This is a genomic window from Isoptericola sp. NPDC019571 (genome assembly GCF_044389385.1).
Taxonomy (GTDB): domain Bacteria; phylum Actinomycetota; class Actinomycetes; order Actinomycetales; family Cellulomonadaceae; genus Isoptericola; species Isoptericola nanjingensis.
Map to the genome: position 1 here is coordinate 1 of NZ_JBIRXZ010000016.1, position 47840 is coordinate 47840.

The 47840-nt window shown below is 69.1% G+C and carries 36 protein-coding genes and 1 pseudogene; 14 read left to right on the forward strand and 23 right to left on the reverse strand.

Annotation, left to right across the window (positions count from 1 at the left end):
• Window positions 1-159: 159 nt before the first annotated feature.
• Both ACH443_RS20000 and ACH443_RS20005 read right to left on the reverse strand, forming a co-directional pair.
• Entirely contained in the window at window positions 160-507 is a 348-nt protein-coding gene (locus ACH443_RS20000; RefSeq protein ID WP_430591300.1) for a hypothetical protein, read from the reverse strand.
• 337 nt (window positions 508-844) lie between these two features.
• Window positions 845-2164, reverse strand: a complete 1320-nt coding sequence (locus ACH443_RS20005; protein ID WP_430591301.1) for a hypothetical protein — start codon at window positions 2162-2164, stop codon at window positions 845-847.
• Between the two features lie 484 nt (window positions 2165-2648).
• Between ACH443_RS20005 and ACH443_RS20010 the strand changes: the two genes are divergently transcribed.
• Window positions 2649-4214 (forward strand): DNA polymerase IV, encoded by a 1566-nt coding sequence (locus tag ACH443_RS20010; RefSeq protein WP_430591302.1) that lies wholly within the window; start codon window positions 2649-2651, stop codon window positions 4212-4214.
• Here ACH443_RS20010 and ACH443_RS20015 read toward each other — a convergent pair.
• The 6 genes from ACH443_RS20015 to ACH443_RS20040 all read right to left on the reverse strand — a co-directional run bounded on the left by ACH443_RS20015 (window position 4104) and on the right by ACH443_RS20040 (window position 13211).
• Window positions 4104-5120: a LacI family DNA-binding transcriptional regulator gene (locus tag ACH443_RS20015; protein WP_430591303.1), complete on the reverse strand. Its 1017-nt coding sequence runs from the start codon at window positions 5118-5120 to the stop codon at window positions 4104-4106. The two genes, ACH443_RS20010 and ACH443_RS20015, sit on opposite strands and share 111 nt — an antisense overlap.
• Window positions 5121-5137: 17 nt before the next feature.
• Window positions 5138-7348: a glycoside hydrolase family 3 C-terminal domain-containing protein gene (locus ACH443_RS20020; protein WP_430591304.1), complete on the reverse strand. Its 2211-nt coding sequence runs from the start codon at window positions 7346-7348 to the stop codon at window positions 5138-5140.
• Window positions 7349-7385: 37 nt separating this feature from the next.
• Window positions 7386-10040, reverse strand: a complete 2655-nt coding sequence (locus ACH443_RS20025; RefSeq protein ID WP_430591305.1) for a family 78 glycoside hydrolase catalytic domain — start codon at window positions 10038-10040, stop codon at window positions 7386-7388.
• Window positions 10040-10948 (reverse strand): carbohydrate ABC transporter permease, encoded by a 909-nt coding sequence (locus tag ACH443_RS20030; RefSeq protein WP_430591306.1) that lies wholly within the window; start codon window positions 10946-10948, stop codon window positions 10040-10042. Before ACH443_RS20030 ends, ACH443_RS20025 begins: the two co-directional genes overlap by 1 nt.
• A gap of 2 nt (window positions 10949-10950) precedes the next feature.
• Window positions 10951-11835 carry a carbohydrate ABC transporter permease gene (locus ACH443_RS20035; protein WP_430591307.1) on the reverse strand — a complete coding sequence of 295 codons (885 nt, stop codon included), beginning with the start codon at window positions 11833-11835 and terminating at the stop codon, window positions 10951-10953.
• A 71-nt stretch (window positions 11836-11906) separates the two neighbouring features.
• Complete coding sequence (locus tag ACH443_RS20040; RefSeq protein WP_430591308.1) at window positions 11907-13211, reverse strand: ABC transporter substrate-binding protein; 1305 nt, start codon at window positions 13209-13211, stop codon at window positions 11907-11909.
• A gap of 205 nt (window positions 13212-13416) precedes the next feature.
• Here ACH443_RS20040 and ACH443_RS20045 point away from each other — a divergent pair, with 205 nt between their 5' ends.
• Window positions 13417-14466 (forward strand): LacI family DNA-binding transcriptional regulator, encoded by a 1050-nt coding sequence (locus tag ACH443_RS20045; protein WP_430591309.1) that lies wholly within the window; start codon window positions 13417-13419, stop codon window positions 14464-14466.
• Here the strand turns inward: ACH443_RS20045 and ACH443_RS20050 are convergent.
• The 5 genes from ACH443_RS20050 to ACH443_RS20070 are packed head-to-tail and all read right to left on the reverse strand — an operon-like array spanning window position 14463 to window position 19662.
• Window positions 14463-14999 carry a maleylpyruvate isomerase N-terminal domain-containing protein gene (locus ACH443_RS20050; protein ID WP_430591310.1) on the reverse strand — a complete coding sequence of 179 codons (537 nt, stop codon included), beginning with the start codon at window positions 14997-14999 and terminating at the stop codon, window positions 14463-14465. The two genes, ACH443_RS20045 and ACH443_RS20050, sit on opposite strands and share 4 nt — an antisense overlap.
• A 4-nt stretch (window positions 15000-15003) precedes the next feature.
• Window positions 15004-16140 (reverse strand): cupin domain-containing protein, encoded by a 1137-nt coding sequence (locus tag ACH443_RS20055; RefSeq protein WP_430591311.1) that lies wholly within the window; start codon window positions 16138-16140, stop codon window positions 15004-15006.
• Window positions 16137-17531, reverse strand: a complete 1395-nt coding sequence (locus ACH443_RS20060; protein WP_430591312.1) for an MFS transporter — start codon at window positions 17529-17531, stop codon at window positions 16137-16139. Before ACH443_RS20060 ends, ACH443_RS20055 begins: the two co-directional genes overlap by 4 nt.
• A complete protein-coding gene (locus ACH443_RS20065; RefSeq protein ID WP_430591313.1) occupies window positions 17528-18403 on the reverse strand; it encodes a fumarylacetoacetate hydrolase family protein in 876 nt (291 codons plus the stop codon). Before ACH443_RS20065 ends, ACH443_RS20060 begins: the two co-directional genes overlap by 4 nt.
• Window positions 18404-18426: 23 nt before the next feature.
• A complete protein-coding gene (locus ACH443_RS20070) occupies window positions 18427-19662 on the reverse strand; it encodes an FAD-dependent monooxygenase (RefSeq protein ID WP_430591314.1) in 1236 nt (411 codons plus the stop codon).
• 49 nt (window positions 19663-19711) lie between these two features.
• Here ACH443_RS20070 and ACH443_RS20075 point away from each other — a divergent pair, with 49 nt between their 5' ends.
• Window positions 19712-20503 (forward strand): IclR family transcriptional regulator, encoded by a 792-nt coding sequence (locus ACH443_RS20075; RefSeq protein ID WP_430591315.1) that lies wholly within the window; start codon window positions 19712-19714, stop codon window positions 20501-20503.
• Between the two features lie 19 nt (window positions 20504-20522).
• Here ACH443_RS20075 and ACH443_RS20080 read toward each other — a convergent pair whose 3' ends face one another.
• The gene (locus tag ACH443_RS20080) at window positions 20523-21518 is read right to left on the reverse strand and encodes a LysR family transcriptional regulator (protein WP_430591316.1); all 996 of its coding nucleotides are present in this window, start codon (window positions 21516-21518) and stop codon (window positions 20523-20525) included.
• A gap of 49 nt (window positions 21519-21567) precedes the next feature.
• Between ACH443_RS20080 and ACH443_RS20085 the strand changes: the two genes are divergently transcribed.
• Complete coding sequence (locus ACH443_RS20085) at window positions 21568-22368, forward strand: SDR family NAD(P)-dependent oxidoreductase (RefSeq protein ID WP_430591317.1); 801 nt, start codon at window positions 21568-21570, stop codon at window positions 22366-22368.
• Window positions 22369-22374: 6 nt separating this feature from the next.
• On the opposite strand, the gene ACH443_RS20090 is transcribed toward ACH443_RS20085, so the two are convergent.
• A complete protein-coding gene (locus ACH443_RS20090) occupies window positions 22375-23688 on the reverse strand; it encodes a hypothetical protein (protein WP_430591335.1) in 1314 nt (437 codons plus the stop codon).
• Between the two features lie 178 nt (window positions 23689-23866).
• Between ACH443_RS20090 and ACH443_RS20095 the strand changes: the two genes are divergently transcribed.
• From ACH443_RS20095 to ACH443_RS20135, 9 genes and pseudogenes are all read left to right on the forward strand, one after another.
• The gene (locus ACH443_RS20095) at window positions 23867-24892 is read left to right on the forward strand and encodes a VOC family protein (protein WP_430591318.1); all 1026 of its coding nucleotides are present in this window, start codon (window positions 23867-23869) and stop codon (window positions 24890-24892) included.
• Window positions 24893-24897: 5 nt separating this feature from the next.
• Window positions 24898-26070 carry an alpha/beta hydrolase family protein gene (locus ACH443_RS20100; RefSeq protein WP_430591319.1) on the forward strand — a complete coding sequence of 391 codons (1173 nt, stop codon included), beginning with the start codon at window positions 24898-24900 and terminating at the stop codon, window positions 26068-26070.
• Complete coding sequence (locus ACH443_RS20105) at window positions 26067-27107, forward strand: cyclase family protein (protein WP_430591320.1); 1041 nt, start codon at window positions 26067-26069, stop codon at window positions 27105-27107. The genes ACH443_RS20100 and ACH443_RS20105 overlap by 4 nt, the downstream gene beginning before the upstream one ends.
• 44 nt (window positions 27108-27151) lie before the next feature.
• Window positions 27152-28291 carry an FAD-dependent monooxygenase gene (locus tag ACH443_RS20110; RefSeq protein WP_430591321.1) on the forward strand — a complete coding sequence of 380 codons (1140 nt, stop codon included), beginning with the start codon at window positions 27152-27154 and terminating at the stop codon, window positions 28289-28291.
• Window positions 28288-29313 (forward strand): fumarylacetoacetate hydrolase family protein, encoded by a 1026-nt coding sequence (locus ACH443_RS20115; RefSeq protein ID WP_430591322.1) that lies wholly within the window; start codon window positions 28288-28290, stop codon window positions 29311-29313. Before ACH443_RS20110 ends, ACH443_RS20115 begins: the two co-directional genes overlap by 4 nt.
• Window positions 29310-30053, forward strand: coding sequence for a CoA transferase subunit A (locus tag ACH443_RS20120; RefSeq protein ID WP_430591323.1), 744 nt, complete (start codon window positions 29310-29312; stop codon window positions 30051-30053). The genes ACH443_RS20115 and ACH443_RS20120 overlap by 4 nt, the downstream gene beginning before the upstream one ends.
• Window position 30054: 1 nt before the next feature.
• Window positions 30055-30705: a CoA transferase subunit B gene (locus tag ACH443_RS20125; RefSeq protein ID WP_430591324.1), complete on the forward strand. Its 651-nt coding sequence runs from the start codon at window positions 30055-30057 to the stop codon at window positions 30703-30705.
• A pseudogene (locus ACH443_RS20130) lies at window positions 30702-31888 on the forward strand (acetyl-CoA C-acyltransferase). The gene ACH443_RS20125 and the pseudogene ACH443_RS20130 overlap by 4 nt, the downstream one beginning before the upstream one ends.
• Before the next feature lie 147 nt (window positions 31889-32035).
• Window positions 32036-33241 (forward strand): MFS transporter, encoded by a 1206-nt coding sequence (locus tag ACH443_RS20135; protein WP_430591325.1) that lies wholly within the window; start codon window positions 32036-32038, stop codon window positions 33239-33241.
• A 128-nt stretch (window positions 33242-33369) separates the two neighbouring features.
• On the opposite strand, the gene ACH443_RS20140 is transcribed toward ACH443_RS20135, so the two are convergent.
• From ACH443_RS20140 to ACH443_RS20175, 8 genes are all read right to left on the reverse strand, one after another.
• Window positions 33370-34722 carry a Gfo/Idh/MocA family protein gene (locus ACH443_RS20140; RefSeq protein ID WP_430591326.1) on the reverse strand — a complete coding sequence of 451 codons (1353 nt, stop codon included), beginning with the start codon at window positions 34720-34722 and terminating at the stop codon, window positions 33370-33372.
• A 43-nt stretch (window positions 34723-34765) separates the two neighbouring features.
• The gene (locus tag ACH443_RS20145; protein ID WP_430591327.1) at window positions 34766-37504 is read right to left on the reverse strand and encodes a Tat pathway signal sequence domain protein; all 2739 of its coding nucleotides are present in this window, start codon (window positions 37502-37504) and stop codon (window positions 34766-34768) included.
• Window positions 37505-37524: 20 nt separating this feature from the next.
• Entirely contained in the window at window positions 37525-39552 is a 2028-nt protein-coding gene (locus tag ACH443_RS20150; RefSeq protein ID WP_430591328.1) for a beta-galactosidase, read from the reverse strand.
• 64 nt (window positions 39553-39616) lie between these two features.
• Window positions 39617-41944, reverse strand: coding sequence for a rhamnogalacturonan lyase (locus ACH443_RS20155; RefSeq protein WP_430591329.1), 2328 nt, complete (start codon window positions 41942-41944; stop codon window positions 39617-39619).
• 85 nt (window positions 41945-42029) lie between these two features.
• A complete protein-coding gene (locus ACH443_RS20160; protein ID WP_430591330.1) occupies window positions 42030-42989 on the reverse strand; it encodes a carbohydrate ABC transporter permease in 960 nt (319 codons plus the stop codon).
• Between the two features lie 13 nt (window positions 42990-43002).
• The gene (locus ACH443_RS20165) at window positions 43003-43971 is read right to left on the reverse strand and encodes an ABC transporter permease (RefSeq protein WP_430591331.1); all 969 of its coding nucleotides are present in this window, start codon (window positions 43969-43971) and stop codon (window positions 43003-43005) included.
• A gap of 5 nt (window positions 43972-43976) precedes the next feature.
• On the reverse strand, window positions 43977-45524 hold the full coding sequence (locus ACH443_RS20170; RefSeq protein WP_430591332.1) for an ABC transporter substrate-binding protein: 1548 nt from the start codon (window positions 45522-45524) through the stop codon (window positions 43977-43979).
• Between the two features lie 53 nt (window positions 45525-45577).
• A complete protein-coding gene (locus ACH443_RS20175; RefSeq protein WP_430591333.1) occupies window positions 45578-46150 on the reverse strand; it encodes a YesL family protein in 573 nt (190 codons plus the stop codon).
• 271 nt (window positions 46151-46421) lie between these two features.
• Here ACH443_RS20175 and ACH443_RS20180 point away from each other — a divergent pair, with 271 nt between their 5' ends.
• Complete coding sequence (locus ACH443_RS20180) at window positions 46422-47465, forward strand: LacI family DNA-binding transcriptional regulator (protein ID WP_430591334.1); 1044 nt, start codon at window positions 46422-46424, stop codon at window positions 47463-47465.
• Window positions 47466-47840 lie beyond the last annotated feature (375 nt).

Consider the following 47840-nt stretch of genomic DNA (forward strand, 5'->3'; position numbering starts at 1 on the left):
CCAGTCGAGTACGAACTCGCCTTCACCACCCAGAACGCCGCCCTTGCGGCATGATCACCACTCACCCGGTGTCAACCGATCCTGCAGCAGTCCCCCGCGCCACCCTCAACGACGTTCCCGGGGCGGCCTTGACCGCCTCTCGGAACCCCGCCTCGCGAGCTAGGGTCTGCGGGACCCCAACGGGCCTGTGGCGACCCAGAACGATCGGCGACCTCGGGCGAGGAGATGCTCGCCAGCTGCCCGTCCGCCCGCTCGGTGGTCCACCACGGTTCCGGGAATGGAGCCTGTTGGATCGGCATAATCCATCAGCACGGGCGGGGTCTCGCGCGCGTGGATTTGCCAAAGCTGTTCGAGCTCACCGTCAGTCGGGGCAACAAGGATCCCGTCGAACGTCAGTTCCTCGAACGTCGCCAAGAGCCGCGGTTGTCGCTCCGCCGACTCATACGGGCTCGCGACGACGGCCGCGACGCCTTCGGCCGCCAGCACGGTCTCGGCCGCTCGCACCACCTCGGCAAAGTACGGGTTGGAGGGCGTTCACCTACGCAGATGCGTCCGATACAGCAGCAAGTTTGTCAATCGATCCGCGTCTCGGCATGCGAGCGTCCTATTATCGTGCAGTGTGAGCAAATTGTGCCGCGACGGCATTCGTTTCCGGCTTAAACACACGCGCGAGAACGACTTCACTCCGACGAGTCCATTCCGATCCGCATTCCGCGCTCCGCAAGGCCGAGACCGTTCCGGCGAAGCCCGCCGCACGGTCCTCAGAAAAGCTGAACCGTGCCACTCGAACGTGGCCTCGCCAAGACTGCGAACTCACGATGTTCTAACACAATAGGAGCCTCGCTCAGAACGGCAGTTTCTGACTCTCCGCGGTCGCCGCCTCTCGCACCCACTTCTCCTTGACGGCTATCAGCGTCTGTCTGCCCGTCTTGCTCAGATCGCGAATTACCACATGAAGGTCTCTTGAATGCTCGGAGTCCGTGCCGATTAGACCCCGCCGCAGTAATTCGACGAAGGTCTGCTTCGTGACGTACTTCGTATTGGCATACCCCAGCCGGAACCCACCTTTAGGGCCGGATCGGAGGGAGCTGTCATCGACGGCAACCCGGAGATACTCGGCTGGTACATACATGCCAGTAAGGACAAGTTTGTCATTGTCTCGGCCGGCGTCACCATTGACAAACTTGAACCAGAAGGGCGACGGAGTCAGGCGCCAATCAGCGCTCTTGGTCGCGGGACTCGAGAATATCGGCATGAGTTTGAGTTGTTTGCGGAGTTCTTGCTCTCGCAGGTATACCCAGTCGTGTTTGAACCTGCTTGCGCTGGGGTCTGCAGAGACTCGTTCCAGCCGCTTGTATTGAATTAGGGTGAAGGTGTCGTTGGTCTTGTCCCAGTAAACCAGGTCGACGCCGAGTTCGATCTCGAACGGCTTCTTGTTCACGTTGAATACGACGAGCTTATGGCCGTCGTCGTGGTCTGTGAACACAGAGCAACTTGCCGATACCTGGCTCACCTCGGATTTCTCGTCGAATCTGCGGAGCTCCTGGGGGATGAGGTCTTCTTCCAGATCTGACACATATGCGGCGCTAACGACAATGTCGAGCAGCGAATCGGTGTCGGGGGCGTAGTCGACGTGTCGGAAAGCGTCGGGCGGCAGGTCCACGTCCGCGATGTCAGCAGCCAAGATGATCGCGTCCCTAGCTTCGTCCCGGATTTGCCGGAACTCCTCTTCCACGAAGGCCTCATCGGAGAGCCCGGAAAGCCATTCGGCGACTTCCGGGCGCAGTTGCGCCACGGCGCGGAGGATCGCTTCGCGCGCTGAGCCCTGGAACATGGTCGTGTCCAGCGGCTCCGGGACGTGTACCTGCGTGCCACCAGTGATCAGGTGGTTGATTTCGTCGAGACCGACCGGAGGCTCGAGCGGGCACCACGAGTCGAACCGGGTTCTCACTTTGCCGTCAGCAACGCCGGTTGGCCTGCTTGCGATGCCGAGACCTACAGCCACTAGAGACCCGTCGTCGTCCTGCTGGAACGCGATTGCGATCGAACCCGGTCTCGGCTTCGACTGCCGACGGAAGACGTCGGTCACGTAGCTGCGCCGGTTGGTCTCGCGGGTCCGCTCGGACAGCTCCGACCGCCAAATCACTAGCTGCGTTGCGTCCACTCGCCTCTCACCTTTTCCGAGAACATCACCTGGTGATCTTCGAGGTCGGCCGCTCCCCGCGCAAGGGCTGGTCCGCTGGCGACACGTATTGAGTCATGCAGGGGGAAACGCTGGCGTCGCGATCTGGTCGAGCTGGTATCGAGAGCTGGACCCTAGCCCGGGCGTCGATCCTGAGAAGCCGGTCTCTGCCGAGCCTGACGGTAGATGGCGCCATGCGGTCCACAACCGTGAAGCGGGTGAGTTCTACGGCCGTCGGCGCACGCCATCGGCAAAGACCGGCGAACCAGCGTGACGTTTAGCCCACGCCGGACGGGCAAGCTGATCTGACGTTGCCACCAGAGGGCAGTGTCGAGCCACCACTCCCCCAAAGGTCTGTGCCCCCTGGCCAGTCCGGTCCGTCGCTTGCCCCTGGCTCGGCCGCACGTACCACCAAGAACGGCGTCCCGGCCGGTTCGGTGTCGGCCGCCCGCGGCAGAGTAGGACGGTGAGACCCGACCCCGCGCTGCACGCCCCGGTGCTGCGCGCCCGCCCGACGATCGCGCACCTGGACGCGGACGCCTTCTTCGCGGCCGTCGAGCAGCACCAGCGCCCGTCGTTGCGCGGGCGCCCCGTGCTGGTCGGCGGCGTCGGACCGCGCAGCGTCGTGGCCACCGCGTCGTACGAGGCGCGGCAGTACGGCGCGCGCTCCGCGATGCCGATGGAGCAGGCCCGGCGGCTGTGCCCGCCCTCGACGATCGTCCTCGTGCCACGGTTCGCCGCGTACTCCGCCTTCTCGGACCGGATCATGACCGCGCTGCGCGAGGTCACCGACGTCGTCGAGCCCGTGAGCATCGACGAGGCCTTCGCCGACCTCACCACCGCCACCCGGCCGCAGACCGACCTCGACGACCTCGCGCACACGATCCGCGAGCGGGCGCGCGAGCTGAGCGGGCTGCCCGTCTCGATCGGCCTCGGTCGTTCCAAGCTCGTCGCGAAGCTGGCCTCGGAGGCCGCGAAGCCCGGCGGGGTCCGGGTCGTCGGGGCCGACGAGGAGGACGCGTTCCTGCTCGACCTGCCCGTGCGGGCGCTGTGGGGCGTCGGCCCGGTCTCCGCCGCACGCCTGGACGGCCTCGGGGTGCGCACGGTCGCCGACCTGCGCCGCCAACCGCTCGACACTCTCCTCATGGTCGCCGGCGAGGCGAGCGGGACCAACCTGTACCGGATCGCGCGCGGCTGGGACGACCGCCCCCTCACGACCGTGCGCGAACGCAAGTCCGCCGGCGCCGAGCACACCTTCGACACCGACCTGCACGGCCGCGCCGCGATCGCCGCCGCGCTCGACCCCGTCATCGACGCCGCGCTCGCGCGCCTCGAACGGCACGCCGCGGCCGCGCGCACCGTGGTCGTCAAGGTGCGCCTCGCGTCGTTCACGACCCTGACCCGCTCGGTCACCCTGCCCCGCCCCACGACCGACGAGTCCGCCCTGCGCGACGCCGCCCACCGCGCGCTGCAGCTCGCCGAGGTCACCGAGCCCGTCCGCCTCCTCGGCGTCGCGTTCCACGCCCTGTCCGAGCACGCACAGCTCATGCTGCCCCTCGGACCGGAACCGCCGCAGCCGTCCGAAGCCGCCGAGACCCCGGGCCAGGGCGACGTCCCGGACGGCGTCGAGGCCGGGACCGGGCCGCCACCGGCGACCGGCCCGATCCGGGCGACGGCCGCCACCGTCGCCCCCGGCCTGGACGTCGAGACCGCCGCCGACGGACGCGGATGGGTCGTCCGCGTCGGCAGCGACGGACGCATCGCCGTACGCTTCGAAACCGCACAGACCGGACCCGGCTACCAGCGCTGGATCGACCCCGACTCCGAGGACCTCACCCTCCCGGCCCGGACGGTGAGCCGCTGCGCAGCGCAACCCAGGAAGAAGCGGGGAGGCCCGGATAACTCGCGGTGGTCTCGACTTCTAGTCTGCACTTGCCGCGGCGACGTTGGTGCTCGCGCGAATCACGAGCTCCGGCAACCAAGCGCCGGCCGGGTCGGCGCCGACGACCGTGCCAGGGCGGCTCAAGACTAGCCGGGCAGCGGCCGTGCCAATCTCAAGGCTCGGCTGCCGCAGCGTGGTCAAGGGAACGGCAGCGCACTCCGCGAATGGGATGTCGTCGTAGCCGACGAGTGCGACTTCCTCGGGTACAGGGATGCCGCATTCCAGAAGCGCCCGCTCCAGTCCCAACGCGTGCATGTCGTTGGCGGCGAATATCGCGTCCGGGCGTGCGCCGGGCGCCTCGGTGGCAACGCGTCGACCGATGTCCTGCCCCTCGCGCAACCCGAGGTCGCTCGACCGCACTACCTTCAGTGATGTCCCGGGCACCGCCTCGATCATCTTGCGGAACCCCTCTTCGCGACGTGCGGTCTGCTGAATTCCAGCCGGTCCCGTGGCGACCCAGAACGATCGGCGGCCGATGCTGAGCAGGTGCTCGGCCGCCGCTCTGCCCCCGGCGGCGTGATCAACCACGATCCCGGGAATGGAGCCCTGGGGATCTGCATGGTCCATCAGCACAAGCGGGGTCCCGCGCGCCTGAATCTGCCGAAGCTGTTCGAGCTCGCCGTCGGTCGGGGTGACGAGGATCCCGTCGAACCTCAGTTCCTCGAACATCCCCAAGAGCCGCGACTGCCGCTCAGCTAACTCGTACGAGCTCGCAACGACGACCGCGGCACCTTCGGCCGCGAGCACGATCTCGGCCGCTCGCACCACCTCAGCAAAGTACGGGTTGGAGGCGTTCACCACGCAGATGCCGACGATGCCGGAGCGGCCCCATCTGAGCTGGCGTGCCGAGAGTCTGGGGACGAACCCCAGTTCGTCGATGACCGCGGCGATGCGTGCCGCGGTCGTGGGCGCGACCTTTCTCGGGCGGTTCAGGAAGTTCGACACCGTCGCCGGTGAGACCTTGGCCGACCGCGCCACGTCGTAGATCGAGACCATCGCTGCGATCCGCGGTATCAGCGACTAACAGGCGGAGCGTCTGCCGAGACCTCGTCCAGAAGGACTGAACTCAGGACGTTCGCAGGGTCCCCGAAGAGCCGGTGGATCGGCATGTCGCCGATCATCGTGAGAATCACCGGATTGCCAAGGAACCGCGTCGTAGCACCGTCGGGATCAGCATTCGCCACCGTGACCTTCAGCCGTGGGCCAAGCGTCGGATGCTCCAGCCATTCACGAAGCGTGGACCGGGAAGTGAGCACGGCGGGCGACGGGTCACCATCAATGTCGATGAGTTCCCGCCCACGAAGGTCTCGCGACGATGCTCCGACCCACACCTCGTGGCGCCCCTTGCTCACCACCCAGGTGCCGGAAGCGTCACTCCATCGCGCGAACGACCGTCGATCGAGCACCGCCTCGATCTCCCGAGACTCGCCAGGCGCGAGCTCGAGCTTGCCGAAGGCTGCGAGCCGGCGAACCTCCCGGTCCGCCACCTGAACGGGGTCCCCGACATAGACCTGCCAGGCCTCGGCGCCCGACCGCGGCCCGGTGTTCGTCAGCGTGAACCGCACGGTGACCCGTTCCGGATCCTGAACCTCGACTTCCAGGTCGTTGTAGGCGAACGTCGTGTAGGTCAGTCCGTGACCGAACGGATACGCCACGTCCTTCCCCCGACTGTCGTACCACCGGTAGCCGACCAGAACGCCCTCGCCGTGAAGTGCTCGATGGTCAGTAGCCGGGAAGCCAGGCCAGGCAGGGGTGTCCTCGACCGCCAACGGGTAGGTCTCAGTCAGTTTTCCGGACGGGTTCACCGCACCGAGGAGGACGTCGGCCAGTGCCGCTCCCCCGGCGCAGCCGGGGAGCCACGTCATGAGGACCGCGCCGGCTTGCTCGTGCCACGGTGCGATGTCGACAACGCCGCCGGCGTTCACCACGACGGTGGTGGACGTGCCGGTCGCCACCAGGTCCGCGACGAGGGCGGCCTGGTCGTCCGGCAGACCGAGCGTGTCGCGGTCGTAGCCCTCGGAGTCGCTGCCCGGCACGCTGCCGACGACCACGATGACGGCGTCGGCCCGGCGTGCGACCTTAACCGCACGAGGGCGCAACGACGGGTCGTCGCCGGAGTCGAGACGGTAGCCGGGCTCGAAATCCACCCGCCCCGCCCACGCGTCAGCGAGTGCCTGCAACGGGGTGTCACCGCCTTCCGCCGCGACGTCGGCACTTCCGCCGCCGCCTCGGCGAGGAGACATTGCGAGCTCTCCGACAACCAAGAGACGGCCGGAGCCTGCGAGAGGCAACGTCGCGTCCTCGTTGCGCAGGAGGACGAAGGACTCCGACGCGACCCGGCGCGCCAGCCCCTCGTGAGCGGCTCGATCCATGGGATCTGGTCGTGAGGGCGATCCCCATCGTCGCGCGACAGCGGCCAGCCGCGCGGCGGCCTGATCGACGACCCGCCGGTCGAGCTCCCCGGCGCGTACCGCCGCGACGATGGCGTCCTTGGTCGCCGGGCTCGGCCCGGGCATCTGGAGGTCCAGCCCCGCCGCGACCGCGGCCACCGGGTCGTCGACCGCTCCCCAGTCGGAGACGATGGCTCCTCCGAAGCCCCACTCCTCGCGCAGGACCTGGGTCAGCAGCCAAGGGTGCTGGGAGGCGTACACTCCGTTGACCCGGTTGTAGGAGGCCATCACCATCGCGGGGTCGGTCTCAGTGACGATGTGCTCGAACGCCGCCAGGTACAACTCGCGCAGGGCGCGCTCGCTCACCTCGGCACTGACACGCATCCGGTCGGTCTCCTGGCTGTTCACGGCGTAGTGCTTCACGCACGCCCCGACACCCTGTGACTGGACCCCGCGGACGAACGCTGCCCCGGCCCGGCCGGACATGTGCGGGTCCTCCGAGTAGTACTCGAAGTTGCGTCCTCCGAGCGGCGAACGCTTCAGGTTCACCGACGGGCCCAGCAGCACGTGCGCGCCGGCTGCGCGTGCCTCGGCACCGATCGCAGCGCCGACCTTCTCGATGAGGTCGACGTTCCACGTTGCCGCCAGTGCCACCGGCGCCGGAAAGCTCGTAGCGGGGATCTTGCCGGAGAAGTCGGGCAGGTTCATGGCCAGGCCGCTGGGCCCGTCGGCCAGGACGAGCCTCGGGTGCCCGGCACCGGGGCGGGTGCTGGACATGTCGGCGCCGACCAGGACGGAGACGGCCGACACGATGTCGTCGCGCGCGTCGTCCACCGCGGCCTGCTCGCTCCGATCGTGAGCAGCGTTCATGTCAGGCCACCCCGGCTTCGGCCATGAGGGCGCGGTCGTTGGCGTCGTGGATGTTCCACCGGCGCGGGGCGGCGGGGTCGTCTGCTGCCGGACGCACCAGGCACTCGAGCTCTGACGTGCCAGGTCCGACATGGATCGGCCCCGACCCGTCGGGCAGCTCGACCGTTCCCCGCGCCCCCGGGGGGACCTCCACGGTCAGGTGGAATCGGTCGCCGGAGCGACGCCACGCCGACCGGATCCGACCCTGCGGGGAGAGGTGGGTCGCCGTGGCACGGGTCAAACCCCCGCCCGGCCGGGGCGCGAAGCGGACCTCCCGGTAACCGGGTGCGGCCGGCGCCAGGCCGGCGACGACGCGATGCACGAAGTCCACGACCGCGCCGAGGGCATAGTGGTTGAACGACGTCATCTCACCAGGGTTGATGCTGCCGTCGGGGAGCATGCTGTCCCAACGCTCCCAGACCGTCGTCGCGCCCATCGTGACGGGGTAGAGCCACGAGGGACACTCGGTCTGCAGGAGCAGGTGATAGGCGGTGTCGACCGCGCCGACGCGCGCCAGGGCGTCGCAGACGATCGGTGTCCCGACGAACCCGGTACTGATCCGGTGGTCACTCTCCAGGACCTTCTCGACCAGCCGCCGACCGGCGACAGCAACCTGGTCGCCGTCGAGCAGGTCGAAGCAGATCGCGAGTGACAGCCCGGTGACCGTGTCGCTCACGACACGCCCAGCCGCCGAGACGAATGTCGTGCGGAACGCGGCCCTAGCGCGCGCCGCGATCTCGCGGTAGCCCTCGGCCCGAGTCTCCTCCCCCAGCAGCTCGTAGGTGCGCGCGACCAGGGCAGCAGTCTTCGCGTGGTAACCCGTGGCGACGAGATGCGCATCGGTCGGTGAGTCGCCCGGGTTCTCCGGTGGCGCGGCCGGGTCGAGCCAGTCACCGAGCTGGAAGCCCGAGTCCCACAGCCCCGTGCCCCCGGTCCGTTCGGCCACCTGATCGACCCAGGCAGCCATGCTCTCCACGTGGTCGCGCAGGATCTGCAGGTCACCCGTGCGCTCGTACAGGGTCCACGGGACGATGACGGCCGCATCACCCCAGGCCGCCGCCGGCTCGTCTGGGAACCCGCACTCGAGCCACGGATGGAAATTGCGCATCGTGCCCTGTGCACGCTGCTCGGCCATGACGTCGCGCAGCCAGCTCAGCAGCACACCGGTGCTGTCGTACAGGAAGGACGCTGCCGGGGCGAACACCTGGATGTCGCCGGTCCACCCGAGCCGCTCGTCGCGTTGAGGGCAGTCGGTCGGGAGGTCGACGAAGTTGTCGCGCATGCTCCACACGACATTCTCGTGCAGTCGGTCGAGCAAGGCGTTCGAGGACTCAAACCAGCCGCTCCGGGTCATGTCCGAGTGGACGACCAGCGCCTCGACGGACGACGGGTCGTGTTCTGCGGGCCACCCTTCAATCTCGACGTATCGGAATCCGTGCACCGTGAAGCGCGGGGTCCACGTCTCGGGCTCGCCGCCGGCGAAGGTATAGGAGTCGACCGACGTCGCGGTGCGCAGCGGACGGACGCCCAGCTCGCCGTCCTCCAGAACCTCTGCGTGGTGGATACGGATGACGTGACCGCGCGATGCTGCCGCGGTGAAACGCAGCTTGCCGGAGATGTTCTGCCCGAAGTCCAACCTGACCCGGCCATCAGCTCGGTGCTCGACGGCCGCCGGGCTGAGCGTCTCCACCACGCGGACGGGCGGTCCGGGCGGGGCCTCGAGCTCATGCCCGAAGTCGCCGAGGGGCAGGACGGCCGGCAGCTCCCAGCCGCTGTCGTCGAAGCCCGGCGCGGACCATCCTGCCTGGTGGAGCCGGGCGTCGTAGTACTCCCCCTCGTACAGTCCGGCCGCGGTCACCGGGCTCACATCGGTGCGCCAGTCGAGCGGAAGGATCTCCACCCGGCCGTCCTCGTGACGTACCTCGACCTGGACCAGCGCAGCGACGTCGGTCCCGTAGACGTCCCAGTTCCCTCCGTTGAAGCCGAGCCGTCCGCGATACCAACCGTCCGCGAGCCACACCCCGAGGACGCTCTCCTGCCCTCTCGGCGCGAGGGTGTCGAGGTCGAAGGTCTGGTAGCGCAGCCTGTGCTGGTAGCTGCTCCACCCGGGCGCCAGCTCGATGTCGGTCGCGCGTGTCCCGTTGACCTCGAGGTCGTAGACGCCGTGCGCGGTGACGTACGCGCGGACTCGAGCGGCGCTCGGCGGGACGGTGAAGGCGGTCCGGAGCAGGTAGGCCGGCCGCGGCACGTCCGTGGGCTCCGCCGTCGACGGTGCAACGAACGACGAGCGCCAGTCCTCGGGATCGAGCCCCGCCTCAACCACCAGCGGTGCCGACCACGCGGTGGCACGACCGTCTGTGAGGGACGCCCGTACCCGGACGACGGCGCGTTCCCTGCTGCGCAGAGGAGTTGATGGCCAGGGTGCGAGGGACGAGGAACCCTGCGGGACGAGCGTCCGTGTCGTCGGCCCGGAGTCGCGACGGACCTCGATCTCGTAGGCGCTCTGCTCGACGTCGTCCGGGCAGCCGGTGAGCCGCCAGCTCAGTCGCGGGCTGCGGTCGCCGATGCCGAGCGCGTCGCTCCGGTGCTCCGGGCGCAGGTCGATGACGTGCGGCATCAGCCCTTCACCGATCCCGCCGTCAGGCCCTTCATGACCCGCTGGTTGAGGAAGAGGTAGATGGCCAGGGTGGCGAAGACATTGAGGCAGATCGCCGCGAACGTGGGCCCGTAGTCCACCTGCCCGAACTGACCCCTGAAGTTCAGCAGCCCGACCTGGATCGTCCGCAGCTCGTCACGGTTCGTGAACGTCAGGGCGATGAGCAGGTCGTTCCAGATGAAGAAGAACTGCACCAGGGCGACGGTGAAGATCGCGTTGCGGACGAGCGGCAGCCCGAGGGAGAAGAACATCCGATAGATGCTCGCTCCGTCGAGGGTCGCGGCCTCGAAGATCTCCCGCGGCACGCCCCGGAAGAAGGTCGCCATCATGAAGACGGTCAGCGGAAGGCCGATCGCGGTATAGGTGATGATCAGCGGCCACAGGGAGCCGGTCAGGCCCACCTCGAAGTACATGGTGAACAGCGGCAGCAGGATCATCTGGCCGGGCACCATGATGCCCGCGAGGAAGAGCAGCAGCGTGGTCGCCCGCCCCTTCCAGACCATCACCTCGAGCGCGAACCCGGCGGCCACGCCGAACAGGATCGTCAGCGCCAGGGACGGGAATACCGCCAGGACGCTGTTGCGCGCGTAGGTGCCGAGGTTCCCGTCGGTGACGGCGGTGACGTAGTTGTCGAAGTTGGTCCAGCTCTCCGGCAGGGCGAAGGTCGGGTTGTTGAGGAACTCGGGCTGCGTCTTGAGCGACCCGAGCACGAGCCAGATCAGCGGGTAGACCACGATCACGAGGACCACGGCGACGACGGCACCGGTCCAGATGGACCGCCACACGGCGCGGGCGGACCGCCTCCGTCGCGTCGGTCGGGTGGCAGCAGGGGTCACGCCGGGCGCGGCGGATGTCAGTGTCTGGGTCATGGTCAGGCCTTCGTCAGATCGCGGCGGCTCGAGCGGAAGATGAAGAGGGTCACCAGGAGGCAGAGCGCCGTGAGCAGGAGGGCGATCGAGCTGCCGAACCCGTACTCCCCGTAGGTGAACGAGGTCTGGTACATGTACAGCGTCAACGGGGTTGTCTGGTTCCCCGGGCCGCCGTTCGTGAGCGCGAGCACGGAGTCGAAGACCTTGAGCGTGCCGTTGATGGAGAAGATCACGGACGACAGCAGCACCGGGAGCGACAAGGGCAGGACGATGTGGCGCACGAGCCGGGGCCCGGAGGCGCCGTCGAGACGTGCGGACTCGAGGGTCTCCTCGGGGATGTCCACGAGGCCCGCGTAGAGCAGCACCGCGTAGAAGCCCATCGAGCGCCACGTCTCCATGGCGATGATCACCCAGAACGCCGTGCTGCCGCTGGCGAACCAGTCGACGCCTCCGATCCCGACGGCCTCCAGCAGGGCGTTCACGGGGCCGGTCCGCGGAGCCGACTCGAACAACTGCTGGAACATCAGCGCCACCGCGACGGTCGGCAGGACCACGGGGAAGAAGACCAGCGTGCGCACGATGCCGGACGCGCGACGCAGGACGAAGACGTACAGCAGGGCCAGCAGGTAACCCACGACCACCTGCACGACGGTCAGCACGATGGCGAAGCGCACCGTGAACCACAGCGCTTCGCGCACGCTCGGGTCCTCGGCGAGCCGGACGAAGTTGTCCAGCCCCACGGGCTCGAACCCGGTGATCGCGTTGCCCTCGTAGAGGGTGTAACCGAGGGACCACACCACCGGGACGAGCATCACCAGGGTGTAGACCAGGAGTGCTGGGCCGAGCAGCAACGCGATCGCGCGCCGGTCGCCGAGGACGTGTCGCATGAGAATCTCTCTACTTTCGACGCTGCGGAGGGTGCCCGCTTCTGGCGGGCACCCTCCGCTGGTGGATCAGGTCAGCCGAGGTCGGCCTGAACGGCGGCCATGTAGTCCTCGGGGCTCATCTGTCCCGTGACCAGCAGCTGCGCGTTCGACGTCGCCGTCGTGGTGGCCTTCGGGTTGAACAGCGCCTCGAACCACAGGACCGTCGTGTCGGCCTTGTCGATCTCGCCCAGGACCGTGGTCGTCAGCGGCGGCACGTCGGCGTCGGTTTCCGCCTTGAAGCCCGTGACGACGCCCTGACCGGTGAGCGACTGCGGCCCGAAGCCGTCCGCGATGCAGCTGAGCCAGTTCTTCGCACCCTCGTCGAAGCGGTCCTTGGACATGGCGAGTGGGACGCCGATGTTGGCAGCCAGCTGAGTCGAGTCGCCGGCCCCGCCCTCGACGTTCGGGAACGGGACGAAGCCGATGTTCTCCGCGCCCACGGTGTTCTGGGACTCGTCGTTGAAGTTCGCCAGCGCCCAGCTACCCATGTAGTACATGCCGGCCTTGCCGGTGAGGAACTGGTTCATCGCCGTGGTGTAGTCGATGGACCCGACCGACTTGCCGAAGGCGCCGGCCTCGCCGAGGGCAGCCACCTGTGCCGCGGCGTCGACGTACTGCGGGTCGGTAAGCTTGGCCTCGCCGTCGGCGACCTTCTTCAGGGCGTCCGGGCCGAGCGCGCGGTAGATGTAGTTGCCGACGAGCCGGGTCAGCGGCCAGCCGTCCTTTCCGGCAGCCGCCATGGGCGTGACGCCGGCCTTCTCCAGGGTTGCCGACGCGGCGACGAGGTCGTCCCAGGTCTCGGGGATCTCGATGCCGTTGTCCTGGAAGAGCGTCTTGTTGTACCAGATGCCCTCGACGTTGAACTCGGAGGGCAGGACGTAGACCTCGCCGTCGTACAGCGCCTCGATCGTCGAGCGCGCCGCGGGGATGATGGCGTCGGACTTGCCCAGTGTCTCGAGCTCGGCGTCGATGTCGACGAGCTGGCCGGACTCGTGGATGTCCTTGATGACCTCGGGCGAGTTCCCCGTGGCGAAGACCGAGGGCAGGGCGCCCTGCCCGGCCAGGAGCTGGAGCTGCTGGTCGAAGCTGGCCTGGGGCTGGGTGGTCACCTTCAGCGGGGAGTCCGACTCCTGCTGGCTGCACAGGTCGGTGCTGAGGGCGGTCAGCGTGTCCTTCACGGCGGTGTTCTCCGCCAGCGAGAGGTACTCGAAGCTCCCGGTCGCGCCGGAGCCCTCGTCACCTGTGCCGTTGCCCGACGAGCACGCCGACAGGGTCAGCGCCAGTGCCGCCACCGAGGCGGCGACAGCCGTCGTGCGCCGCTGCGTCGCAGTGTTCATCACTTCCTCCTTGAAGTTGTTGCGCCACCTTTGAAGCGCTTCAAGCGGTGAGGCTAGAGTGCGGGCACGTCGCGTGGCAAGCCATCTTGAAACGTTCGAATGTCACGGTTTGACCACGTGCCGCGGGACGTGCAGTTATTCGTCGCACAGATGAAGCGGATCAAAACGACCTATGCTGCACCGCAGCAGCGAGGAGGTTCCCAGGGTGGCCAACGGTGAGAAGCCCCGTGCCCGTCCGTCGATCGGTGATGTCGCTTCCCTGGCCGGCGTGTCGCTCGGCACCGTCTCCAACGTGCTCAACCACCCAGACCGGGTGTCCGCGTCGACCGCGGAGAAGGTCGCGCGCGCGATGGCGATGCTCGACTACGTTCCCGACGGCAACGCGCGGTCCCTGGCCGCCGGTTCGAGCCGAACGATCGGCATCGTGCTCCCCGACCTGAGCAACTCCCTGTTCGTCGACGTGGCGCGGGGCGCCGAGGACGCCGCCGAGGCTGCGGCCCACACGTTGATGATCGCGAACAGCGACACGCGGCTCGAGCGTGAGTCCCGCTACCTGCGCACGTTCGCCCAGGCGCGCGTCGCAGGGATCCTGTTGACGTTGAACGACGAGGACCACTACGAGGCGATCTCCGGGGACACACCGCGGAGCGCACCCACGGTGATGCTGAACCTTGCCGTTCCCGTCGCGCGGTCCTGCAGTGTCTCCGTCGACAATGAGCTCGGCGGTTGGATGGCCACCTGTCATCTGGCGGACACGGGACGCCGGACTCTCGCGTTCGTGGGTGGTCCCGCGAGCTTGGACCCGGTACGCGAACGGGCGCGCGGCTTTGCACGCGCTGTCGGCGAGCGCTCCCTCGAGCATGTCCGCACCGTTAGCCCCGCGGGGGTCAACCGGGCCGACGGCTGGGAGGCCGGCCGGGCACTGGTCGACGATGTCCGGTCACGACGTGTCGACGGCATCGTCGCCGCCACCGACCTCCTCGCGGCCGGGATCGTCCAGGCGCTGACCGCGGCGGGCGTGCGCGTGCCCGACGACGTCGCGGTCGTGGGCTACGACAACAACCAGGCAGCCTGGGACAGCCCGATCCCGATCACCACGATCGCCCAGCCGGGCGCGGACATGGGCCACGTCGGCGCTGAGCTGGTGCTCGAGGAGGCGCGGGGACGGTCCGAGCACCGCCATCGATCGTTGGTGCTCGAACCGTCCCTCGTCGTGCGCGAGAGCACGCGTCCCTCGTCGGCGTCGTCTCGTTAGGCACGGAGGGCGGTGACGCGGTCGACCACTCCGTCCGGCAGGTCGTCCAGGGTGGCGCCCGCAGCAAGGTCGACGGCTCCGAGCCAGACCTCGCGGGCGCGCAGCCACGGCGTCGCGCTCACCGGAACGTCCTGGCGGGCGTCGAGCGAGGCCGTGTCGGTCCACCGTTCCGGTTCCAGATCGCGCCACTCGACGTTGAGGTGCACCGCGGCGTGCTCGTGGAGGTTACGCAACGCCACGCCCGGCAGCGTCGCCCCGAACTCGATCTCGTCGTCCCGTGCAGCGTCGGAGTCGTACATCGGGACTGAGTGCCCGGCCCGTACCCCTTCGATGACCCTCGCAAGTGCCCTCGCGTGATAGCCCACGTGGGCGACGACGTGGGCCCGGCTCCATCCGGGTACACGCGAGGCGCCCGCCAGCTCGGCGTCCGTGAGCTCCCGCAGCTTCCGTGAGAAGTACGCAGTCCCCCGGCGCGCCAGGAGCAGATCCTGGCGCGTCCGGGGATCGGTGACCAGGTCGGTCCTCGCGACCATCAGGTCACCCGCGACTTCCGGGGACGATTCGTCCCGAGTCCGGAAGGTAGGCGCGCTGGAAGTGGAGCCTCTCGACGATCGGCGCGTCCGAGAACCGGAACAGGTCGAACTCACTCTCCGCCTCCAAGGACCATGCGGCCCACGAGGGCAGGACGAACAGGTCGCCCTTGACCAGGTTCCGGCGTTCGCCGTCGAGCACGACGGTTCCGGCCCCCTCGAACACCTGCCAGACCGACGAGCCGACCTCGCGTCGGGTCGCCGTACGAGCACCGGCGCGCAGGCGGTGGAACTCGCACCGCATGGTCGGAAGCACGTCGCCCCCGTTGGTGGGGTTCGTGTACTTGATGGCCGCGTGCCCCTGCTCGACGGTGGCCGGGTGCCCCTCGTCCTCGAGCGCGAGCTGCTCCCGCAGCGCGGCGTCGGTGTGCTCCCACCGGTAGGCACCGATCGGCGTCGACACCTGAGGCTCCTGCGAGGACAGGGGCGTGAGACCGGGGTGCGCCCAGAGCCGCTCGGACCGCGAAACCCGCGGCGAGGCCTCGTCGGTCACGCGCTCAGAGCCGAACTCGAAGAAACCGAGGTCCATGTCGTGCGCGAACGGCACGTCGAGGCCGTCGATCCACGCCATCGGCTGGTCGGTGTCATTGTGGTGCCCGTGGAAGTTCCACCCCGGTGTGAGGAGCAGGTCGCCGCGGCTCATGCGCACCGGATCGCCGTTGACGACGGTCCAGACTCCCTCCCCTTCGACCACGAACCGGAACGCGTTCTGCGCGTGACGGTGCTCGGGGGCCGTCTCGAACGGCCCGAGCCACTGGATCGCGCACCACAGCGTCGGCGTGGCGTAGGCGGTCGGGGCGAGTCCGGGATTGGCCAGCCCGATCGCCCGGCGTTCCCCACCACGGCCGACCGGGACGAGGTCGCCTGCGCGACGGGCGATGTCCACGAGCTCGGCCCATCGCCACACGAACGGCACCGCCGAGGGCTTCGGGACGAGGGGCATCAGGTCGTTGGTCTGCGTCCACAGCGGCGCCATGCTGTTGCGGGCGAAGTCCGCGTACAGGCGGTCGAGCTCCGGGCTCGGCTCGGGCTGTCCCGGGTCGCCGGGCTGGGCGTGGATCGCGATCTGACTCTCGGTGGTCATGCGTATCCTCCTTCGCTCTGAGGTGTGCCGTGTGCGGCGCCGGCAATCGTGGGTGTCGTCTCCCGAGCGGGTTGCTCGGCGACGGTCGGGCGACGACGCAACAGGGCGATCGACGCGGCGCCGACGAGCATGGGGATGACGAACAGGTAGTAGAGCTGGCCGGGCTCCCACCCGGTGTCCAGGAGCCGTCCCGCGACGATGGGCGAGACGATCGCGCCGACGCGGCCGAGCCCGATGATGAGTCCGACGCCCGTGGCCCGGGCAGCTGCGCTGAAGTACATCGGCCCGATCGAGAACATGCCGGCCATCGCCGCGCTCGTCATCGCGCCCAGGGCTGCCGCGAGGACGAACGCCGTCACGAGCGAGCTCATCGACGTCGCGTAGCCCGCGAACGCGGCGCCCGCGAGAACGAAGCACGCTATGAGCGTGGGGCGCACTCCGAGGCGGGACGCGACCGGGCCGAAGCCGAGAGAACCGACGATGCCGCCGACGCTGAACATGCTGCCGGCCTGGACGCCGTCGCCGGCACTGAACCCGTTGAGGACCACCAGCTGCGGGGTCCACGAGTTCGCGAAGTAGAACCCGGCCATGAGCATGAAGAACGCGATCCCCAACGACAGGGTCACCAGGCCGGCGCGGCCGACGAGGATGTCGCGCCAACGCGCGGTCGCGGTCCGCTGCGGCGCCGCGGCCGGGAGCTCGGACTCGGCCGGCTGCCCGATCCTCGTGAGGATCGCGTTGAGGCGGTCGAGGGCTCTCGAAGGACGCCTGCTGATGAGAAAGTCGATCGACTCGGGCAGGACCCGCCAGACCACGATCATCAGTACCGCGGTGGCCACGGCACCGAACGCGAACACCGACCGCCAGCCGAACGCTGCCAGGAGCACCCCGGCGAGGATCCCGCCCAGGGTGCCGCCGATGGGCTGGCCCGCCGTGTAGAAGCTGATGGCGGTCGGGCGATGCTTCGCCGAGGAGTACTCCGAGACCAGCACGTTCAAGCACGCCTGGAGCGTTCCGATCGCGAGGCCCGTCAGCACGCGAACCACCAGCAGCATCTCGTAGCTGACCGCAGCAGCGGACAGCCCCATGCCCAGAGCGATGACCAGGCCGCAGGCAAGGATGGTCGCGCGTCGTCCGATCACGTCCGCGACCTGCGACACGAAAGCGGAGCCCACGGCCATGCCCAGCAACGCGCTGCTGAGGAGTACACCGAGCTGGCCGCCCGTGAGCTGCCATTCCTCAGCGATGTGCGAGCTGCTGAAGGCGAGGGCGAGCACGTCGAACCCGTCGAGCATGTTCATCGCCACGCACAGGGAGATGACGGCGTACTGCGTCCGGCTCATGGGCGCGGACTCGACCCGTTCCTTGAGATTCATGGTCGCGCCCCTCATCCCGCTAGCGAGCCGACGCGGCCCTGGGGCCGTGCCGCGTACGCGATCGCATCGCGGCCGCGCACGCCGACCTCGAGCGAGCCGATGGAGTCGATGTCGAGGCGGACCCGGTCGCCGTCGGCGAGCGGACCGACGCCGGCGGGTGTCCCGGCGAGCAGGACGTCGCCCGGCTCGAGGGTCATCACCGACGATGCGTACGCGATGAGCTGTGGCACCGAGAACAGCAGGTCGGCCGTGCTGGTCGACTGACGCAGCTCGCCGGCCACCCAGCAGCGCAGCTCCAGGACGTCGGGGTCGGGGATCTCGTCGGCGGTGACCAGCCACGGGCCGAGCGGGGTGAAGGTGTCGAAAGACTTGCGCGTCGAGCGGTCCTCCGTGGAGCGGAGGCTGATGTCGAGCCCGCAGGTGTAGGCGAAGACGTGGTCCAGCGCGTCCTCGGCGGCGACGTGCCGGGCAGTGCGCCCGATGACGAGGGCGAGCTCGCCCTCCTGGTCGGTGCGCTTGTCGTCGTAAGGAAGCTCAACGTGCTGCCCGGGGCCGATCACGGACGTGCCGGCCTTGAGAAAGACGCCGTAGTCGGCGATCGACTTCTGCTCGGACATCTCGACCTTGTGGTCGAGGTAGTTCACGGGAGCCGCGACGATCTTCCGGGGGCGCGCGAGCGGCGCGGACAGGCGCTGCGGGTCGAATGATTCCTGCGGGCATCCGCTGAGGTCGAGCTCGAGCAGCTCCTTCAGGGTGTGACCGGACTCCAGCCACGAACCCCACGGGCCGGCGACGCTCTCCGTCGTCGCGATGACGCGGCTGACGTCCAGCACGCCGTCCTTGGTCACGACGACCGGGACCCGGCCGTCCAGTACTGCGATACGCATCGGTGATCTCCGTTGATCGGCGCTCAGGCGAGCGACAGCGGTTGTGCGGGAGTTGCGGGGGCGAGTCGGTCGGCGGCCGTCCCCGCGTAGAGCCAGTCGGTGTAGTCCGTGAGGTCGGTGGCGTGCTCGAGCAGGGCGTTGCGCAGCAGCCGGGTCGCGCCGTCGGCGTGGCAGACCTCGCCGAAGAAGCGGGCGCGGCGCTGCACCTCGGCGGTACGCGGAATCCGCGACTCGGTGAACCGCCGGATCACCTGTGGCCAGTCAATCGGGCCCTCGGCACGCGCCTCGAGGAGGGTCTCCACTGTCTGGGCGTCCTCCAACGCCTGGCAGCACCCCTGGGCGAGGTACTGCAGCATCGGGTGCGCAGCGTCTCCGGTCAGGACGAGGCGGCCCTCGCCCCAGAACCCGGCGGGCTCGCGGTCGAAGAGCGGCCAACGCCGCTGCCTGCCGACGTGCGAGACCGCGTCGCGCACCCGGGGATGACAGCCGGCGAAGACGGCCTCGAGCTCTTCCGCAGTGCCGTAGTCCGGCTCTCCCCGGTCGAAGCCCGGCGAGCGGAAGGTCGCCACCACGTTCAGGACGCTCCCGGCGCGAAGCCGGTACTGCACCACATGCGCGCCAGGTGCGACCCAGCAGACCACGTCGTCCAGGCCCTGCTCGTCGGGGACCTGCTCGATCGGCACGGTGCCCCGGTAGGCGACGAACCCGGACGGCACCACGGAGTCCCCGACGAGCTCGTCGCGCAGCGCCGACCGCAGGCCGTCCGCACCGAAGGTCACTCCGGCCCCGAAGGTCCGGCCGTCCTCCGCCTGGGCGAGCGTTCCCTCGACCGTCTGAGCCACGGATGAGATCCGCGTGCCCGTCTCGAGGACGACCCCTGCCTCCCTGCACGCCTCCAGCAGGATGGCGTGCAGGTCAGTGCGATGGATGACCACGTAGGGCGACCCGTAGCGATCGAGGAACTCCTCCTTGAGATTCAGGGCTGCCAGCTGCTGCCCCGTCATCGCGTCCCGCAGGACGAGACGCCGAGGCTCGACCCCCGCGGCTCGCACTTGCTCCATCAGACCCCAGGAGTCGAGAATCCTGGTCGCGTTGGGGCCGAGCTGAAGGCCCGCCCCGATCTCGCCGAACTCCGGCGCTTGCTCTACCACCCGGACCGACAGGCCTGATCTCTTCAGCGACATCGCTGTGGCGAGGCCTCCGATGCCTCCACCGACGACCAGGGCTGTTTCGGTCGGGAACACCACGTCGTGAACCATGTCGGGGACCGTAGACAGCCAGTCCGGCACCTCGCGATAACGTTCCGCTGTGAGGAACACGCGCAAGCACCCGCCGCTGCCGGAACGCCCGCCGACGGCTGTCGAAGCCCTGGACCGAGGTCTTCGGTTGCTCCAGATGCTGCGCGACTACGGCAGCCTTCGAGTGGCGGACGCGTCGCAGCACCTCGGCATCTCACGCTCCAGCGCCCACCGGCTCCTGCAGACGCTCGTCTTCCGCGGCTTCGCCGTGCAGGACGAGGCGCACGTCTACCTTCCCGGCCCTTCGATGGACGCCGGCCCCGCTCGGCTGGCCTGGACACGTGACTTCCGCAGGTTGTGCCAGCCTCACCTCGAGGTGCTGTCCAGACGCAGCCGCGAGTCCGCGAATCTCATGATCCGGGTTGGGCGCAACGTGCGCTTCCTGGTCACTGTGCGCGCACGGTCCATCGACGCCACCCACGACCGGGACGGTGTCGTCATGCCGGCGCACGAAGCCTCAGGCGGCAAGGCATTGCTTGCCGAACTGGACGACGACGAAGTTCGCGCACTCTTCCTCACAGGCCCGACCTCCGGGCTGTCCGACCTCGAGCTGGCCAAGCTCATGTCCGACGTGGTGGCCGTGCGCAAGCACGGCTTCGCTCTGAACGTCGAAGAGACCGAGCGCGGGGTGGCAGCCGTCGGGACGTCGATCCACGACCGGTGGGGCACGGCCGTGGGAGCCGTCTCGGTCTCGACCCGCGCGGACAAGTTCGCCGATCGCCTCCACGGCGTGCTGCTGCCCCTGCTTCTCGACTCCAGGGCACAGATCGAACGCGACCTGGCCGAGGTCGACCTGGGTTGACCCTCCCCGCGGCGCTCTCCTACCTTGCCCTGAACTGCCCCGCGCTCGTGACGGACGCGGCGGCGCGCAGGACGACGTCGCGGAGGAACACGTGCTCGGGGTCCCGCTCGTTGACCGGATGCCACCACATGGCCTCGACCAGCGACCCGAGGTCGACCGGGCATGAGACAGCCCGCACCCCGGCATTCGCAGGCAGCCGCTCCGCCAGCCGCTCCTGCAGGAGGGCGATGCGCCGTGTCCCGGCCACGAGGGCCGGGACGGTCAGGAACTGCTCTGTCACGACCTCGACATGCGGCTCGATCCCGAGCATCCGCAGATGTCGCGCAGCAGGCGTCGAAGCCGTCGGACTGTGGAATGTCATCACCCACGGCATCGCACGCAGCTGGTCCTTCGTGAGCTCGTCACCGACCTCCGTGTTCGACTCGGCGACGAGGCAGACCCACCGGTCGTCGTGCAGGTCGGCATGCGGCAGGTCGGTCAGGAACCCGTGCGGCATGACGATCAGGTCGGCGCCGACGAGCACGCGTTCCGCCTCGTCGATCAGGCTCGGGGTGTTCGCCGCAAAGTGCAGGCGCATCGCCGGAGCCTCCTTCGCCAGGATCGCCGTCATGGACGGCCCCAGGACCGCGACGCTGTAGTCGCTCGCGACGATCCTCACCTCGCGCGTCGACGACGCGGGATCGAACACCGGCTCGGCCGCGAACACGCGCTCCACACCCGCTAGGACCACGCGCGTCCGCTCACGCAACTGCAGGGCCAGGGGCGTCAGGTGGTACTCGTTGCCACGGCGGCTGAGCAACGGGTCGTCGAAGTGCCGGCGCAGCCGGGACAGCGACGCGGACAGTGCCGGCTGGCTGAGCCCCATCTGCGCGGCAGCCTTCGTGACGCTGCGGTTCTGCAGCAGCGCATCCAGGGACACCAGCAAGTTCAGGTCGAGGTTCACCAGTCGGGGCGACAACGTCCCGTGACCGGCACCGTCCGAAGGAACCGCATCCATGCGGTCGATGGGCACCATAGGCACATCATGCCTTGCCATACCTGACGGACGCCCCGACGGTGTGGTGATGAAACGACGCGACGAGGCGACCACCAACACAGACCACCAGCCCGGAATCGCAGGAAAGCGCGCGGTGGTGACGGGCGCCGCCCGTGGCCAGGGCGCTGCCGAGTGCAGGCACCTCTCCGCGGCCGGGGCGTCGGTGGTGGCCGTCGACCTCGCCGACGGGCCTGAGGAGGACCTGGGTGATGCCGCGTACCGCCGGCTCGACGTCACCGACCCGGCCGCGTGGGCGGGACTCGTCGCGCACCTGAGGCGTCAAGGCGGGCGGGTCGACGCCCTGGTCAATAACGCGGGGGTCACCTGGCGGGCACGTCTCGGCGAGGTCGATCCGGCGGACATGGAGCGCGTGTACCGCGTGAATGTCATCGGGCCGATGCTCGGCATCCAGCATTGTGCGGAGCTGATGCCGACCGGCTCGTCGATCGTCAACGTCGGGTCGATCGCCGCGCTCACCGGCCATGCTCCGGTCGCCTACACGACGAGCAAGTGGGCCCTTCGCGGGTTGTCCAAGGTGGCGGCGCTCGAGCTCGGTCCACGTGGCATCCGCGTCAACACGGTGCACCCCGGGTATATCGAGACCCCTATGACTGCGTCGGCCTCGCTCGCGTTCCGCGAGGCCAACGTCACCGAGACTCCACTGGGGCGCACGGGCACCGTCGACGATGTGGCCGCCCTGGTGACGTTCCTCGTGAGCGACCAGTCGTCGTACCTCAGCGGCACCGAGATCCCCGTCGACGGCGGCATGACCTCGCACGGCGGCGTGAAGTCGATCGCGGACGCCAATCGCCAGGCCGCACGCCGATAACCGTCGTCAGGTCTCGATGCCCAACAACTCGCGCATTCTGGCGCCGAGGCTGACATGGCGATGACTGTCACAAATCGCCCGCGCGGGTGCCGCGGTACGAGCAGCGCGGTTCAGGAGCGCGCACTCAAGGAGCACAGCTCCGCAGCCAGCGAGCAGGGAGACCTCGTAGCCGTCATAGCGGCCGTTCGGCTGGTGCTTGAGGAGTCCATACGTGGTCCAGAACCGTCGAGCCCACGCATCGGGATCACCCACAAGATTCGCAAACGGCGCCCCGACCCACGCGGCAAGGGCGCCCGCGTATCCCCCCTGTCCGGACTTCCGGTTCGCCCACTGCCGCGTCCTCCGATGCACCGTGACCCAATACTCGATCCCGGCGGCAATCTCCAGCAGCTGGGTCTCGACATTGACGTCGCCATACCGATGCCGGGACAGCAATGGCCCGGTGGCTCGCGGGTAGCGCCGCGTCAGACCAACCCAACGCCGCACTCCCGCCATTCCACCAAGGGTCTGCAGAAAGAAGGTTGGGATCTCCGTGGGGGCACGCGGTATGCGCGCGCCGCGGGGGCGCTGCATCAGCCGCGCAGTCCACCACTTGGGCCCCTCTAACGGAGGCTTGCGGAGGTCGATTGTCGCTCGCCCGCCATCGGCGAGAACGAGGCCGTCGTACGCCAGGCTGATCAGCCCCTGCACCGAGAGAAGGGGCTGGATTAGGTCTGACCAGTCCGCTGGACGTTCCGAGGCGACGCTGAACGACACCGGCGCGTAGAGCGTCTGCCGGTCCTCCGGACCCTGGACCTCCCAGTGTGTGGACATGCCCAGCGTGCGGCCGCGACCGAGCTGCTCAGATTGGGTGGTCGCTGCTTGCGTGCTCAGCGAGAACCCCGTCATTCGCCCCTGCTCGTCAGTCGTGGGTGTCGCCTTGGACCCCGCCAAGCCGGCCCAACGCCCGACACCAGGGAAGAACGCCGTGACCTCCCGGAACTCGTCGGACAACAGATCCGGCAGCTGGACTCCGAAGACCACCGCACCTGCGCGGTAGGTTCGGGTGGCGACGCGGTAGCCGCCCAGGGTCGACGCCCCGCGTACCCCGCGAACATCGAGGAACAGCGCTCCCCCGGCCGATGTTGTCGCCGTGATCGATCGCGGCAGCGGGAATCTCGACTCAGCTGGCACGCCTCCTGGCGCCAGCAGGTCAAGCAAGAGGTGGTCCCCGTCGTCGGCCAGCCGCACAAATCCGGGCATCGACTCCTCGCATGACCCCAGATGGCCGACGTCAGCCCAGAAGCGACCGATCGAGCCATCCATCAAGTCCTTGAGCATCGGCACGAATGCAGCCTAGAGCCCGCGCACATCAACGGCACTGATGCCAGGCATAGCAATCAACAGGTTCCCGGATTCCCTCTTTGGAGTCAGGCTCATCCAAGGCCGCGCGGCGTAGCGCCACTCCTCAGGGGCGACGCCGCGCGTGCCGGTGAAGACCGACCCGAGAGGACGTTCGATGACGAACACGCTGGCACATCTCGCCCACCTGGAGATCGCCTCCCCCGACGTGGAGGCCACCGCGGCCTTCTTCGAGAAGAACTTCGGCCTGCGCGCCGTCAGCCGAGACGAGGACGGTACGACCTACCTCCGCTGCTGGGGGGACTACTACCCGTACAGCCTGATCGTCTCGCCCGGCGACGAGCCGGCGCTGGTCAACATGGCGTGGCGCACCGGCAGCGCCGACGAGCTCGAGAACGCCGCCGCCCGCGTGCGGGCCAAGGGCATCGAGGGCACCTGGCACGACAAGCGTCAGGGTCACGGTCGCTCGTTCCAGTTCACCGGGCCGTACGGGCACACCATGGAGCTGTACTGGGACGTCCCGAAGCACTCGGCGTCCGCCGAGCTGGCATCGATCTTCCCGGACCGCCCCGAGAAGCGCAGCTCGCACGCCGCGGCTCCGCGCTTCCTCGACCACGTCACCATCGCGTCGTCGGACGTCAAGGGCTTCGCCGCCTGGTACAGCGAGGTGCTCGGCTTCCGCATCATGGCGTACACGGACATCGAGCACGCCGACATCACGGTGTTCTCGGTGCTCACGACGAACGAGAAGTCCCACGACCTCGGCGTCGTCCTCGACTCCTCGACCCGAGGTGGGCGTGTCAACCACATCGCGTTCTGGACCGACTCGATCCAGGAGCTGCTCGTGGCCGCGGACGTGCTCATGGAGAACGGCACGCACATCGAGTACGGCCCGAGCATCCACGGCATCGGCGAGCAGTCGTTCCTCTACTTCCGTGAGCCCGGCGGCATGCGGATCGAGCTCAACACGCACGGCTACCGCAACTACGTGCCGGACTGGCAGCCGAACACCTGGACGCCGGCTCTCGGCTCGAACAGCATCTACCGCAACTCGGCGATGCCCGAGTCCATGACCGAGTGCTTCCCGCCGGACGCCGGGAAGCCTTCGGCCACGGAGGAGGGTGTCGTTCCCGGGACCGAGGCCGAGCTGCTCAACCCCTACGCGCGCCACGGTCGGGGCTGACGCCGGTGTTCGCCTACTTCCCCGGGAACTACGTCTGGAACCTCTCGGTCAACCTCGCCATGGAGATGGGCGCACGGATCGGTGAGGTCGACGCGATCTGCCGGCCTTTGCTCGACGCTGCGTCCCGCGGTGAGGACGCCGGAACCCAGGAGCTCATGGCGGCCTGGGAACGCCAGGGTGATGTCCTGGTCGAGCTCGCCGCCGAGGACGAGGCCGCGGGCCGCCTGTTGTCCGCGGGCGAGAAGCTGGGCCGCGCGGCGACCTACTTCCTCACCGGCGAGCGGATGCAGGCCGCGGGGCACGCCCCGCGGGCCGCGCTGTACACGAAGTTCCTCGACACGTTCGCCCGCGGCCTCGCGCTCGCCGACGAGAACGCCGTCCGCGTCGAGATCCCGTACGGCGACACGCACCTGTCGGGCGTCTACACCCGCGCGCTGGAGCCGGACGGCACCGTCCGGCAAGACCCGTCCCCCGTCCTCGTCCAGGTCAACGGCCTGGACTCCACCAAGGAGATGCTCTATCGCACCGGCCCGGCGGCCAAGCTCGCCAGGCGCGGGGTGTCCAGCCTCTGCCTGGACCAGCCTGGCACCGGGGAGGCGTTGCGCCTGCACGACCTGCACGCGGTGCCCGAGGCCGAGCGGTGGGCGTCGGTCGTCTACGAGTTCCTCGCCGCGCGCGAGGACGTCGACGCCGACCGGATCGGCATCCTCGGCGTCTCGCTCGGTGGCTACTACGCGCCTCGCGCGGTCGCTTTCGAGCCGCGGTTCGCGCTCGGCGTCGCGTGGGGTGCCAACCACGACTGGCGGGCGGTGCAGAAGGCACGCCGAGACCGCGAGGGCGAGCGTCCCGTGCCGCACTACTGGGACCACGTCCAGTGGGTCTGGGGCGCCAAGGACGCCGACGAGTTCTTCGAGATCGCCGAGCGCGTGCACCTCGACGGCATCCTCGACCGCGTCAAGGTGCCGTTCCTTGTCACGCACGGCGAGCACGACAAGCAGATCCCGCTCGAGTACGCGCACCGCACGTACGACCAGCTCACCTCCTCCCCGGACCGCGAGCTCGTCGTCTTCACCGACCGCACGGGCGGTTCGGCGCACTCGAGTGTCGACAACGGGTCGGTCGCCACGGACCTGATCTCCGACTGGGTCGCCGAGCGGCTGGGCGGGAGGACGAAGTGACGACGACCGGTGCGACGGGCACGACGAAGACCGCCGGCCCGTCTCAGACCCCGGTGGCGATCGACCCGGCAAACCCCGCGGGAGCGGTCGCCGCCGCGGCAGCCCGGTGCTCCAACTGGGGCCGCTGGGGCCCCGACGACGTCAAAGGCACCCTCAACCTGGTCACGGACGAGCACCGCCGACGCGCGGCGACTCTCGTGCGTCGCGGGCGGTCCTTCTCGCTGGCCCAGCCGTTCGACATGAACGGGCCGCAGAAGGGCTGGCGACGGCGGACCAATCCTGTGCACACCATGCTCGACACGGGGGTCGACGCCGAGTTCGCCGACCAGGGCCTGCCCCACGGGATCGGCGGCGCCGACGACGTCGTGGCGATGCCCCTGCAGTGCTCGACGCAATGGGACGGGCTGGGCCACATCTTCGACCACGGCCGGGCATGGAACGGGCGCCGCTCGAGCCAGGTCGTCACCTCGGACGGCGACGGCGTCACCGGCATTCAGACAGTGGCCGCGGACCTCACTGGTCGGGGTGTGCTGCTCGACGTCGGTCGCCACCTCGGTGACGACGTCGCCGGCACGGGTGGCGAGCTGCCGGACGGGTTCGCGATCACGGCCGAGCACCTCGAGGCCACGATTGAGGCTCAGGGCAGCACCTCGCAGGTCGGTCCAGGCGACTTCCTCGTCGTGCGGACCGGGCAGTACGGGCGGGCCCGGCGCGAGGGCTGGGGCGACTATGCCGGCGGGCCCGCGCCAGGCTTGTCCTTCACGACGGTCGACTGGCTTCGCGCCCACGACGTCGCTGCCGTCGCGACGGACACGTGGGGCTTCGAGGTCCGCCCGAACGAGTTCGAGGACGCCTTCCAGCCGCTGCACCAGGTGGTCATCCCCCACCTCGGCCTCTTCCTCGGCGAGATGTGGGCACTGGAGGAGCTCGGCGCGGACTGCGCGTCGGACCGAACCTACGAGTTCCTGCTCGTCGCGCCGCCCCTCCCGATCACCGGTGCGGTCGGCTCTCCGTTGAACCCGATCGCCCTCAAGTGACCACCCGAACGACCTGACTACCACGACCCGGAAATGAGGCAACGATGCCTGCAGTACGTTCCGTTCTTATCGTCGGCGGCGGCGCCGCCGGCAGTGCCGCCGCCATCTTGCTCGCCCGCCAGGGTGTGGCCGTCGACCTCGTCGAGGAGCGGCCCGACGTGCCGGACGTCGGGTCTGGCATCACGCTGCAGGGCAACGCCCTGAGAGTGCTGCGCGACCTCGGCGTCTGGGACGACGTCCGCGCCGCCGGCTACCCGTTCGACTCCCTCGGTATCCGGGCTCCCGACCCTGCCGGCACCCTGGTCGCCGAGATCCCCGACGTCCGTACCGGCGGCCCCGACCTGCCCGCAACCCTCGGCATGCCCCGCCCGGTCCTGGCCCGGCTCCTTCTCGACCAGGCCGCCCGAGCGGGCGCAAAGATCCGCTACGGGGTTACTCCGATCGCCTTCACCCAGGACCCGTCCGGGGTGAACGTGAACCTCGGTGACGGGTCCACCGGGCGGTACGACCTCGTCGTCGGCGCCGACGGCATCCACTCCTGGACCCGCCGCCAGCTGGGCATTGACGTTGAGCCGGCCAGCACCGGCATGGGCATCTGGCGCGTGCACGTGCCGCGGCCCGCGGCGGTCGAGCGCACCGACCTCACGTACGGCGGGCGGTGCTACATCGCCGGCTACTGCCCCACAGGCGCCGAGACGATGTACGCCTATCTCGTCGAGGACGTCCAGGACCGCTCCGGCCTGACGCACGCCGAGCAGATCGACGTGTTCCGCGACCTGGCGTCGTCGTATCACGGTGCGTGGGACGACGTGCGAGCGAGCCTCACGCCGGAGACGTTCGTCAACTACGCCCGCTTCGAGTCGCATGTGGTTCCGGGCGACTGGCACGGCGGGCGTGTGGTCCTGATCGGCGACGCCGCGCACTCCTGCCCTCCGACGATCGCGCAGGGCGCCGCCCAGGGTTTCGAGGACGCCGTCGTGCTCGCAGAGCTCCTCCTCGCCGCCGACACCTTCGACGAGGCGCTCCTCACCGCATACGCCGAGCGGCGCCGTGAGCGCGCGACGACGGTGGTCGAGGCGTCGGTCCGGGTGGCGCGGTGGATGCTGGAGCGCACGCCGCCGTCCGAGGCTGATGTCCCCGGGCTCATGCGTCGCATCTCGGTGCTGGTGACGGAGCCGGCATGAGGTTCGCTCGCTACGTCCAGGCAGGCAAGACCCGCGACGCGCTCGTCGTCGGCGAGCCCGGGGAGGAGCGTCTGCACGACCTGCGTCCCGGCACCACGGTCCTCGACCTCGCCGCGGCGGGCCTGCCCGCCGCGGCCGAGGCTGCGGCCTGGGCGCGGCGCTCGTCCCCGCTCGTGCCGGTCGCTGACGTCCGGCTGCTACCGCCGGTCCAGCCCACCGCCGTCCGCGACTTCGTCGCGTTCGAGGAGCACGTGGAGGGGGTCGTCCGCAGCGTGTCGGGCGGCGGCTCGGTACCGGACGCCTGGTACGACGCCCCGACGTTCTACTTCACCAACCCGTACTCGATGACCGGCGCCCACGACGACGTCCCCGTGCCCCCTGGCTGCCGCGTGCTCGACTTCGAGCTCGAGGTCGCGGTCGTCGTCGCCGGCACAGGGACGAACCTCTCCCCCACCGACGCCCGGGACCACGTCTTCGGCTACACGGTCTTCAACGACTGGTCCGCTCGCGATCTGCAGGGCCGTGAGATGCAGGTGAACCTCGGTCCGGCCAAGGGCAAGGACTCGGCCACCACGCTGGGGCCGTGGATCGTCACCCCCGACGAGCTCGAGGAGTACCGCGACGACGACGGCTTCCTCGCGCTCGGTCTCGACGCGGCGATCAACGGGCGCACCGTCGGGCGTGACCTGCTGTCGAACGCCGCGTGGACGTTCGAGGAGATGATCGCCTACGCCTCGCGCGGGACGTGGGTGCGGCCGGGCGACGTCCTCGCCTCCGGGACCTGCGGCAACGGCGGGTGCCTCGGCGAGCGTTGGGGCCGGTCCGGCGTCCAGGACCCGCCCCCGCTCGTGCCCGGTGACGTGGTCCGCCTCGAGGTCGAGGGCATCGGCGCTGTCGAGAACCGCGTCGTGCCCGGCCTCGACCTCGCCGAGCTCCCCGTCGTCCCACGGGCTCGCCACCGCGACCGACGTCGCGACCGCGTGCCCGCCGCCCCGCCCTCGGTGACCCAGGAGGTCCGATGACCAAGCTTCGACAGGACGCGCGAACGGCCCTCGAGAGTGTACTGAGCGACGGCATGACGATCGCCGTCGGCGGGTTCGGCCTCAGCGGCGTGCCGTACGACCTGATCGACGCCGTCCGCGACTCCGGCGTCCGTGACCTGACGATCGTGTCCAACAACATGGGGGTCGACGGCCAGGGCCTCGGCGTGCTCCTCGAGAACGACCAGGTCGCCCGAGTGCTCGCCTCTTACGTCGGCGAGAACAAGCTGTTCGCCCGGCGCTACCTGGACGGCGAGCTCGAGGTCGAGCTCGTCCCCCAGGGCACCCTCGCCGAGCGGCTGCGCGCGGGCGGCTCCGGCATCCCGGCCTTCTACACCCCCACGGGGGTCGGCACCGCCGTCGCCGATGGCAAACACACCACCGAGCTCGACGGCCACACCTACGTCCTCGAGCGCGCGATCCGCGCCGACCTGTCGCTCGTGCACGCCCACACCGGTGACGCCGCCGGCAACCTGCGGTACCGGCTCACCGCGAGGAACTTCAACCCGGTCGTCGCGATGGCGGCCCCGTTCACGGTGGCCACAGTCGAGCACTACCTCGACCCGACGACGCACGGCCACCTTGACCCGGACGAGGTCCATACCCCCGGCGTCTTCGTCAGCTCGGTCGTCTCGACGACGCACGACCGACCCATCGAGAAGCGCACCGTCCGCGACCGGCCGGTCGACGCGGCGGTCCCCGCCCCGCACGGAGGTGCCTGACATGCCCTGGACCCGCGACCAGATGGCCGCCCGGGCCGCCGCCGAGCTCCGCGACGGCGACTACGTGAACCTCGGCATCGGCATCCCGACCCTTGTGGCCGGTCACGTACCCGACGACGTCCGCGTCACCCTGCAGAGTGAGAACGGGCTCCTCGGCATCGGCCCGTTCCCGTCCGACGGCGACGAGGACCCGGACCTGATCAACGCCGGCAAGCAGACCATCACTGCACGGCCCGGCGCCAGCGTCTTCGACTCCGTCACCTCGTTCGCGATGATCCGCGGCGGCCACATCGACGTCGCGATCCTCGGCGCCCTGCAGGTGTCCGCCCGGGGCGACCTCGCCAACTGGCAGGTCCCCGGCTCCATGGTCAAGGGCATGGGCGGAGCCATGGACCTCGTCGTGGGCGCGCGTCGGGTCGTCGTCCTCATGGAGCACACCACCCGCGACGGCGCCCCCAAGCTCGTCGCCGAGTGCGACCTGCCCCTGACCGGACGAGGCGTCGTCGACCGCGTCATCTCCGACCTCGCCGTGCTCGACGTCGAACCCCGAGGGCTCGTCCTGCACGAGTTCGCTCCCGGAGCGACGATCGACGACGTCCGTGCAGCCACCGGAACCGCCGTCTACCTGCGCAGTACGGACGCCGTCGCATGACCACGCCGCTCGACACAGACGTCGTCATCGTCGGCGCCGCCAGGACACCGCAGGGACGCTTCCGCGGCGCGCTCAGCAGCGTCCAGGCCACTCGCCTCGGCGGGATCGCGATCCGGGCCGCGCTCGACCGAGCCGGCGTCGAGACCGGCGTGGTCGACGCCGTCACGATGGGCCAGGCCTCCAGGCCGGCGTCGGGCAGAACCCCGCACGGCAGGCGGCACGCCGAGCAGGCATCAGCTGGGGCGCCCGCGCCGTCACCGTCAATACGGTCTGCCTGTCCGGGCTCACCGCCGTGATCGAGGCCAGCCGGTTGATCAGGCTCGGCGAAGCACGCGTCGTCGTCGCCGGCGGGATGGAGTCGATGTCTCTGGCGCCCCACCTGCTGCCAGGGTCCCGCACCGGGCACGCCTACGGCACGGTCGGGCTGCTCGACCACGCCGCGCACGACGGCCTCACCGACGCCTACGACAACGTCCCCATGGGTGAGCTCACCGACGAACGCACGCCGTTCGTCCCCCGAGAGGACCAGGACACCCTCGCAGCCGCATCGCACCAGCGGGCCGCCCGCGCACAGAAGGACGGGCTTCTCGACGCAGAGATCATCCCGGTGACGGTGCCCCGGCGCGGCGGTGACGACATCGTCACGCACGATGACAGCGTGCGTCCCGACACCACCGTCGAGGCGCTCGCGCGTCTGCGGCCGGCCTTCCGTTCGGACGGCACCATCACCGCCGGCAACGCCTCGCCCCTGTCCGACGGCGCCGCAGCCACCGTGCTCACCACGCGCGCGCTCGCACGGACGAACCACTGGCCGGTTCTCGCGACGCTGCGCGCGCACGCCGAGGTCGCCGGACCCGACACAACCCTCCACCACCAGCCCGCACGCGCCCTGATCGCCGCGCTCCACACCCAGGGCTGGACCACCGCCGACCTCACCGCTCTCGAGATCAACGAGGCCTTCGCCGCCGTCGTCGCGTCCTCGGCCGACGCCCTCGGCATCGCCCCCGACGACACCCGCCTCAACGCCGACGGCGGCGCCATCGCCCTCGGCCACCCACTCGGCGCTTCCGGCGCACGACTCGTCGTCCACCTGGCGCATGAACTCGCCCGCACAGGTGGCCGAGGTGCGGCCACGCTGTGCGGCGGAGGAGGACAGGGCGCCGCCCTCCTGCTCGAGAACTGAGCGAGAACGCCACCCTCCTCCAGAAGTCGAACCGACGCCCACACACCCCCGGACGGTTCGCTCCGGGACGGGCTCCCTCCCGTACGGCGGTACATCGACGTCGAGGTACCGGCATCACCCCATCGCAGTGATCAAAGGAGATCTCTCATGACCAACGTCGACGAACGTGTCTCGATGCCGAGAACAGCGGGGGTCGGGCAGGCGCTCCCCCTGCTCGCCGCCAGCTGCATGCCAGTCCTCGGCTCCGTCCTCATCACCCCCGTGCTCCCCCAGATCTCGCAGCACTTCGCGTCGACACCGGCAGCCACCGTGCTCGTGCCCATGATCGTCGCCGTCCCGGCGCTGATGATCGCCCTCTTCGCGCCGTTCGCCGGGCAGATCGCCGACCGCGTGGCACGCAAGCGCCTGCTCGTGGTCGCGCTCACCGTCTACGCCGTCGTCGGGGTCGCCCCGGCGATCCTGGACGACCTCCAGGGCATCCTCGCCACCCGCCTGCTGCTCGGCGTCTGCGAGGCCGCCATCATGACCGTGGCCACCACTCTCATCGTCGACTACTTCCCCGACGACCGACGCCGCAACCGATACCTGGGGCTCCAGGCCGTCACCACCACCCTGGCCGCCACGGTGTTCATCGCCGTCGGTGGAACTGTCGGAGCCCACGGCTGGCACACGCCGTTCTGGATCTACCTCGCCGGGCTGGCGATCGCCGTCCCCGTCGCGATGCTTCTGTGGGAGCCAGAGCGCCCCGTGCGTACCGAGTCCGCTCAGATCCCGCTGCCCCGGTTGCCGTGGGGCCGGCTCGCGCTCCCGCTCGTCGTCACCCTCGTCGGCGGCATGTCGTTCTACGTCCTCATCGTCGAGGTCAGCTACCTCGTGGTCGGCACCGGGGTAGCCCCGGAGGAGACCGGCATCATCGGCGCCGTGGCTGCCGGCGCGTCGCTCGCGACCGCCGCTGGAGGGCTCGTCTTCGCCAAGGTCGCGCACCTGACTCCGGCGAGGTTGCTCCCGGTCGCGTTCGGACTGCAGGCCGTCGGCATGGTCGTGATCTGGCTCGTCGACGGTCTCGGCGGCGTCGTCACCGGCGGCCTGATCGCCTCGCTCGGCTCGGGCCTCCTGCTGCCGACCCTCGTGGTGTGGGTCGTGGCCGAGCAGCCCTTCGAACAGCGCGGCCGGGTCTCCGGACTCTGGAACTCCGCCTTCTTCTTCGGTCAGTTCCTGGCGCCCCTCGTCGCCACCGGGCTCGCGACGGCACTGGGAGGCCTTTCGATCGCGGTTGGCGTCGTCGGTGGCCTGGCACTCGTCGCCGCCGTCACGACCATGCTGACGTCCCGTTCAATGACCGCGGCCGCCTGACGACGAGGTGGGGCTCCGCCCGGCGCGATGCCGGACGGAGCCCCACCTCGCGCTCGCGAATGACCGTGTCCCTCAGAGCGACGGCCCCTGCGGGCTCAACATCTTCTGCTCGTGGGTCACCGCCGAGGTCAGGTGTTCGTCACGACTCGTTCCTGCGAACCGAGCATCTGGATGCCGAGCGAGGACACGGCGACGGCATGGCCGGACTCGAGCGAGAGGTTTCCGGCGATGCCGACCGCGATCGATCTCACGCCGTCGCGCCAGTCCGCGGGTCGGCCGTAGGGATCGTCGTCGGGGCCGATGAAGACGTCGGACAACAGCAAGGAGTCGCCTCCTCCGTGCCCGCCGGCACCGCTGACGATCGGTACCTCACGAGCCTCTTCCCAGTGTCGCTGCACGAGGAGTCGCTCGATCTCCGGGCGCATGGAGGTGTGCGTGCGACCGTCGTTGGCGCTCGGGTCGACAGCGGCGTGCAGGTCGTCGTCGGCGAACACCGCGCCGCGTTCGACCACGTCGAGCTCGGCACGGCCGAGCGTGCCGTTGACGGCCACCCGGTAGCCCTCCCACGGGGAGTGAGCGTTGAGCGAGTACGACAGCGTCGCTCCGGAGTCGTAGTCGACGATCATCGCGAGGTTGTCCTCGATCGTGATGTCGTCGCCGAACACGCTCCGGTCGCGTTGGTAGCCGTCGTGGGTCTCGGCGTCGAGATAGAGCGCCTTGAGCCGCGGGTCGTCGCGCAGGTCGAGCTCAAAGGGGTCGCTGACACCGTCGTGGGTACCTCGAGCAGGCAGACGCGTCGCACCGCGTCGGCCGGCGTTCGCCGCTCCGTAGAACCGCAGGGCGCCGGAGGCGAAGACGCGCCGGGGCGACGCATCGATCCACCAGTTGACGAGATCGAAATGATGGCTGGCCTTGTGGACCAGCAGACCGCCGGAACGCTCCTTCTCACGGTGCCAGCGCCGGAAGTAGTCGGCGCCGTGCTTGGTGTCGAGCATCCAGGAGAAGTCGATCGAGGTGACCTGACCGATCGCCCCGGACTGGATCACCTCGCGCAGGGCGGTGTTGCGCGGGGAGTACCGGTAGTTGAACGTCAGCACCACCGTGCGGCCGGTGCGCTCAATCGCCGCTTCGATCTGTGCGGCTGACGAAGCGTCGATGGTCAGTGGCTTTTCGACGATCGCGTCGGCGCCGGCGTCGAGCGCACGCACGATGAGGTCAGCGTGCAGGTCGTCCCGAGCACAGACGATGACCTTGTCGATGCGCTCGGCCTTGACCATCTCCTCGAGCCGCTCTGGGGCCCACACGGTCGGGCGGGTGGCGCCGGCCGCTTCGGCGTGGTCTGCGTAGTACCTGGCCCGCACGGGGTTGGGTTCGCAGAGCGCGACCAGCTCGGCGTGGTCACGGTAGTCGCCGATGATGGCGTCGACATACATCTGGGCGCGGTGTCCCGCTCCGACGACGGCATACCGAAGTGTGGTCATGGTGGGTAGTCCATTCGGGCAGTCTGGCGAGAGGTCTAGCTAGTCATCGCGTGTGCGTGGGCGAGGGTTCGGGTGCTGTTTCGCCGAGCCATTCGCTGACCAGTGCGAGGTTCTGAATCGCCGCGAGGCCGTACTGCGCCGCGTCGTTGGTCGTCACGCCGGCCAGCTCGGACACGGGTTCGGCCACGGTGAGGCCGGCGACAGGGTCGGGGCGGCGGTCGGGGTCCAGCTGGTTGAGGTTGGCGCGGTCTGCAGGACCGGAGTGGAAGAGCGTCCAGGCGCGGGTGGCAAGCGCCTCGTCGCCCAGCCGGTGCGCCGCCCACGCCAGAAGCCTCGTGTGCGCGAGTTGGAGGGCGGGGTTCCAGGTCGTTCCTGTCGCGGCCTCCTGAACCTCGGGGGACGCCAGGTAGATCTGGCAGTACTGGAGCCAGGTCTCCTCGAACTCGGGGAGGTCGAGGAGGTCCAGGATCTCGGCGAGGACTTCGACGATCCCGAAGACGGCGCTGAGGTGGGAGACCGTGACCCGGTCTTCCGTGGTGTCGAAGCGGCCTGTCGCCGGGTCGAGGCGGGCGACGCCGGTGAAGTACCCGCGCGGCATGGTCCCGATGTCTGTCAGCGTCTCGATGATGCGGCGACGCGCGTCGGGATCGCCGGTGCGTTCCCATCTGGTGAACCAGCTGGCGAGGATCGCGCCGAAGTCGATGCCGAGGTCGACCTCCATGCCTCGAGGGTCGGGCTTGGACCGTCCTTGGCGTGCGCCGACGGCTCGGTGGTGGTCCAGGGCTGCGAACGTCTCGCCGGTGACGGCGACCTCGTCCAGGAGCTCGCCCACCCGCTCGTCGGCCGTGAGGAAGTAGAGGAATCGCCGATAGACGGGGCTCGAGACGCGCAGCTGCTTGCACGAGCAGCCCCAGTGCTGGACGTTGTGCCGGGTGCCGAACCCGGCGAACCTGCCGAGGTGGTAGACGTCGACCTCGCCCGTGTGTCGGGTCATGGCTTCGGCGAGCCGGAAGGCCTTCGCGTCGCCGGTGCGCAGGTAGTGGTACCAGAGCCACAGGTCGGTCGAGAGCTCGGAGTTGTCCCAGGCGTAGCCGCCGATGTCGTAGCGCCAGGTGTGCCGGTCGGTGTCGTAGCTGTGCATGACGTCGCCGTAGTCCCAGAACCCGTACCAGCGGCGTTCCTCGACCTGGTCGGCGTAGTAGTCGGCCAGGAGCTGGAGCCGGTCCTCGATGGGCGCTGCGGCGGCGTTCGAACGGTCTGGCAGGGACCAGTGGCCAAAGACGCCGGCGTCGTGCAGGTAATCGGGGGCGCAGACCAGCTGGGGCGGGTTCGCGTTCGCGCGGGCGTGCGCGTCGAGCGTCTCGTGATCGGGGGTCGTGGGTGCGGCCCGGATGAGAAGTTCGTGCGTGCGCGCGATCCCTGAGGCGTCCCCGAATCCGGGCTTGTAGTCCTCGTAAGTCACCTCGAGGGCCGCGAGCTGGCCCTCGTCCGTCTGCTCGTGCTCTCCGGCGTGGTAGAACCGCAGGTCCATCGGCTGCGCCTCGGGTGACCACATCCACGCGGTGAGGCTGGCGTGGTCGGTTGCCGCGCCGCGGACGTCGAGCTGCGTGGGATGGGACTGCCAGAAACCGCGCAGGCCGAGCTCGAGTCCGCCGTGGACGCTTCCGAGGTAGGCGTAGCCCCGCGATCGCGTGCCGCTAGGGATCGTGACCCACCCGTGGCTCTCTCCGGTCCGCTTGCGCAGCGTGTACCCGTCGGCGCTGAGCTGGGTGAGCGTCCAGTCGTTCCAGGCGGGCACGTGCCGGAGCCTGTCGTCCCATGTTGGCGGTGGGTCGAGGTAGGACTTGGTTCCGGTCCATTCGTGCGTGGGCGGGGTGGGGCGCCCGGCGACCTGCGCTGCTCGGGCTGCTGCGCCGGGATCGCGCCAGAGGCCTGTGACCGGACGTACCGACTCGGTGAGGAATCCGGAGGATCCGGCGATCCGCACGTGCCGGTCGTGCAGGGGCGCGTCCATGGGGACGTCGAAGCGCAGCCCGAGCGCGCACAGGAAGTCCCGGTCGGGGTCGGCGTCCCAGATCATCGTGTGCACGACGCGGATCTGGTCGGAGCTCGCGTGGAACACCAGGCGCACACGGAACGGCATCCAGTGTCGGCGACCGTCGCTGTGGCGGCCTTTGACCAGCAACACCGCGCGGACCGGACCGGACTGCTCGACCGTCACGGACTCCACGACGCCCTCGAACGGCGTGCGCGAGCGTCCCTCGGGATCCATCGCGAGCTCGCTGAGAAGTCTGCCGTCGCGAGCGACCACACGCCCCCCGGCCTCCAGCGTCGCGATCATGACCGGTCCGCGCGCAGGGATCGTTGCGCGCATCGTGCCCGTGTCGACGAGCGTGTCCGTCCCGTGCTGTGTGACCTCCAGACCCCGCGTCGCGACTTCTCCGCGCCGGCCCGGGTGCAGCGTGTAGCCGCTCGGATCTGGTGTCGCCGGCGCGGCACAGTGGGCGCTCCACTTCACCGAACCGTCGGGCCACGACGCGGTGGTCCATGACTGGACAGGCAGGCCGCGCCCTCGGGAGTCGCGCAGTGCGAACGGTGCGTCTGCCGGAACGGCGCCTTGTGGCCACGGCACTCCCCAAGTCACGCCGCCTGCTAGCCCGGCTGGTTCCGGCTCGAGCCATCGGAGTGACGCCGACCGCGACATCGCACCGGCGAGTCGCACCACTCGCGGCCCGTACAGGTGCAGCTGTGCCTCGTCCGTCGACGGGTCGGTCGTCGGCACGCCCTGCAGCCCTGGGGTGTTCATCGGTCGCTCGCCAGGACGACGACCCCCGCGGGGCCGATCGGAAGGTCCTGGCCGGCCTCCCAGGCGGTACCTGTCAGCACGTCAGTCCCTGCGCGCTCGAGCCGCACCGTCGCCGGCGCCCCAGCGTGGTTGAGGAGGAACAGGTATCGCTGCCGGTCGCCGACCCTCTCGGCGGCCTCGACACCCTCGGGGGCGGCATGGACTGGAGCGATGCCCGCGCCGTCGAGCACACCACCGAGGACGTCGGCGAACGACACTTCGTCGAGCGTCGTGCCCAGGTAGACGCACCGTCCTGCGCCGAGGCGGTGGTCGACGATGGCGGGCACGCCGTCCAGGTAGCCGCCCTGGTACTCGGCCACCACGCTGGCTCCCTCGGCAATCAGGTCGTCCTGCCAGCGGTTCGCGCGACCGGTGAAGTTCTCCGGGAGAAGGTCCTGTCCCCCGACGGCGCGGATGCTGACGTCGTCCTCGGGGAGCATCGGGGACAGCTCGAGCACGTGCCCACCGATCACGTCGCGCAGGCCGCCTGGGTATCCGCCGGCGATGACCTGGTCGTCCTGGTCGACGATGCCACTGAAGTAGGACACCAGCACGTGGCCACCGCCCTCGACGAAGTCGCGCAGGGCGGCGCGCTGCTCGGCGGAGACGAGGTACTGGTTGGGCACGACCAGGACCTTGTATCGCGACAGGTCCGAGGAGAGGGTGACGACGTCGGTCGCGATGTTCCGCTTCCACAGCGCGGTGTAATGCTCGAGGAGCACCTGGGCGTGGGAGAAGTCGTTGGCCGGGTGGAAGCATCCCTCGACCGCCCACCAGTTCTCCCAGTCCCACACGATCGCGACGTCTGCGTCGGTGCGCGCGCCGACCACTTCGCTGATTCGGGGCAGCTCGTTGCCCAGGTGGCTGACCTCGCGCCAGCTGCGGCTCTGGGTGCCGCCGTGGGGAAGAATCGCCGAGTGGAACTTCTCCTGTCCGGCGGCGGCCGCTCGCCACTGGAAGAACATCACCGAGTCCGCGCCGCGGGCCACGCTCTGGTAGGAGTCCAGGCGCATGCGCCCGGGCTTCTTGACGTAATTGCGCTTCCACTGGGAGACGCCGGCGGCCGCCTGCTCCAGCAGGAGCCACGGCTGTCCCCCGCCGACGGACCGCATCAGGTCGTGGTGCAGTGCGGCGCGCGGCGCGGCGTCGGGGCTGCCTGGGTCGGGGTAGCTGTCGAAGGAGACGACGTCGACCTCGGCACCCCACCGGTGGTAGTCGTTGAGCGAGTGGCCCTGGAAGAAGTTGGTCGTCACGGGGACGTCCGGGGTGATCGCGTGCAGCAGGTCCCGCTCGTGGCAGAACAGCTCGAGCTGCAGGTCGGAGTTGAACCGGGAGTAGTCGAGCTCGCGTGCGGGGTTGACGCGGCCGCGCACTGGCTTGGGCAGGTGCACCTGCTCCCAGCTGGAGTACTGCTGGCTCCACACCGCGGTGACCCACCGCCGGTTCAGCTCTGGCAGGCTGCCGTACTTCTCCTGCAACCAGTCGCGGAAGCGCTCGTCGCACCGGTCGCAGAAGCACTGCGCGTGGTACTCGTTGCCCACATGCCACATCGCCAGGGCCGGGTGGTCGCCGTACCGCTCGGCCAGGGCGCGCGCGATGCGGCGGCTGCGGTCGCGGTACACCGGCGAGCTCGGGCAGAAGTGCCCGCGGCTTCCGGTGTCCATCCGGGTGCCGTCGCGTTCCACCATCATCGACTCGGGGAAGCTCTGGGCCATCCAGGGCGGCGGCGCCGCGTTCGGGGTGGCGAGGTCGACGGCGATCCCCGCGCCGTGCATCCGGTCCATCACGTCGTCGAGCCAGGCGAAGTCGAAGACGCCGTCCTGCGGCTCGAGCACCGACCACGAGAAGACCCCGACGGTGGTCATCCCGACGCCGGCCTCCTTCATGAGGCGGACGTCCTCGTCCCAGACGTCGCGCGGCCACTGTTCGGGGTTGTAGTCGCCCCCGAACACCACGCCGCCCAGGCGAGCGCGCAGTCGGTCCATCCTGTGATTCGTCACTCGTGCACTCCAGATTCGGTGGTTCGTGCCGGGTCGTCCCCGGCGTCGGTCAGTCGCTGGGCGTGTCGTAGCGCGGCAGCGGGACGTCGGCCCAGTCGGTGTCCGAGCCGAGGTAGAAGCTCGTGTAGGTGGGCTGGTTGTAGCCGGTCTGCTGGCGGGCGAGCTCGGCGCGGTACTGCACGTCGTGCAGCAGGGTGTAGAGCTTGTGGTCGGTGACCTCGGTGGACGTGTAGATGCGGATCGCGCTGCTGTCCGCGGTGCGCAGCGCCAGCTCCTCGCGCCAGTCGCCGAACAGGTCGCCCACCAGCGACGGGTTGCCCTTGGAGTGGTTGTTGGTGAGGGTGCCGTCGGCGGTCAGGAGGGTGCCGCGGTTCCAGTCCTCGATCCGTGGGGTGTCGACCGTGTCGGTGACCTCGCCGGTGACGATCTGGGTGGTCATGTCGGCCGACCAGCGGATCGACATGTTGGCGCCGGGCTTCGTGTCGCCAAGCTTCTCGCCGGTGGCGGCGTAGAGCGCCTTCGGCTGACTCGCCCCGACTTCCAGGCCCGGGGATCCGGGGACGACGTCGCCGACCATGGCGCGCTCGATGTCCGCCCCGCCGAAGTGTCCGAAGATCGCCGTTCCGTCTTCAGCGCGCCGCAGCACCATGCCGTACGGGGCATTGGAGTTCTCATGGGAGGTGAAGATCTCCAGCCCGGGCCGGGCCGGGTCGATGTCGGCTACGTGCATGGCGTCCCCGTGCCCGAGCGGTCGTACCTCGCCGGGGCGGCTGCTCTCCGGGGGCATGACGTCGCTGGAGCTGTAGAGCAGGCTGCCGTCGTCGTCGAGGGTGGCAGAGCCGTAGACGATCTCTTGCTTGCCGTCACCGTCGACGTCTGCGGCCGACAGCGAGTGGAAGCCTTGTCCTCCCAAGGGCCCCCACTCGGGGTCGTCGGTCGGGGACCAGTCGCCGCCGAAGGGATTCGTGCGCCGTTCCCAGCCGGAGTCGGCCAGCCACCGCTTGGTCAGGTGTCGTCCGTCCCAGTCGTAGGCGGCGACTGTGGCGCGGGTGTAGTAGCCGCGGGAAAAGATCGCCGACGGGTGCCGACCGTCGAGGTAGGCCACGCCGGATAGGAAGCGATCGACGCGGTTGCCGGGCTCGATGCGCGGGTTGGCGTAGTCGCCCCACATCAGGCCGTCGTCGGTGCGCCCCGGCTCGTACGGCACGGTCTCCAGCTCGGAGCCTGTGGCCCCGTCGAAGACGGTCAGGTACTCGGGGCCGGACAGGATGTAGCCCTCGAAGTCCCGCAGCTTGTTCTTGCTGCTGCGCGAGGGGGCGAACACGTCCATGAAGTAGTCCGCCATCGCGCGGGCGTCGGTGTCGGATAGCGGGTAGTCGTACCGCGGCTCGATGCCGAACGCTTCCTCGAGGGTGGCCGGCCAGTTCCCGGCGACGACCTCGGGGTGGGTCGACCAGCCCTTGAACATGTCGACAATGTGCTCGTAGTAGCCGTCGGACGACAGTCGGTAGTCGTCGGCGTGGGTGACGCCCGCCTTGCGGTCCTGCTTCGGGAGGGTGATGTACCGCGACTTCGCCGGGTGGTTGTTCCGGTACGAGGTCGTCTTGGTGCGCGGAGCGGTCTTGAGCATGATCTCGGCGCGTCCGTCGCCGTCGAAGTCGTAGACGAGGAACTGCGTGTAGTGGGCGCCGGCGCGGATGTTGGGTCCGAGCGAAATGCGGTGGCGCAGGGTGCCGTCGAGCTCGTAGGTGTCCAGGAAGACGGGGCCCGTATAGCCGACCTGTGAGACGTCCTTGGAGTTCGACGGCTCCCACTTCACGACGTACTCCAGCTCGCCGTCACCGTCGACGTCCCCGACGCTCATGTCGTTGGCGCCGGACAGGGCCTTGCGGCCGCTCGGCGCGCCGGCGTAGGTGTAAGCCTCCCCGGCCGGGGTGACGCCGTCCGGCGGGCGCTGCAGCGGCAGGTCCACATAGTTCTGCGACCAGGGCCGCACGGTCTCTCCGTGGCCGCGTTCCCGGCCGGCCGTGATCGGCACGACGCGGTAGGTGTCGTCCGTGGTGCCCTCGGGATCGAGGTAGTTCGTGGAGTCGGTGACGGTCGCGACCTTCGTCTTGCCGCGGTAGACGGCAAAGTCGGTACCGGTCAGTCCGCTCTGTCCGTGCCCTGTCGCCTCGTTGCCGAGCAGTCGCCAACTGAGGAACACGCCCTGTTCGGTGGCGGCCGCGACCAACCCGCGGTCGAGATTCTCGAGCTGGACCCGGTGGTGGTGGTCGGCCCCGTGACCGGGGGCGGGGCCGGCGACGGCCGGCGATCCGGCGCTGAGCGCCAGACAGAGCGCGATGCTGGTGGTGGCGATGACTCCTCGTCGAGTCATGAGATGGATCCTTCCTTCGTGCGGTGCGTCGAGAAGGTGCGGGGATGCGCGTGGTCGCGCGGGGATGCGGGTGCCCGGCAGGACGTCAGCCCTTGACCGAGCCGATCAGCATCCCCTTGGCGAAGTGCTTCTGCAGGAACGGGTAGACCAGGAGGATCGGGATCGTCGCCACCACGACCGTGGCGAACTTGATCCCCTGTTCCGGCGGGACGAAGCTCGGATCGAGCTGCCCGACGGTGGAAGCGAGGTCGGTGGAGACGGTCACCTGGCGCACGAACATCTGCAGCGTCCACATGTCCGTGTCGCTGAGGTAGAGCAGGGGCGACTGGAAGTCGTTCCAGATCGCGACCGCGTAGAACAGGGCGAATGTCGCCAGGATCGGCTTGGACAGCGGCAGCACGATGCGGAAGAAGACGCCGATCTCGGTGCAGCCGTCGATCCTGGCGGCCTCCTGCGGTTCGTCGGGAAGCTCCTGGAAGAAGTTCTTGATGATGATCAGGTTGAACGGGCTGATCGCCATCGGGAGGATCAGCGACCAGTACGAGTCGAGCAGCCCGAGCTCCTTGACCACCAGGAACGTGGGGATCATGCCGGCGCTGAACACCATCGTGAAGATGACCAGGCTCAACAGCACGTTTCGCCCGGGCAGGTGTCGGTTGGCCAGCGGGTAGGCCATCGTCGTGGTCAGCGCGAGCTGCACGATCGTCCCTACGACTGTCACCCCGATCGTTACGAGCAGGCTCCGGAGGAACGTGTCCGTCGAGAAGATGTAGGTGTACGACGACAGGTCGACGTCGTGGGGCCACAGGAAGAACGGGCGGCTGGCCAGCTCGGCCTCGCCGGCGAACGACCCGGCGATGACGTACAGGAACGGCAGCAGCGTCACGACCGCCAGGCCGATCAGGACGGCGATGTTGACGCCGTCGAAGACGCGCGATCCGAGCGAGGTGCGCAGCCGGCGGCCCGCACCCGGCGCAGGCCGCGGATCGTGCCCGGGGCCAGCCGCGGGTGCCTGACGCTGGTCGGGAGGGTTGAGCGTGCTCACGCGTGCACCTTTCTCAGAACAGGCCGCGCTGGCCGAGCCGGCGCGCGATCCAGTTGGACCCGAAGACGAGGACGACGCCGATCACGGCCTTGAACATCCCCACGGCCGTCGAGTAGCTGTAGGAGCCCTGCTCGATGCCGGTGAAGTAGACGTAGGTGTCGAACACGTCGGCGACCGAGCGGTTGAGGCTGTTGGTCATCAGGTAGATCTGCTCGAACCCGGTGTCCATGAAGTTGCCCATCTGCAGGATGGCCATCACGACGACGGTGCTGGCGATGGCCGGCAGGGTGACGTGCCACAGCTGCTGGGCGCGGTTGGCACCGTCGATGCGGGCGGCCTCGTACAGGGTGGGGTCGACGGCGGTCAGCGCTGCGAGGTAGATGATCGTGCCCCACCCGGTCGACTTCCACAGGGTCTGCAGGATGATCAGCGGACGGAACCACTCCGGGTCGGTCAGGAACGCGATGTTCCCACCCGTGAGGTCGTTGACGAACGACGTGATCGCGCCGACGTCGAGCGCGAACAGCAGGTAGGTCAGCGACGCGACGATCGTCCACGACAGGAAGTGCGGGATGTAGATCAGTGACTGCACCGACCGCTTGAGGACCTTCAGCCGCAGCTCGTTGAGCAGCAGGGCCACGATGATCGGCGCCGGGAAGACCACCACGACGTTCAGTAGCGCCAGGATGAGTGTGTTGCTCATCAGGCGGGGGAAGTCCGGGCTGGCGAACAGCGTCTGGAAGTGCTCCAGTCCGACCCACGGGCTCTCCGAGATCCCGAGGAACGGCAGGTAGTCCTGGAACGCGATGACCAGCCCGAACATCGGGGTGTACCGGAAGAGGGCGAAGTACAGCAGCCCGGGCAGCAGCAGGAGATAGAGCCAGCGGTAGCGCAGCAGCCGCGTTCCGAGACCGACCTTGCGGACGGTGAAGGGCGGGACCTGCTCGGTCGGGGCTGCAGGGTGTGCCCTGGCTTCGGTCACGGCGCTCACTGCTGTGCCGCGAGGTCGTTGATCTCGGCGACGATCTGGTCACCGCCCGAGGCGTGCCAGCGCTCGATCTCCTTGCGGTAGCCCGCCTCGTCGATCTGACCGGCGATGAACTTGACGCGGGCGTCACCGATGATCTGGTTCAGCACGGCGCCCTGCTTGATCTCCGTCTCGGAGACCAGGCCGGCGGCCGCGTTGTACACGGCGGTCTTCAGATCCCGCGCGCGCAGCTCGTCGCGCCGGGCGTACTGCTCCTCCAGGCCCTTCGAGCCGGGCTTGACCAGCGGGACGGTGGTGCCGTTGACGCCGGTGTACATCTGGTAGAACGCCTGGGAGGCGTCGTTGAAGATGACCTCGGCCTCAGCGCCCTCGACCGGGACGTAGAACTCGCCGTCCAGCGTGTAGCTCTTGCCCTCGATACCGATCGCCTGCAGGTTCTGCCCCTCAGGGGTATTGAGCTGGTCGAGGACGGTCAGGACGCCCTTGAGCTCCTCCTCAGTCCTCACGCTCTGACGCGAGATGGCGAGGAACCCGCTGTAGCCGGGCGTGGGGAACGAGTGGCGGTCGCCGGCCGGCCCCGTCAGGTTGCCGGCGTTGGCGATGTAGGAGTACCCGTTGCCCGGGTCCTTCTCGTCGAAGAGCTTCGCGTACGCCGGCATCGCGTCGTCCGTCGAGACGGTGATGCCGCCCTTGCCCGTGAAGAACCCGTTGTCGAGGTCGACGGTCGTGAGGGTGGCGAAGTCGGCGTTGAGCAGACCGTCCTTGCGCATCGAGGCCAGGAAGCGCTGGGCCTCGAAGAACTCCTCGGTGTCGAAGGCAGGAACCAGCTTGCCGTCCCGCTCACCCCACAGGTTCGGGGAGCCGAACCAGGACTCGATCATCTCGTACGGGCTGTCTCCCCCGTAGGTCGCACCCCACTGCGACAGAAGCATGCCCGCGTTCTTCTTCCCACCTGGCCGCTCCTCGACGAAGGCCTGCGCCACGGTGCGAAGCTCGTCGACCGACTCGGGGACGTCGAGTCCGAGCTCGTCCAGCCAGTCAGCCCGGAACAGTGCACAGGCGCGCATCGGGTCGCGACGGCGGAACACGCCGTACTGAACACCGTTGATCGATGCGGCCTGCGCCACCTGCGAATCCGCGGCGACCAGGTTCTTGTAGGCGCTGAGCTTGTCGGTCAGGTCCCAGAAGGCGCCCGCCTGGGCGGAACGGACGAACGCCGGATCCTTCTTCATCATCGCCATGACCTGAGGCAGCTCGTCCGACGCCATCGTCACCGTGACGCGATCCGGATAATCAGCGGCCGGGACCCACGTGACGTCAAGGTCACGTCCGATGAACTTCGTGATCGCCTTCTGCAGCTCGCCCTGGGCGTCGGGAGCCGTGGCGAAGGCGGGCAGCATCACGGTGAGTGCTCCTGTGCTCTCGCTGCCGCCGTTCTTGCTTGGACCGCAGCCGGCGAGCACGAGGGCGACCGTGGCGAGCGAACCGGCCATGAAGGTGCGCCGGCCGACCGCCGAGTCCATGAGGTTCCGGTCGAGTGTGGACATGGGGGCCTCCGCAGTTGGTGGACGCGTCGATGCGCCCGAGGACGAATGGGATGTCAGTGGTCAGCGCGACGAGCGAGGCGGGCCTCGTTGTCGGCAAAGGTGCGCAGTCCGAGCCAGGTGCTCACGTAGAGCCAGGCGCCGAACGTGATCACCAGGAGCAGGACGGGCAGCCGCTGCGACGCATACGTCAGCACGCTCAAGACGAACAGCAGCAGGACGGATGGCAGCGGGTTCGACAGCGTCAACCGCACTGCTGTTACCAGGAAACGTGCGCGCGAGACGTCGTAGTGCACGTAGAGGGACGGGAGCCAGCATCCGACTGCCGAGACCATAAGGAGCCCGGCGAGCGTCGCGAGACGCGGTGTGGAGGCCTGAGGTCCGGACACGGAGTACGCCGCGTAGTTCCACGCAAGGACGGCGAGGACCAGCAGGTGCGGCAGGAGAGTCAGGTTGGCGCCGAGGAACTCCGAACGCCAGGTCTGCGCGAACGTGACCGCCGGCCGATGCAGGCGCCCCTTCTCGTGCTCGCGCACGCACCTGGCTGCGGCGACGCTCGCCGGTGCCACCCCGAAGACGACGCCGCCGAGCAGGGCAAAGGCGATCCACATCGCGTTGAGCTGCGCCATTAAAGAGATGACGGCGCACGCGTCGTGCAGGCGGATCGTCCAGTGCTCCCTGGGCCGATCTGTCCCTACTGCGGCCTGGGGGCGTGCCACATCAGCCTGACTCATGCGTTCTCACCTCTTCGTCGAAGCGTCTGGGCGGACCGTTCCGCCACGAAGCAAGGTTTGGAAACACATTCCGTTCGTTTCCTTGCTGGACGGTAGACCCGGTTGAATCGTGCGGTCAAGCCGGCTAACGCAGAAACTTTCGGAAATCTGCGCTACGCTCGTGGACGTGTCTGATCTGAAACGCGTGACAGCACGCGACGTGGCAACGCTGGCCGGCGTCTCGCCCGCGACGGTCTCCAAGGCGCTCTCCGGCAAAGGGTCGGTCCACCCAGACACCCGCGACCGGATCCTTGCGGCGGCGAGCGAGCTAGGCCTTCGCAGCGGCGTCGACCACCAGCGGGAACCGGCAAGTCGCAACCTCACGGTCGGACTGGTCACTCGGGATCCGTTCGACCGACGGACCTCGCCGGTGCTCCTCGGAGTGCTCGAGACCTTCACCGAGCACGACATCGCATTCCTCGTGTGCGACGGGCGTGGCGATCCCATCCGTGAGCAGCACTTCGTCGACTCGCTCATGCGACGCGAGGTCGACGGCATCCTCGTGGCCGGCGGCGGTCGCGGGAGCTTCTCCCGCGCCCCGCTTCGCGGCGTCCGCGATGATGTCCCGGTTGTCTATATGATGACGGCCTCGACCCAGCCGGACGACGCCTCGGTGATCCCCGACAACCGCGGTGGCGCAGAACTGGCCGCCCGACATCTGCTCGCCACCGGCCGACGGCGCATCACTTGCATCCTCGGCCCTCGCGGCGAGCAGGCGGCACGACTCAAGGCGGACGCCACCCGCGCCGTCCTCGCGGAGCACGGCCTGGAGCTCGCCACCGAACCGCTCTACGGCCAGTGGGACGAACAGTGGGGACGACAGGCCGCGCTCCAGCTCGTCCACAGCCAAGCCGACGTCGACGGGATCGTGTGCGGGAACGACGTCATCGCGCGTGGCGCCACGAACGCGCTTCAGGCTGCCGGCGTCGCCGTCCCCGACAGCATCGGAGTGATCGGCTTCGACAACTGGGATGTCATGGTCGAAGGAAACCGCCCCCGGCTGTCGACTATCGACCTCAACCTCCCCGACGTGGGTCGCAGAGCCGCTGAAGTGATGGTCCGAGCCATCCACGACGGCACCCAGTCTCACGGGACAATCACCGTCGAAGCCCACCTGGTTCCTCGGGAGTCCACCGCTGCGCCAGCAGGGGCGCGTGCAGATCGACGCTGAACGTTCCTGGCCCTGCCGACGACCGCGCCCTTCCGGGCGGGTGGCTGTCGACAGGACCAGGAGGTGCTCCTGCGGTGGGGTTGCAGTCTGCCTGCGCGCACGCAGATCCGGGCCTACTCCCCCACAACCACCGACTGGACCTCGTTGATGCGCCCGGCGTCGGTGATGACCCAGACGTCCGAGTCCGTGTAGTCGCTCGCGCTGTGGCTGAGGATGACGGTCATGTACGGGGCCTCCCGCGCGTGGTCCGCGAGCACCTCCGCGCGGTTCCTGTGCGCGAGGGACTGCTGCAGGATCGGTTGACACCGGGTGAGTGGTGATCATGCCGCAAGGGCGGCGTTCTGGGTGGTGAAGGCGAGTTCGTACTCGACTGGG

Excerpts from the sequence above, each read along its gene's own strand:
- ACH443_RS20015 (WP_430591303.1), bottom strand. The coding sequence starts at position 5,120 with ATGGTCTCGATCTACGACGTGGCGCGGTCGGCCAAGGTCTCACCGGCG.
- ACH443_RS20025 (WP_430591305.1), bottom strand. The coding sequence starts at position 10,040 with ATGCCGCACGTCATCGACCTGCGCCCGGAGCACCGGAGCGACGCGCTC.
- ACH443_RS20030 (WP_430591306.1), bottom strand. The coding sequence starts at position 10,948 with ATGACCCAGACACTGACATCCGCCGCGCCCGGCGTGACCCCTGCTGCC.
- ACH443_RS20035 (WP_430591307.1), bottom strand. The coding sequence starts at position 11,835 with ATGCGACACGTCCTCGGCGACCGGCGCGCGATCGCGTTGCTGCTCGGC.
- ACH443_RS20040 (WP_430591308.1), bottom strand. The coding sequence starts at position 13,211 with ATGAACACTGCGACGCAGCGGCGCACGACGGCTGTCGCCGCCTCGGTG.
- ACH443_RS20050 (WP_430591310.1), bottom strand. The coding sequence starts at position 14,999 with ATGGTCGCGAGGACCGACCTGGTCACCGATCCCCGGACGCGCCAGGAT.
- ACH443_RS20055 (WP_430591311.1), bottom strand. The coding sequence starts at position 16,140 with ATGACCACCGAGAGTCAGATCGCGATCCACGCCCAGCCCGGCGACCCG.
- ACH443_RS20060 (WP_430591312.1), bottom strand. The coding sequence starts at position 17,531 with ATGAGGGGCGCGACCATGAATCTCAAGGAACGGGTCGAGTCCGCGCCC.
- ACH443_RS20065 (WP_430591313.1), bottom strand. The coding sequence starts at position 18,403 with ATGCGTATCGCAGTACTGGACGGCCGGGTCCCGGTCGTCGTGACCAAG.
- ACH443_RS20070 (WP_430591314.1), bottom strand. The coding sequence starts at position 19,662 with ATGGTTCACGACGTGGTGTTCCCGACCGAAACAGCCCTGGTCGTCGGT.
- ACH443_RS20080 (WP_430591316.1), bottom strand. The coding sequence starts at position 21,518 with ATGGTGCCCATCGACCGCATGGATGCGGTTCCTTCGGACGGTGCCGGT.
- ACH443_RS20085 (WP_430591317.1), top strand. The coding sequence starts at position 21,568 with ATGAAACGACGCGACGAGGCGACCACCAACACAGACCACCAGCCCGGA.
- ACH443_RS20090 (WP_430591335.1), bottom strand. The coding sequence starts at position 23,688 with ATGCTCAAGGACTTGATGGATGGCTCGATCGGTCGCTTCTGGGCTGAC.
- ACH443_RS20095 (WP_430591318.1), top strand. The coding sequence starts at position 23,867 with ATGACGAACACGCTGGCACATCTCGCCCACCTGGAGATCGCCTCCCCC.
- ACH443_RS20110 (WP_430591321.1), top strand. The coding sequence starts at position 27,152 with ATGCCTGCAGTACGTTCCGTTCTTATCGTCGGCGGCGGCGCCGCCGGC.
- ACH443_RS20115 (WP_430591322.1), top strand. The coding sequence starts at position 28,288 with ATGAGGTTCGCTCGCTACGTCCAGGCAGGCAAGACCCGCGACGCGCTC.
- ACH443_RS20120 (WP_430591323.1), top strand. The coding sequence starts at position 29,310 with ATGACCAAGCTTCGACAGGACGCGCGAACGGCCCTCGAGAGTGTACTG.
- ACH443_RS20125 (WP_430591324.1), top strand. The coding sequence starts at position 30,055 with ATGCCCTGGACCCGCGACCAGATGGCCGCCCGGGCCGCCGCCGAGCTC.
- ACH443_RS20135 (WP_430591325.1), top strand. The coding sequence starts at position 32,036 with ATGACCAACGTCGACGAACGTGTCTCGATGCCGAGAACAGCGGGGGTC.
- ACH443_RS20140 (WP_430591326.1), bottom strand. The coding sequence starts at position 34,722 with ATGACCACACTTCGGTATGCCGTCGTCGGAGCGGGACACCGCGCCCAG.
- ACH443_RS20150 (WP_430591328.1), bottom strand. The coding sequence starts at position 39,552 with ATGGACCGACTGCGCGCTCGCCTGGGCGGCGTGGTGTTCGGGGGCGAC.
- ACH443_RS20155 (WP_430591329.1), bottom strand. The coding sequence starts at position 41,944 with ATGACTCGACGAGGAGTCATCGCCACCACCAGCATCGCGCTCTGTCTG.
- ACH443_RS20170 (WP_430591332.1), bottom strand. The coding sequence starts at position 45,524 with ATGTCCACACTCGACCGGAACCTCATGGACTCGGCGGTCGGCCGGCGC.
- ACH443_RS20175 (WP_430591333.1), bottom strand. The coding sequence starts at position 46,150 with ATGGCGCAGCTCAACGCGATGTGGATCGCCTTTGCCCTGCTCGGCGGC.